Origin of the sequence: Kitasatospora atroaurantiaca (assembly GCF_007828955.1) — a bacterium.
In the GTDB taxonomy this organism is placed as follows: domain Bacteria; phylum Actinomycetota; class Actinomycetes; order Streptomycetales; family Streptomycetaceae; genus Kitasatospora; species Kitasatospora atroaurantiaca.
Genome location: NZ_VIVR01000001.1, coordinates 742,551 through 800,221, shown reverse-complemented (window position 1 = coordinate 800,221; position 57,671 = coordinate 742,551). Strand labels below are relative to the sequence as shown.

Below are 57,671 nucleotides of genomic sequence, written 5' to 3'. Positions count from 1 at the left end.
CCTCGAACCACACCCGCGGCAGGTCCGGCGCCGTGCCGTCGTGCACCAAGCGGTCCACCGCCTCGGCCAGCAGATCGGCGCTCGGCAGGTGGAACCGGATCGAGGTCAGGCGGGGGCGCACCACCTGCCCGAGCACCAGATCGTCCGCACCGACGACGGCGATGTCCTGCGGCACGGCGACACCGTGGTCACCGAAGGCCGCGCTCAGCAGCGCCGCGTACTCGTCGTTGTAGCCGAACACACCGTCAAGCTCCAGTTCCCGGCACAGCAGCGCCAGCGCCGAAGCAGCATCGTCGGTGTACCGCATCGGCAGCGGCGTGATCGTCACACCGTGCTCGTCGGCGGCCCGCTGGGCCCCCACCAGACGCGGCTGGGCGAACGCCGACAGGCCGCGCTCCGCCGGCATCACCACGCCGATCCGCGACCTGCCCCGCTCCACCAGGTGCCCGACCGCCGCGGCGCCGATCTCCGACTGGTCCCCGACGAACGTGAACACCCCCTCCACCGGCGCCGCCGCACCCGCCACGACGGCCCGTACCCCCGCCCGCTCCAGTACCTTCGCCGCCTCGGCGGTCATCCGGCTGTCGTTGACCGTGATCACCGCAGCCGGCCGCAGCTGCGCCCAGACCTGCGCGGCCGCGACCGGATCGGACGTGCGGTCGCCGTGCAGGACCACCGTGTATCCACGCCGGCCGAGCGCGGTCTCGACCTCGTCGACCCATTCGCTGAACAGCCGTCCGATCGCCGACACGGACACCGGCACGACCACCAGGTCGCTGCGCCCGGCTCGCAGCGAGCGCGCCGCGGCGTGCGGCACGTACCCCAGCTCCTTCGCCACGGCCAGCACCCTGGTCCGCGTCGCCTCGCTGACCCGGGCGCCCGGCGTGTCGTTCAGGACGAACGACACCGTCGCCCGCGACACTCCGGCGGCGCGCGCGACATCGGCGCTGGTGACCTGGGGCGGGGTGCTCGGCTCAGTCGACATAACGATTGCATCATTCCAGGTCGACCGAGACTGGTGCTGCACCTGGGGGAGTGGTACCAATGGTTACACGTGTTATCGCGGTTTCGCAAAGAGCGCCCCACCCGGTGCCGTGCACGGCCGGCGTGAAGACCACCCCGCCGCTTCCCGCCCGCAGCCGTCTCCTGATCTCCTCCTCCGCCGCCCCCCACGCGCGGCCTGCTGAACCGGAGCCACCATGACCACCACGACGACGGCCGCGGACCGCAGATCCGCCCCGGCCACCGAGCCCCCGGCCAGGACGGGCGGACTGCTCCCGCTGCTGGCCCTCGCCAACACCGCGATGTTCGCCCTCTACCTCGGCGTCGGCTCGGTCCTGATGCCCGTACAGATCGCCCAGATCGACCCCGCAAACAAGGTCGCCACCCTGGGGATGATCGGCGGCGTCAGTGCCGTCTTCGCGACGTTCTTCAACCCGGTCGCGGGCGCCCTGTCGGACCGCACCGGCCGCCGCGGCCCCTGGATCCTCGGCGGTGGCCTGGCGGCCCTGGCCACGATGTACCTGCTCGGGAACGTCCACACCGTCCTGCTCGCGACCATCGGCTGGTGCCTCGGGCAGGCCGCGATGAACATCTACCAGTCCGCGGTCACCGCCGTCGTGCCCGACCGGATCCCGCGCGCCAAGCGCGGCACCGCCTCCGCCGTCGTCGGCCTCGGACTGCCCGTCGGCGGCACCCTCGGCGTCCTCATCGCCTCGCAGACCGTCACCAGCCTGCGCACCGGCTACCTCGTCCTGGGTGCGGTCGTGGCGGTGGCTGCCGTCCTGCTCACCGCCTTCGGCCGTGAACCGCGCCGCACCCCGACCCCGGCCGCACCGCTGGGCCGGCAGCTCAAGGCGTTCCTGTCGGCCCTGGGCAGCCACGACTTCCGCTGGGCGTTCATCGGCCGGGCGCTGATGGTCCTCGGCTACTTCTGCGTCCTCAGCTACCAGCTGTACATCCTGACGGACCACATCACGCTGCCCGCCGGCCTGGAGCCGACGGCGGCGATCGCCGTCCTCACGCCCGTGTCGATGGCCGCGATGGCGGTCTCGACCGTCATCGGCGGTGTGCTGTCGGACCGTTGGAACCGCCGCAAGCTCTTCGTGGGCCTGTCCGCCGCGCTGGCCGGCCTGGTGATGGTGGTGCCGGTCATCAGCCCGACCTGGACCGGGATGCTCGTCTTCAGTGCGCTCAACGGGCTGGCGTTCGGCTGCTTCATGGCCGTGGACACCGCGGTCGTGACCCTCGTCCTGCCGCGCGCCGAGGACGCCGCCCGCGACATGGGCGTCCTGAACATCGCCAGCGCGGGCCCGCAGATCGTCGCCCCGTTCATCGCCGCCGCCGTCATCGGCCACCTGGGCGGCTACACCGGGCTGTTCCTGGTCGGCGGCGCACTCTCGCTGCTCGGGGCGCTGGCGATCGTGCCCATCCGCTCCGTCCGCTGACACCCACCATCGCTTCCCGACATCCCGTCACGAGTGAGGACCAGACATGCCCCAGCCACACGCCGACCTGCTGATCCGGGCGCACGCCGTACACACCCTCGTACCCGGTGAGCCGACCCACCGAGCCGTCGCCGTCACGGGCGAGCACATCAGCGCGCTCTCCTCCGAGCCGAACGGGCTGGACCACCTGATCAGCGAGCACACCGCCGTCATCGACGCCCCCGACGCGACCGTGATGCCGGCCTTCGACGACACCCACACCCACCTCATCTTCGCCGCCTACAGCGTCCACGACGTGCCGGTCCACCAGGCCCGGACCATCCCCGAGTTCCTCGATCTCATCCGCCGGCGCGCTGCCGTCACCCCGTCCGGCGAGTGGATCCGTACCACCACCAACTGGCAGGAACTCAACCTCGCCGAACGGCGGATGCCCACCCTCGCCGAACTCGACCAGGCCACCACCGACCACCCCGTGCTGGTCAAGCGCGGCGGCCACAACGACGTCCTCAACTCGCACGCGCTGCGCCTGGCCGGCATCACCGCAGACACCCCCGAGCCGCCCGGCGGCCACATCCTCCGCGACGAGAACGGCCGGCCGACCGGCCGCCTGGTCGACACCGCCATTGCCCTCGTCGAGAAGCTCCTGCCGCGCCCGGACCTCGCGACCCGCATCGACGGGCTGCGCGCGGCCTCCCACGACTACGCCGCCACCGGCATCGGCACGGTGCGCGACTGCATGGTCCCCGTCGAGGACCTCGACGTGCTGCGCGCCGCCCAGGAGGCCGGGGCGCTCGGCGTACGCGTCCGGGCCCTGGTGTCGGGCTTCGGTGTGCGCTCCGCGGCCGACGCCGACGACCTGCTGGACCGCATGGAGCCGTGGCGCGACGCCGGCGATCCCTGGCTGCAGCTGTGGGGCGTGAAGTTCGGGATCGACGGCGGCATCGAAGCCGGTGCGCTGGAGGAGCCGTACGCCGACCGGGACTGCTACCACGGCCTGCTGCTGTGGGAGCCCGACGCGCTGGTCGACGCGATCGACCGGGTGGTCCGGCGCGGCTGGCGGGTCGGTGTGCACGCCTGGGGTGACCGCGGACTGCGCATCCTGCTGGACGTGTACGAGCAGGTCCTCGACCGCTACCCCGGCCTGAAGCCCGGCACCCTGGTCATCGAACACGGCGGCCTGGCCACCCCCGAGCAGCGGGCCCGCGCGATCCGCCTCGGCATCCCGGTCACGGTCCAGCACCCCCTGCTGCACGACGCGGCCGCCCCGCAGATCCAGGCCTGGGGCCAGGAGCGGGCCCGGGACATCTTCCCCCTGCGGGAATGGATCGACGAGGGCGCGCTCGTCACCGCCGGATCCGACTTCCCGGTCGGCCCGTACGGCGCCATGACCTCCGTCTGGGGCATGACGACCCGTCAGACCGCAGTCGGCGTCCAGGGAGCCGAACACGCCATCGGCCGCGAGGAGGCCGTCGCCCTGCACACCGCCAACGCGGTACGGCTGCTCGGCGAGGACGGCCGGCGCGGGACCCTCGCCGTCGGTGCCCTCGCGGACCTGACGGTGTGGCCCGAGGACCCCTTCACCTGCCCTGTCGACGGCCTGGCGGCCATGCGTCCGACCGTCACCCTCGTCGGCGGACGCGCTGTGCACGACCCCGCGGGCCTGGCAAGCCTCTAGGACAGAACTCGGCTCGTCACTCGGTGAGTTGCGCCACCAGCGCCGGCAGGTCGGCAACGGAGTCGAGGACGTGGTCGGGGGTTTCGTCGGCGTCGCGGACCGCACGCTCCTGGTACTTCCCGGTCTTCACGAGGACGCCGGTGATTCCGCAGCGCTGGGCCGCGAGTACGTCGGACTCGATGTCGTCACCCACCATCAGCGTCCGGCCCGCCTCGGCACCCAGCTGTGCCAGAGCCCCGGCGAAGAACGCCTCGGCGGGTTTGCCGACCACCTCGGCGCGCTGCCCCGAGGCCTGCTCCAGGCCGACCAGGAAGGCCCCGCCGTCGAGCTGCAGGCCTCGGTCGGTGCGCCAGTACAGGTTGCGGTGCATCGCGACGAGGCGGGCGCCCCGCTGGAGGTGGCCGAACGCGCGGTTGAGGGCCGCGTAGCCGAACTCGGGGCCCGCACCGCCGACCAGGACCACGTCCACGTCCTCCACCGTCGTGGCATCCCCGTCCTCGACCAGCGTCACCCCTGCCAGATCCTCCCGGACGTCACCGCTGTTGAGCAGCAGACAGCGGGCGCCGGGATGATGCTCCGTCAGATGGGCTGCGGTGACGGCGGGTGCGGTGAGGATGTCGTCGAGCGAGACAGGGAATCCCGCGTCGGCGAGGGTCGTCGCGATCGAAGCCCTGGTGCGCGAGGTGGTGTTGGTGAGGAGCACGAACGGCAGGCCCACCTCACGCAGTCGCCCCAGCGCCTCCACGGCTCCGGGTAGCGGCTTCCAGGACACCGTGAGCACTCCGTCGATGTCGATCAAGGCCGCGCTGACCGGTGTCCTGGTGCGACGTTGCATGGGCCGACCATAGCGCCGGCCCGGCCGTGCGGCGACACGCTGCCGAACCGCCATGCCGTCCGTCCGCGCCACTTCCGCCCTGACGGTGGTACGTCGGCGGGTACGTCGGCGGTCGAACGTGACGAGCGACCTGGCGGCGGGCGCCGCGAGCCGGCGATGCGTCAGATCACGGCGGCCCGACTATCGGTAGGATCACCTGCCCATGGACGCGAGCGTGGAAAACAAGATGATCGCAATCCCGCCGGGGGAGGTAACGCTGTCGGACCGGCGGACGCAGCGCAGCTGGTCGGTCGAACTTGCGCCCTACCAGCTCGCGGCGTTCCCGATCACCCAGGCACTGTACGCGCAGGTCACCGGCCGGCGGCCGAGCACCGCCCATGGCGACCGGCTTCCTGTCGAGGGCGTTTCCTGGTGGGACGCCGTCCGGTTCTGCAACGCCCTGTCCCGCCGCGACGGGTTCGCGCCCGCCTACCACCTCCCTGCCAACGGCGAAGACATCGACTGGGACGCATCCGCCGACGGGTACCGGCTGCCGACCGAGGCCGAGTGGGAGCACGCCTGCCGTGCCGACACGACCGGACCGCACTATGGGCCGCTCGACGAGATCGCCTGGTACCGCGGCAACTCGCACGAGCGAATCCACGACGTGGGCGGTAAGCAGCCCAACGCGTGGGGACTTCACGACATGCTCGGCAACGTCTGGGACTGGTGCTGGGACGTCTACGACGCCGAGGTCTACGGCACCTACCGGGTGCTGCGCGGCGGTGGCTGGTTCGACGAGCACTGGAGCTGCCGGGCCTCCGCACGGCGCCGTAGCCACCCGACCTTCCGGGTCGACGATGTGGGATTCCGTATCGCGCGTTCCGTCGCGACCTGACCAGCCAGGGGAGTTGGGAGGTGGGGGTCTGTTCGCTCAGTTGTCGGGTATGCCTGTGCCGCTGAGCACGGCCCCAAAATGCTGATGCCCTGGTGGGTGGTGGGCTCCCCGGTTGTCTCGGTAGGCCGCGGCACCGATTGAGGTCCTATACGCCGCTTGCCACGGCCACACCGAGCCCCAGCAGAACGACCCCCGTGACGATGCTCAGCCCTCGACGGACGGCCGGCTCGGACACCAGCGCGCGGCCTCGGCCAACGGCCCAGGTGAACAGCAGGTACCAGCAGACGTTGACCAGCGCCCAGACCGCCCCCAGGCCGATGCTCGACAGGAGGACGGGGCCGGCGGTCGTGACGAACTGGGGCAGCACCGAGATCGCGAACACCCCCGCTTTGGGGTTGCCCAGCGTGGTGCCCAGCCCAGCGAAGTAGGCCCCGCACAAGTCCGTGCGGCGCTCATCCGCACTGGTCGCAAGCGCGTCAGAAGCCTTGCGAGCCACCCTGAGCGTGTTGATCCCGAGGGCGGCCAGCACGATCCCGCCGGCGATCCGGACGACCACGTACGCGCGGGGATTGGCCAGGAGGACGGCCGACAGACCGGCCGCGGCCGCGGTGGACCAGATCAGCAATCCGGTGGCGTTGCCGGCGATCGTGGCCCGGGCGGCGCGAGGCCCGCCCTCCAGGGTCTGCCGGATCATGAGTGCCTGGCCCGCTCCGGGGAGCATCGCCAGCAGCCAGGTGGTGATCAGGAAAACGGGCAGGTGGATGGGCACGGCGACGGCCTTCCGCGGGTGGTGGTTTGCTCACCCAGGCTGGCGCGGACCGGAGATTCAGAGAAGTGAGGGATAAGCGATACAGCGTTAAGATTATTGAATGACCGACCCCGGGCAGCTCCGCCTGCTCGCACTGATCGAGCGCCACGGCTCCCTCACGGCGGCCGCACACGCCCTCGGGCTCACGCCGGCGGCGGTGACGCAGCAGGTGGCCCGGGCGGAGCGGGACTGGAAGGCACCGCTGGTCCTCCGCGGGCCGCGCGGAGCGACACTCACCGCCGCCGGTACCCTCCTGGCCGGCCATGGACGAGTCATCGACCAGCAATCGGACGAAGCCGCCACTCGACTGGCCGCTCTCCTGGGGCACCTCTCGCTGCGCCTGAGGGTCGGAGCGTTCCAGGCAGCCGCCCTCCACCTGCTCCCGCCCGCCCTGACCGCGCTGCGGCACCGGTACCCGGACGCGGACGTGTCGGTCGAGGACGTCCTGTCCGAGCGCGGGATCGAGCAGATCACCGAGGACAGGCTCGACCTCGCGGTCATCGCGTCCTGGGGCGCACCACCCGCTCCGCCGCTGCACGTTGCCGTACACCCACTCCTGCTGGACCCCATGGTCGTCGTCCTCCCCGACGACCATCCGCTGGCGGCGGAATGGACCCGCGACGCCCCACTGCGCCTGGAGGAACTCCGCGACGAGTCGTGGGTCACCATCCTGGCCGGTCACGCCGCCCGGGAGCAGTTCGACCGGGCCGCGGACGCCGCCGGCTTCACTCCGAAGATCCGGTTCCAGACCGCCTCCTACGACGTGGCCCAGGCCCTGGTCGGCACCGGCATCGGCGTCGCCCTGGTCTCACGGCTCGCACTGACCGGGGTCCCCGGTACCACCCACCGCGAACTCGCCCATCCCCGACTCCACCGCCGACTCCACGCGGTGACCCCCGCCGACCCCTCCCTCACCCCCTTGGTGGACGTCTTCCTGACGCTCCTGATCGACGTCGCCGAGGACATCACCGCCACCTGGACCGTTCCGCGGTGAACCCGGGCCGCCCCGGGGAGGCTCAGCGGCTCTGTCCTGGTAAGTACTGATGGCTGCGGACGACTTCGAAGGAGCAGCGATGATCCAGGTTGCGGTATGCGGGCCCGCGCAGTGCACTGCGGCCGAGGAAGCGGCCGCCCGGGAGGTCGGTGCACTGTTGGCGCGCTCGGGCGCGGTTGTGCTCTGCGGGGGTTACGGCGGTGTCATGGCCGCCGCCGCGGAGGGTGCGGCCGGGGTGGGCGGCCTCGTCATCGGCATCCTCTCCGGGGCCGACCGGTCCGGGGCCTCGCCCCACCTGACCGCTGCCGTCGCAACCGGCATGGGCCAGGCCCGTAACAGCGTCCTGGTCGGTTCCGCGGATGCGGTCATCGCTGTTGGCGGATCGTGGGGGACGCTGTCCGAAGTGGCGATGGCCATGCGACGAGGCGTCAACCCGGTCGTCGGTCTCGGTGGCTGGCAGATCTCCGACGCGCGGGGCGAAGCCGTTCCGGGCCTTGTCGTGGCCGACAGCCCGGCGGCGGCCGTACGACTCGCCCTGGCCGGCCAGGGCTGACACGGCGGCGGGTAGGGCGATGCGGTCGCCCTCGGGGAGTTCAGTGGCGGACTTCTACTGCATTTCGATCAGTCTCCGGGCGGCGGTCAAGGCACCGTCGGTGCGCACTTCACCGGCGACGGTTCGGGCCCTGTCCGCCACCTCGGTGTCGAGGGCATGGTTGAGGGCAGGGAGCAGCGAGTCGGCGGTGGGTTCGCTGGTCGGGTGTGCGCTGCCGATGCCGAGCCGGTCGACACGGCGGGCGAAGTAGAACTGGTCGAACATCTGCGGGATGATCACCTGAGGTGTGCCGGATGCCGCGGCGACGGTGGTGGTGCCGGCGCCGCCGTGGTGCACCACCGCGGCGACCCGCTGGAACAGCGCCTGCTGGTTCACCTCGCCGATCGACAGGCAATCGGGCTCGTCGTCCACGAGGGACAGGTCGGCCCAGCCGCCTGACAGAATCACGCGCCGTCCGAGCGCGCGGGCCGTATCGATCACCGTCCTGGCGGCCCCTTCCGGCGCGCGAACACTGCCGAATCCGCAATAGACGGGTGGTTCGCCGGCATCCAGGAACGTCTCCACCTCGCGAGACAGCGGCCGCCTGTCCGGCAGCACCCAGGCTCCGGTCTGAACCACGTCCAGCTCGGACGGCTTCGGCCAGGGTGCCAGCGTGGGGTCTGCGGCCAGCCACGGGCCGCCGGTGAAGATGTGGCTGCGCACGTCCTCGACCGGTGGCAGCCCGAGGGCGACGCGGCGACCGTCAAGAGCCGCGCCCCACAGGGTGTTCCAACGTTCGGCGTCCTCGGCCCAGAGCGTACGGTTGTCGACCGCCCCGTCCGTTTGCTTGTCTCCGAGCATGCCGAAGACAGGCGGCGCATGATGCGCGGACGGCAGCGTGATCGGGGCGAATGCGGCATAGACGTAGCCGATGCCACGCTGCTCCGCCACCGAGTGAGCGGCGACAGCCAGCGCTCCGCCTCCCACGATGACGTCGCAGCCCTCGGCGGCCGCGCCGACCGCCTCGAACTGCGCGGCGACCGTGCCCTCGATCATCTGGCGCCGCTGTTCGGGTGTGGGGATCGTTCCGGCGCTCCGCTTTGCGGTGCCGCGCAGCTCGGGTCCGACAGACGCGTATGCGACCCCCAGGGATTGGGCCCGTTCCTGGAAGTCAGGGGGCGCACACACCACGGCCTCCTGCCCCAGTTCCTTCAGATGCACGGCCAGCGCCAGCACTGGCTGAACCTCTCCTCGCGACCCGATCGTGGACAACAGAAAACGCATCTCTCGCTCCCGTCCTGCGCCAGGCGTTCGGCACCTGGGAGCCGATTTTCGCCCGATATGGGGGCCTTGCGGCAAGACCCCCTGCTTGCTATAGATTTCAAGTGGGAGAGTTGTCCCCAGGTACCTGCCCGCGCCCCACCGTCTCCCGCACGATGACCGGTTGATCCATGGTCACCCCGGCGTCCCCGAGCTCGGCCGTCGTGGCCGGTCGTCATGGGCCGACGCGTTCATGATCCGCTGCCGCCCGCTCCGCCGAGATCGTCATGGCTCACGTGCTCGCCCGGTGTCGCCAGCTCCTCGACCGCGTCCGCGCCGACGACCGCGCCGGTGGACCTCTTGCCGCGCCGCAGTCTGCCTTCCAACCAGCTCGCGAAGGACGTGAGCGCGAAGTTCAGCACGACGAAGATCACCGCGACGACGGTGAAGCAGGCGATGGTGTTCGCACCGTAGTTCGCGCTCATCGGGCGGACCGACGCCAGCAGCTCGGAGAAGCCGAGCAGCGCGCCGCCGAGCGCGGTGTCCTTCACGATGACCACCAGCTGGCTGACGATCGCCGGCAGCATCGCGGTGACCGACTGCGGCAGCAGCACGTACCGCATGACCTGGTTCTTGCGCATGCCGATCGCCTTGGCCGCGTCGGCCTGGCCCTGGGGGAGGGACAGGATCCCGGCTCGTACGATCTCCGCGAGCACGGAGGCGTTGTAGAGGACGAGACCGGTGACCACGGCGTACAGCGGCCGGCTGTCGGGGCTGACGTCGGTGTACTCGTAGTACGCCGCGTTCGCGAAGAGCATCAGGATCAGCACCGGGATGGCGCGGAAGAACTCCACGACGGTGCCGGCCGCACCCCGCACCCATCGGTGCTCGGAGAGCCGGGCGATACCGAACAGCGCTCCGAGCGGCAGCGCGATGACCATGGCCAGCGAGGCGGCGATGAGCGTGTTCTTGAGCCCTGGCAGGAGGTAGGTCTGCCAGGCGCCGGCGTCCGTGAAGAAGGGCCTCCACTTGATCCATTCGAGCTGGTTCTTGTCCGCGAGGCTCTGGACCACCCACCAGATCAGGGCGGCGAGACCGACCAGGAACAGCACCGTGAACAGCACGTTCTGCCGTTTGGCACGCGGCCCCGGGGCGTCGTACAGGACGGACGGCGGGCTCATCGCTTCACCGACACCTTCTTGCTCACCCAGCCGAGGAACAGCCCGGTCGGGAGGGTGAGGCAGATGAATCCGAACGCGAAGATGGCGGAGATGAGGATGAGCTGAGCCTCGTTCTCGATCATTTCCCGCATCAGCGCCGCGGCCTCGGCCACACCGATCGCGGCGGCCACGGTGGTGTTCTTGGTCAGGGCGATCAGCACGTTCGCCAGCGGACCCACCACGGAACGGAAGGCCTGCGGAAGGACGATGAGCATGAGCACCTGGGGGAATCTCAGGCCGATGGCACGCGCCGCCTCCGTCTGACCGACGGGCACCGTGTTGATGCCGGACCGCAGCGCCTCGCAGACGAACGCCGAGGTGTAGGCGATCAGACCGAGCACGGCGAGCCGGAAGTTGATCGTCTTGAAGGTGTCTGCGCCGAGAGTGACGCCGAGCGTCTGGAAGAGGCCGAGCGAGGTGAAGACGATGATCACGGTGAGGGGGATGTTCCGGACCACGTTGACGTAGGTGGTGCCGAAGCCACGCATCAGGGGCACCGGGCTGACGCGCATGGCAGCCAGCAGGGTTCCCCAGATCAGGGCGCCGATGGCGGAGTAGATGGTGAGCTGCACCGTCACCCAGAAGGCCCCCAGCAGGTTGTAACCCTCGAGAAAGTCGAACACGGTCTCCCGGCCTTTCGCGTGAGTGAAGCCTTCCGCGTGAGGGAAGGGCGAGGCGCGCCGCCTCGAGGGCGGCGCGCCGTGGGTCACCCGCTTCAGCTGACGATGACGCCGATCTTCGGTGCGGGCTCGTTCTGATAGTTGGCCGGGCCGAAGTTCTTCTTGACGGCCGCGTCCCAGGAGCCGTCGCTGACCATCTTCTCCAGGGCGGCGTTGATCTTCGCCTTGAGTTCGCTGCCCTCCGGGACGCCGATGCCGTAGTTCTCGTTGCTCATCTTGAAGCCGCCGAGCTTGAACTTGCCCTTGAACTGTTCCTGTGCGGCGTAACCGGCGAGGATCGAGTCATCGGTGGTCAGGGCGTCGATGACCTTGTTCTCCAGGCCGGTCAGGCACTCCGAGTAGCCGCCGTACTCCTGCAGCTGAGCGTTCGGCGCGAGCTTCGTCTTGACGTTCTGCGCCGAGGTGGAGCCGGTGACCGAGCAGAGCTTCTTGCTGTTCAGGTCTGCGGGCTTGGTGATGGAGTTGTCGTCCGCGCGGATCAGGACGTCCTGGTGGGCCAGGAGGTAGGGGCCGGCGAAGTCGACCTTCTGCTCGCGCGCGGGGGTGATCGAGTACGAGGCGGCGATGAAGTCGACGTCGCCGCGCTGGAGCAGCGTCTCGCGGTCGGCGCTCTTGGATTCCTTCCACACGATGTCGCCGGGATTATGGCCGAGCTGCTTGGCGACGTACGTGGCCACGTCGACGTCGAAGCCCGTGTACTTGCCGTCCGGGGTCTTCAGGCCGATGCCGGGCTGGTCGAACTTGATACCGACGGTGATCTTCTTGCCGGCGCTGCTGCTGGCGCCGCTGCTCGTGCCACCGCCGTCGGACCCGCAGCCGGCGGCGGTCAGAGCCAGCACGAGCGTGGTGGCGGCGGCGACAGTGACCTTACGAAGCTTCATGTGATCTTCCCTGGTGCTCAAGGGTCCCCGTCAGTGGTGAAGGATCTTCGAAAGGAAGTCCTTGGCCCGCTCGCTGCTCGGGTTGCTGAAGAACTGATCGGGCGTTGTCTCCTCCACGATCCGGCCATCCGCCATGAACACCACGCGGTTGGCGGCCGAACGGGCGAATCCCATCTCGTGGGTGACGACGACCATGGTCATTCCGTCCCGGGCGAGCTGCTGCATGACCTCCAGCACCTCGTTGATCATCTCGGGGTCGAGCGCGGAGGTCGGCTCGTCGAAGAGCATGATCTTCGGGTCCATGGCCAGCGCGCGGGCGATCGCGACGCGCTGCTGTTGGCCACCGGAGAGCTGCGCGGGGTACTTGTCCGCCTGGGAGGCGACACCCACCCGGTCCAGCAGCCGGCGCGCCCGCTCCTCGGCGGCCTTCTTGTCCTTCCGGCGGACCTTGACCTGGCCGAGCGTCACGTTCTGCAGCACGGTCTTGTGCGCGAAGAGGTTGAAGGACTGGAAGACCATGCCCACATCGGCCCGCAGCGCGGCCAGCTCACGGCCTTCGGCGGGCAGGGGCTTCCCGTCGATGGAGATCTCGCCGGAGTCGATGGTCTCCAGGCGGTTGATGGCGCGGCACAGTGTCGACTTCCCGCCCCCGGACAACCCGATAACGACCACAACCTCGCCACGGGCGATGGTCAGGTCGATGTCCTGGAGGACATGGAGCTCGCCGAAGTGCTTGTTGACGTTGCTGAGCACGACCAGATCGCCCGTGGCCGGGGTGGGAATGTCCTTGGTCACGGTTACTCCGCTCATCGGCTTCATGGTCCTTCCTCCGCAAGGAAGCCGCACGCCGAAAGCGGGATGTGACCATCCGGCCGCGTACCGGGTTAAGACGGGATGTTTCGTGCACCGCGACGACTCACGTGCGGCGTTATGCTCCGCACGTGAGCCAGCCCGAGAAACGAGCTGAGGGAGCCGGACCGTTCGTCACCCGGCTCACCTGGCGCGGCGCCGGGGGCCGCGTGACGGTCTGGGAGTCCCGCCTCGCACGGAAGCGCGGGGTGGTCTCCGTCCGGGCCGCGGGGGAGGCGGAAGCCAGGCTGCAGCTTGCGGACGACGTCGCGCGTGCCCGGCTGGGCCGCCTCAACGTCATCGCCGCCATCGCGTTCATGATCGGCGGGGCCCTCTTCGCTCTGGGTGCTGGGGTTGCTCAGTTCGGTTCCGGTGACGCGACCGAGAGCGCCGCGATCTACTTCGCGGGGGGCCTGTTCTTCAACACCGGTGGCTACGCATCGCTGCTGCAGGCGATCAACGCCCCTCGTCACGAGAGCGAAACCGGTTCGCCGGACGCAGCCGGCTGGAGGTGGTGGAGCTACGAGCCGCTGCGGATCGGCTGGCTCAGCGCTTTCGTGCTGTTCGTGGGAACTCTGGTGTTCGCGATCAACCTGCTGGACTCGTTCCTGCAGGGGCTCTCGGTGCAGCAGGTGAACCGCCTGATCTGGGCGCCTGACGTGATCGGGTGCGTGCTGTTCCTGATCTCCGGGCATCTCGGATTCGTCGAGATCTGCCATGGCCGACCCTGCGTCCGCGCCCGAGATCTCGGCTGGTGGATCGTCGCGGTCAACCAGCTCGGCTCCGTGCTGTTCATGGTCTCGGCATTGGCCGCCTTCACCCGCCCGGCCACGGGCAGCCTGGTCAACGTCGACATCGCCAACTGGGGGACCCTTACCGGAGCACTGTGCTTCTCGGTCGGCGGCGCACTCCAGATCTTCGAGCGCCCCTGACCAACCGTCGGGGCCGCTGCTGATGCTGGTTCAGGGGTGGTGCAGGCGCCCATTGGTCCGTAACGACATTGGTAATCCATGAATCGCCCGATGCGATCCTGCGACGATCACAGATCGCCAGCTGGTGGCGCATCAGTTTGCTCCCCGGGGAGGTCGTCCGTACACGTCTCTCACGTTAGCCGGACGGCTGGGAGGGCATACTCCGAATCACAGCCAGCGGGTCCGGAATTCGCTGAGGGGACTTCTGCATGACCAGTGAAGACAGCGGCAGCGCCACAGGTGTCTCGTCCACCGAGAGGCGGCAGCGCCCCACGATTGGCCCTCAAGTCGGCCAGGACACACGTACCGTGCAGCGCCTTCGCCTCGGCGTCGGCATCATCGGCATCCTCCTGCCGGTGGCGCTGCCGCTCGGCAACTGGATCTTCGTCCAGCTCGGACACCGCACAGAGATCCTGCCGGCCTCCATGAGTGGCGCCTACTACACGAGCACGCGCAACATCTTCGTCGGCAGCCTGTGTGCGCTCGGGGTGTTTCTGATCGGCTATCGCTACAACAGGCGCGATGACTTCTGGAGCACGCTGGCCGGAGTTTTCGCGATCGGAGTCGCGCTCTTTCCGACCGCACCGAGGGGGGCAACGGAATTCCAGTCGACAATCGGAGCACTTCATCTGATCTTCGCCGGTGTACTGCTCTCCGCGCTGGCGATGTTCTGCCTATGGTCGTTCAGAGATCCGGCGATCAGCGCCAAACGAACGGTCAATCGCTCTTACCTGATCACCGGGGTACTCATCCTCCTCTTCCTGGCGCTCTCCGTCGTGGCGGGCGTGACCCGCTGGGGCGAGGACTGGACGATCACGCCCTTGTACATCTGCGAGTCGCTGTCGGTATGGGCCTTCGGTGCCGCCTGGATCGGTGCGGCGGTGGAGATCGGAGCCCTCCAGCGGACCAGGACGGTGCTCCCGCGGCGCGCGAGCTCCGCGCAACCTGCAGCGGGCTGAGAGCCCGGGCCTCTGCTCGCCGTGGATGCCCGGGTCGTGATGCCCGGTCAGTCCTTCCGGCGCAGGCCGATCCTGTTGCCGAGCCAGACCAGCGGGTCGTACTTCCGGTCGACGACCCGCTCCTTGAGCGGGATCAGGGCGTTGTCGGTGATCTTGATCTGCTCGGGGCAGACCTCGGTGCAGCACTTGGTGATGTTGCAGTAGCCGAGGCCGTGCTGCTCCTGCGCGGTGGCCTTGCGGTCCAGCCCGGCCTCGGTGGCTGCGTCCAGCGGGTGCATGTCCAGCTCGGCGACCCGCATCAGGAAGCGCGGTCCGGCGAAGGCGGCCTTGTTCTCCTCGTGGTCGCGCACCACGTGGCAGGTGTCCTGGCAGAGGAAGCACTCGATGCACTTGCGGAACTCCTGCGAGCGGTCGACGTCCTCCTGCTGCATCCGGTACTCGCCGGGCTTGAGGTCGGGGGGCGGGATGAAGCCGGGGACCTCGCGGGCCTTGGCGTAGTTGAAGGACACGTCCGTCACCAGGTCCCGGATCACCGGGAAGGCCCGCAGCGGAGTGATCGTGATCGGCTCGTCGGGCGGCAGGGCGGACATGCGGGTCATGCAGAGCAGGCGCGGCCGCCCGTTGATCTCGGCACTGCACGAACCGCACTTTCCGGCCTTGCAGTTCCAGCGGACCGCGAGGTCCGGCGCCTGGGTGGCCTGCAGTCGGTGCACCAGGTCGAGTACCACCTCTCCCTCGTGCACCTCGACCTGGTACGACTCGAAGCGGCCGCCGGTGGAGTCGCCGCGCCACACCCGGAAGGTGGCCTGGTCGGTCACTGGTCGGCTCCTTTCTGTGGCTCGGGCGCTTCGCCGGCTCGGGGTCGTGGTCGGGGCGTCGCGGCGGACACTTCCGCGGGGGTCAGGTACTTGGCCAGCTCCTCAGGAGTGAACAGGGCCAGCAGGTCGGCCCGGATCTGCCCGTTCTCCTTCCGGACGACGTCGATGCCGTCGCCGGTGTAGGTGCACACGAGGTTGACCTTGCGCCAGTCGCGGTCCATCCCGGGCCAGTCCTCCCGGGTATGGCCGCCCCGGCTCTCCTTGCGCAGCAGCGCGGCCTTGGCCACGCACTCGGAGACCAGCAGCATGTTGCGCAGGTCCAGGGCCAGGTGCCAGCCGGGGTTGAACTGGCGGTGGCCCTCGACCACGGCGCGGGCGGCGCGGGCCTTGAGCACCGCGAGCCGGTCCAGCGCCTGCGTCATCTCGTCGGCCCGGCGGATGATCCCGACCAGGTCGTTCATGGTCTGCTGGAGCTCCTGGTGCAGGCCGTACGAGTTCTCGGCGGGGGCGTCGCCGGTGCGCGCCTCGTCGAACGGGTCCACTGCCTCCCTGGCGGCCGCCGCCACCTGGGCCTCGTCGATGGCCGGACGTTCGGTCAGCCCGGTGGCGTACCGCGCCGCGTGGAGGCCGGCGCGGCGGCCGAAGACCAGCAGGTCGGAGAGCGAGTTGCCGCCGAGGCGGTTGGAGCCGTGCATCCCGCCGGCCACCTCGCCGGCCGCGAAGAGTCCAGGGACGCCGGGTGCGGCGGCGGTGTCGGGGTCGACCTCCACTCCGCCCATCACGTAATGGCAGGTCGGGCCGACCTCCATGGGCTCGCGCGTGATGTCGACGTCGGCCAGCTCCTTGAACTGGTGGTGCATCGAGGGCAGCCGCCGGATGATCTCCTCGGCGGGAAGGCGGCCGGCGACATCCAGATAGACCCCGCCGTGCGGCGTACCGCGGCCTGCCTTGACCTCGGAGTTGATCGCCCGGGCCACCTCGTCGCGGGGGAGCAGGTCGGGCGGTCGGCGGTTGTGCTCCTGGTCGGTGAACCAGCGGTCGGCCTCCTCCTCGGTCTCGGCGTACTGGCCCTTGAAGACCTCGGGGACGTAGTCGAACATGAAGCGCTTGCCGTCGCTGTTGCGCAGCACCCCGCCGTCGCCCCGGACGGACTCGGTGACCAGGATGCCCTTGACGGACGGCGGCCAGACCATGCCGGTGGGGTGGAACTGGACGAACTCCATGTGCAGCAGGCTCGCACCGGCGAGAAGGGCGAGGGCATGGCCGTCGCCGGTGTACTCCCAGGAGTTGGAGGTGACCTTGAACGACTTCCCGATCCCGCCGGTGGCCAGGACGACGGAAGGGGCCTCGACGGTGAAGAAGCGGCCGCTCTCCCGGACGTAGCCGAAGACACCGGCCACGCGGTCACCGTTCTTGGGGCTGCGTTCTTTCAGGATGCGGGTGACAGTGCACTCCTGGAAGACCTTCAGCCGGGCCTCGTAGTCGCCGGACGACGCGAAATCCTCCTGCTGGAGCGAGACCACCTTCTGCTGGAGTGTGCGGATCAGTTCCAGGCCGGTCCGGTCCCCGACGTGGGCGAGACGCGGGTACTCGTGGCCGCCGAAGTTGCGCTGGGCGATCCGCCCGTCCTTGGTGCGGTCGAACAGCGCGCCCCAGGCCTCCAGCTCCCAGACCCGGTCCGGCGCCTCCTTGGCGTGAAGCTCGGCCATCCGCCAGTTGTTGAGGAACTTCCCGCCGCGCATCGTGTCCCGGAAGTGCACCTGCCAGGTGTCATTGCTGTTGACGTTGGCCATCGCGGCGGCGATGCCGCCTTCGGCCATCACCGTGTGCGCCTTGCCGAACAGCGACTTGCAGATCACCGCGACCCGCAGCCCCTGCTCGCGGGCCTCGATCGCGGCCCGCAACCCGGCACCGCCGGCGCCCACGACCACGACGTCGTACGAGTGCCGCTCCACCTCGGTCATTCAGCCTCCTCTCAGAAGAGCTTCGGGTCGGCGAAGGCGCCGGACGCCACCAGGTACACGTAGAGGTCGGTGAGGCCGACCGAGGCCAGTGAGAGCCAGGCCAGCAGCATGTGGTGGACATTCAGCCGCCCGACGAACTGCCAGAGCCGATGGCGCACCGGATGCCTGGAGAAGTGCTTCAGCCGTCCGCCGACGATGTGCCGGCAGGAGTGACAGGAGAGCGTGTACGCCCAGATCAGTGCGACGTTCCCGAGCAGGACGAAGCTGCCGAGCCCGGCGTGTCCCCACTCGCCGCGGGCGTTCCGGAAGCCGAGCGCGACGTCGTAGGTCAGGATCGTGGCGAACGGGATGGCCACGTAGAAGAAGTAGCGGTGCAGGTTCTGCAGGATCAGTGGGAAACGGCTCTCGCCGGTGTACCGGGCGTGCGGCTCGGCCACCGCGCAGGCCGGGGGAGCTGACCAGAAGGCCCGGTAGTAGGCCTTGCGGTAGTAGTAGCAGGTCAGCCGGAAGCCCAAGGGGAAGATCAGCACCAGCAGCGCGGGCGACAGTCGCCACCAGTCGCCGAACAGTGCCCAGTCGGCACCGCCGCGTACGGGCACGCAGTTCGCCGCCAGGCAGGGGGAGTAGAAGGGGGACACGTACGGCGCCGCGTAGTAGTACACCCCGTCGAACGCCCGCCAGGTCGAGTAGCCGATGAACGCCAGCAGGCCGACGGCCGTCGCCAGCTGCGGAAGCCACCAGCGGTCCGTGCGCAGCTGGCGCTGCGGAATGGCGGCCCGGCCCGGACCGCGCACGCCGGTGTCGGCCGGTCGTCCTGTCTCCGTACTCACCATTGCCCTCTGTTCCGGAAAGCGGGATCCCGAGTGTGGCGTGGCTCACAATACGTGGAAGGCCTCCGTCAGGATGGGTCTGTACTGCGCGCGCCGGGGGCGCTTCCGCGCGCTCTGCGCCAAGCGAGTGTTCTGCGGGCCCGTTCGCGGTGTCGCGCGCCCTCCGGCCGCTGATGTCCTGGAGTTGCCGGCCGGCCGGCCGGATCGTCGGCTTGGCCGGCAATCCTCTGAATTCCGGCCGCCGGCCCGCTCTTACCCGACCCCAGGCGGGACATCCGGCACCGGGACGGGCCAGTATGGGAACAAGGCCGTGCAGGTCACCCGTCGGCTCGAATGAGGTGGTTGCGGTGAGCACGTCAGGGCCCGCATCCTCGCAGACCGGACGTGGGGGCGCCGCGCCGGTGACCGAGGGTGACCTCGACGTGGTGGCGGCGATCCTGCGGACGGCACCCGATCGGCTCGGCACACACATGGGCGGGCTCTACCTGCTGTCGGACGACCGGCAGCTGCTCGAGCTGGCAATGACACTCGGGGCCGCGCTGGAGTTCACCAGACCATGGCGGGGCGTAGGCCTGGCCGCACCGATCCCGGTCGCCGACGCGGCGCGCGACGACCGCGTGGTGTGGGTGGGCGGCGCGGAGGAGATGGTGCGCCGGTATCCGCGGGTCGCGGTCGCCATGCCGTATGCGTTCTGCCTCGTGGCCGCCCCGCTCGTCGCGCAGGGGACCACGTACGGGGTCGTCTTCCTGCTCTGGCCCGCTTCGCATCCACCGGAGCTGTCGCCGAGCGAACGCCATGAGCTCACGGTGCTCGCCTCGGAGCTGGCCGGGGCGCTGGCGTGGGCGGCAGAGGCTGGCCATCGGATTCGACCCGGCCCGCGCCCTGCGGCGGTCACCGCGGAGAACGATGCCGGGGACCCGCTCACCGCGATGGTGGCGCGGCTGCCGGAGGGCGTGTGCGGCATCGACCTGGACGGTCGGCTGGCCGCCGTCACACCGACCGCGGCCGAGCAGCTGGGGGAGCCCGTCGAGCGACTTCTGGGCGCGAAGCCGTGGGCCGCGCTGCCATGGCTCCGCGATCCCGTGTACGAGTACCACTACCGGGCGGCGGTGATCGGCGGGCAGTCCACGTCGTTCGTGGCGATGCGGCCGCCGGACCGGTGGCTGTCCTTCCAGCTCTACCCGGACGCCTCCGGACTCACCGTACGCATCAGTCCCGCCGAGGGCGCCCACCACGAGCTGCCGACCCGTGAACCGCCCGCCGAGCCGGTCGTGCACACGCGGCCCGGGGCCCTGTATCACATCCTTCACCTCGCCTCCGCCCTGACCGAGGCCGTCAGCGTGCAGGACGTGATGAGCATGGTCTCGGACCAGATCCTGCCGGCCTTCGGGGGACAAGCCGTCGCGGTGCTGATGCGCGAAGGCGGCCGGCTGCGCACGGTAGGCCACCGCGGCTACCCACCGGGACTGATCGACCAGTTCGACCGGACGCCGCTGACCGAGCCCACGCCCGGCGTCCAGGCGTCGACCAACCCGGTGCCGGCCTTCTTCGAGACCCGTGCGGAGCTGGAGCGGCTCTACCCCGACCGTCAGGAGACCCAGGACGGCATGGCCGCCTGGGCCTATCTGCCACTGGTGACCTCGGGCCGGCTGATCGGCACCTGTGTGCTGGCGTTCGCCGGGCCGCACCGCTTCAGCGTGGAGGAACGCGCCGTCCTCACCTCACTCGGCGGCCTGATCGCCCAGGCCTTCGACCGCGCCCGTCTGTACGACACCAAGCTCGGCCTCGCCCACGGACTCCAGGACAACCTGCTGCCCCATGCCCTGCCTCTCGTGCCAGGCCTGGAGACCACCGCCCGCTACCTGCCCGGCACCGAGGGCATGGAGATCGGTGGCGACTTCTACGACATCATCCGCGTCGACCGCGACACCGTGGCCGTCGTCATCGGTGACGTCCAGGGCCACAGCGTCAACGCCGCCGCTCTGATGGGCCAGATCCGCACCGCCGTCCGCGCGTTCGTGACGGCCGACTCCGATCCCAGCCTCGTGCTCGCCCGTACCAACCGCCTGCTGGCCGACCTGGACACCGCGCTCCTCGCCAGCTGCGTCTGCCTTCGCGTCGATCTCGTCCGTCGAGCGGCCTGGCTGGCCAGTGCCGGACACCCCGCGCCACTGCTGCGCAGCCCCGACGGCCGCGTGAACCCACTGGAACCTCAGGTCGGCATGATGCTGAACGTCGACCGCAGCGCCGAGTACCCCGCGACCTGCATCGGCCTGCCGATCGGCACCACCCTGGCGCTCTACACCGACGGTCTCATCGAGACGCCCGGCGTCGACCTCGACCAGTCACTGGCCGACCTCGGCGCCGCACTCGCCCGACACGGCGGCGAGCCGCTCGACCACCTGGCCGATGCGCTCATCGGCCAGGCCAAGCGGGCCGAGCACCGCACCGACGACATCGCGCTGCTGCTGGTCCGTTCCGTCCCCCGCTGACCTCGTTGGAATTGCTCCCGCGCGCTCGGGGAAGGAGGTTGGTTCCATGACACGCATTCCCCTGCTGGCCGCGCGTGGGATCTCCAAGCGGTTCGGTGCCGTGCAGGCCCTGAGCGACGTCGACCTCGAAATCAACGAGGGAGAGGTGGTCGCCCTGGTCGGGGACAACGGTGCCGGTAAGTCCACCTTGGTCAAGGCCATCGCCGGGGTGTCCCCGCCGGACAGCGGGGTGATCGAATGGGAGGGCGAGCCTGTCGACCTGCGCAGGCCGGTCGACGCCCAGAACCTGGGCATCGCCACCGTCTACCAGGATCTGTCGCTCTGCGACAACCTCGACACGGTCGGCAATCTCTTCCTCGGCCGTGAACTGCGCAGGTTCGGCATTCTCAACGAGGTCGAGATGGAGAAGCGTTCCCGCAGGCTGCTGAACGCCCTGTCCATCCGGATCCCCAGCGTGCGCATCCCCGTCGGTTCGCTCTCCGGCGGGCAGCGTCAGACGATCGCCATCGCCCGCGCGCTGATCGCCATGCCCAAGGTGGTGATCCTGGACGAGCCCACTGCCGCCCTCGGTGTCGGGCAGACCGCCCTGTTCCTGGAGCTCGTGGAGCGACTGCGTGAGCAGCGCCTCGGCGTGCTCCTTGTCGGCCACGACCTGGAGAACGTGCTCGCGGTCGCGGACCGGGTCGCGGTGCTGCGCCTCGGCCGCAACAGCGGCTTCTTCGAGACGAAGTACGCCACCCACGAGCAGATCGTCTCGGCCATCACGGGCGACCACACCATGGCCGTGACCCTGCAGCAGAGCCTGCTGCCGCGCGGATTGCCGGAGCAGAACGCCCTCGATGTCGCCTACCGCTATCTGCCCGCGCAGGCAGGGGTGGGCGGAGACTGGTTCGACGTCATCTCGTTGCCGGGCACCCGCGTCGCGCTCGTGGTGGGAGACATCGTCGGGCACGGACTGCACGCCGCTGCCACGATGGGTCGCCTGCGGACAGCGGTGCACAACTTCTCCATGCTGGACCTGCCCCCCGACGATCTCCTCGCCCACCTCGACGAACTGGTCGGCCGGATCGACAAGGACGAGGCTGCCGCGAGCGGCCAGGCCTCGATCGCCGGAGCGACCTGCCTGTACGCGATCTACGACCCGGTGTCGCGATGCTGCGACCTGGCCCGGGCCGGCCATCTCCCACCCGTGCTCGTCCAGCCCGACGGCACGGCGGAGTACCTCGACCTGCCGGCGGGCCCGCCGCTCGGTCTGGGGGGCCTGCCCTTCGAGACGGTGCAACGGCAGCTGCCCGAGGGCAGCCAGCTGGTCTTCTACACCAACGGACTCGTCGAGGACCGCACCCGCGACATCGACCTCGGCCTCGAACTCCTGCGCAGCGCCGTGGCCGGCTCCGGCCGGACGCCGGAGCAAACCTGCGATGTGGTGCTGGACGCGCTGTTGCCCGCTTACCCGAAGGACGATGTCGCCCTTCTCGTTGCGCGCACCCGCGCGCTGACGGATCAGCAGGTCGCCCAGTGGGAGGTGCCGTTCGATCCTGCCGCCGTGGCCGGTTCGCGGGCCGCGGCCGAGCGGCAGCTGGCCGAGTGGGGGCTGGACGAGTTGGTGTTCACCACGGAACTGATCCTCAGCGAGCTGATCACCAACGCCATCCGCTACGGCACCGGACCGATCCAGGTCCGCCTGATTCGAGACAGCAGCCTGATCTGCGAGGTCTCGGACACCAGCAGTACCTCCCCGCATCTGCGCTACGCCGCCACGACGGACGAAGGCGGACGCGGGCTGTTCCTCGTCGCTCAGCTCGCCGAACACTGGGGTACTCGGTACACGCCCACCTGCAAGATCATCTGGGCGGAGCAGCGGCTCCCCAAGATGCCGGCCGGGTAGCACCGTCCGCGCGGGCGGACCCGGTGGTGTCGAGGGCATCACCGCCAGGACTCGGCTGATCGGGTGCTTGGGCCGCAGGAGCGGTGTCCTCCCTTCCGTTCCGGGTACAGCGGCCTCATGACTCGAATCGAGCTCAGCAGCGCGGCGTTCAACGACCACCAGGCGATCCCCCGCCGATACAGCGGCGAGGGGGAGGACGTCTCGCCTCCCGTGACCTGGTCGGCGGCGCCGGACGGGACCGCAGAGCTGGTCCTGTTCTGTGAGGACCCGGACGCCCCGGGAGGGACGTTCCTGCACTGGCTGGTCACCGGCATCAACCCGGAAAGCCTCGGCGTGGCGGAGGGCGAGACACCCGTCGGCGCCCATTCGTGGCCCAACGACTTCGGACGGACGGGCTGGGGCGGGCCGATGCCTCCCCCGGGGCGCGGCGCACACCGCTACTTCTTCCGCCTGTACGCCGTGTCCGAGCCGCTCCCCTTGCACGGCCGGCCGACCGTCGACGCGGTGCACCGCGCCCTGAAGGGGCGGGAACTGGCCAGTGGCACACTTGTGGGCACCTACCAGCGCTGATCACGTCTCACTCTGCGCCGCGAACAGGGGTCTCGCCGCGCTGAGCTGTCGGCGGTCTCAGCCGCTCAGCCGGGCGATCGACAGCGTGCTCGTGGCCGGGGACGCACCCGAGGACATCGGGGCGCTGTAGTCGGGCGTGGCCTGGGCGAAGGCCCACGCCAGGCTGCCGTCCGGCAGGACGGCGATGTCCCCGGCGATCCGGGCGTCCACCACCCGATCCGCGCTGACCGCATTGCCGGACCAGTCGATCACCCGCAGGTGAGTTCCGGCGAACGTACCGGTGCAGGAACCGTCCTTGCAGGTGGCGCCGGTGACACGTTCCCAGGACACCAGGAGCCGGTTCTTGCCGTACGGGGCGATGCGTACGTTCACGTGGTCCGCGCCGGCCTCGTCGGTCAGCAGCACCGGCTTGCCGGCCGGTGTCGAGCCGTTCTTCAGGAACGCGACCGCCACCTGGTGGGTGTCGGTGCGGGCGCTCACCGACCAACCGCGCCCACTGCTGTCGGCGCTGTTCTTGACCGCAGACGCGGCTCCTCGTGACGCGAACGCCGTCGCGTACTGCCCGGAGGAGGACTTCACCAGGTTGCCGGCCCGCCCCGGGAAGGTTCCGCCGCAGTAACCGGCCCAACACTTCTCCCGCTGCACGACCGGGGCCTCGTCCGGAGCGCCGATCCCGGTGCTGACGAACAGTCCGGAGCGCCAGTCGTCGAAGCACAGGGAGGTGAAGGGCCGGTTGGGCTCCGGGTACAGCGCGATGCCTTCGTTGTGGCTGCATCCCCAGTTCCAGCCGCCGGGCAGCGAGCCACCGGAGGCGCTGACGTAGGCGAGCTTGTCGCCGAAGTGCCCGTCGGCGGGACCGCCCGCGCCGTGCACGACGAAGTACGCGCCGTACCGGCTGCCGTCCCACTTCAACTGGCCGTCCAGCCCGGGCGCGGTGTCGTTGCTCGCGGTGCCGGTCAGCTTCGTGCTGAAGGCGAGGGTGCCGTTCCTGTAGCGGATCAGCGCGGCGGCCGTCTCTCCCCACTTGTTGCCGTCCGGGACTCTGGTCAGCAGCGCGAAGCCGTCGTCGTGCGCCACCAGCCCGCCGACCTCCCGGGCGCCGGGCACCACCGTGTCGGGGCCGCGGCGCTCCAACGAGGCCGAGAGCGAGGTGACATGGACTCCGTCGGCCGACGGCCACGCCACCCGCACCGACCCGTCCGGGGCCACCTCCGTGTCGACACGCGTCCACTCCGGCATCTGGTTGTAGCCAGGAGTCAGATAGGAGAGCGAGCTGGGCAGGCCCAGCTTCGAGACGGTCAGACCCGGCGCAGCCGACGTGCCGGCGGGACCCGCTGGAGGTGAGGCGGTCGCGGAGGCCGACGGCGACGAGGACGGCGACGGCGACGATGCGCTGGAACCGCTGGTGATCGGCTCAGGGGTGTCGGCCCAGGGCGGCGTCGGCGCCGTGGTGGCGGCCACATTCCGGGGTGCGGGGCCGGAAACCGCGTAGACCATGCCCGTTCCGGCAACGACAGCCAGCGCCATGGCGGCGCCGACGAGCTTCGCCCCCGCATGCGAGGCGAGCCGGCCCGATCGGGCGGCGTGGCTCCCGCTGCGGGTACGGGCCCGCCTCGCGACGGCCCGCTTCGCGACGGTCTGCTTCGCCACTGCGGACGGGGCGGACGGGGTGCTCGGCGGAGCCGCGGAGAGCGCGGTCGTGGTCCACTTGGCCGCCGGCAGCGCCGGTACTGCTACCAGGGCAAAGTTCGCCAGCAGCCGCTCGGTGGGGACCAGGCCCTGCCAGTGCGCGGCGCAGATGACGCATTCCCGGGTGTGTCGCGCGAACTGCTTGCGCCAGGCCGAGGACGGTCGCCCGTCCCATCGGCGGGCCAGCCCGGCCAGATCGGCGCACGGCGGCGTGGCGGCCAGCGCGCGCACCACCGTGCGGGCCGTCTCCAACCGGGACTTCAAGCGCTGCACCCGCACCGAGGCGTGCCCGGCCGTGAGCCCCAGCGCACCGGCCAGCTCCGCCCGGCTCAACTCGCCTGCGGCTTCCAGCCACCACAGCGCCAACACGTCGCGGTCGTCCGGGTCGAGCCAGCGCGTGGCGAGCACGGTCTCCCGGCGCTGATCGGACAGTTCGAGCTGAAGGAGCGTCAGATCAACGAAGTCCGCCCCCGGATCGGCCGCGTCCGGCGGAGCATCGAGGCCCGGCCCGTATGCGGCCGGCCGCGCCTGACGCATCCGCCACCGGTCACGTACCTGCCGTACGGCGATCGCCACCAACCAGGCTCGGAACGCGGACGGATCACGCACATCGCCGAGCCGGTCCACGGCGCGCATCAGCGTCTCCTGGACCACATCGTCCACATCATGGTGCCCGTCCAGCGCGCGCCCCACGATGTTGTAGACCAGCGGCAGACAGCCGGCCGTCAGCTCGTCGAGGGCCCGCCGGTCCCCGCGCTGAGCCGCCACCACCAGCGCCGCCTGCTCGGCACCCCCGTTCCGATCCACAGCCTGCATCTGCGCTCCCTCGCCAGTCGACCGACACACGCGCCGAACCGCGCGTGATCCTCTCGGACACACAGGAGACGGCCGGGAGACCTGCCGGAAAACAGAAACAGCGACACTATTTGCGGCTCGGCCCACCCCGCCCCGATCGACCCTCACGTGGCGGACGCGGCACCGTCCGCTCCGGCGTGCTTCCTCATCCGCATCTCGCGGCAGGCGGCTCGACACTCGCCGATGGCTCGATGTGAACGCTAACATTTATGCGTCGGAAACCTTGACGCAACCCGGCGGTCGACTCATAGTGATGGCCACCGAGCCGCTCGCCGTGCACTCTTCCTCCCCAGATCTGCGTGCAGGCGGCCAGAGCAAATTGTTAGCGCTAACATGCGCCTCCCGTCAGCGCCGAGCCGGCTCGTTGACGCGGTTCCCACCCACCACGCCTATCGAAACGGATGTGGATCACCTTGATCGTTCGGATGCAACTTCGGCGCCTGAGAAAGGCGTTGCTGTCCGCGGGCACCACGGCGGCGGTCGTCCTCGGGATGATGGTCGGTACGGTCGGAACGGCAGGCACGGCGCAGGCTGCGTCGTCCCTCCCGTGCGACATCTACGCTGCCGCCGGCGCGCCCTGCGTCGCCGCGCACAGCACCACGCGAGCGCTCTTCGCGACGTACAGCGGTGCCCTGTACCAGGTCAAGCGGGCGTCGGACGGCGCGACGACCAACATCGGCACGCTCGCCGCGGGCGGCTACGCCAACGCCGCGGCGCAGGACTCGTTCTGCTCCGGCACGGTGTGCACCATCACCGAGATCTACGACCAGAGCTCCCAGCACAACCACCTCACCATCGAGGGACCGGGCGGCAACGGCGGACAGGACGTCGGCGCGATCGCCAACGCGCTGCCGGTGACGGTCGGAGGCCACTCGGTCTACGGCGTCTGGGTGTCGGCCGGCGTCGGCTACCGGAACAACAGTACGACGGGTGTCCCCACCGGCAGTGCGCCGCAGGGTGCCTACATGGTGACCGCCGGCAACCACGTGAACAACCGGTGCTGCTTCGACTACGGCAACGCCGAGACGAACGGCCTGGACACCGGCAACGGCCACATGGACGCGATCAACTTCGGTACGGAGTGCTGGTTCTCTCCGTGTTCCGGGTCCGGCCCCTGGGTCCAGGCCGACCTCGAGAACGGGCTCTTCGCCGGCGGAAACGGCTCCGACCTCAACAACAAGGGCAACGCCAGTACCTTCGTCACGGCCCTGCTGAAGAACAACGGCACGACGACCTACGCGATCAAGGACGGCAACGCGCAGTCGGGCAGCCTGACCACCGAGTACGCCGGAGCGCTTCCCAACCTCGGCGGCTACACCCCGATGCACCGGGAGGGCGCCATTGTCCTCGGCACCGGTGGTGACGACAGCAACGGATCCGACGGCTCCTTCTTCGAAGGCGTCATGACCGCCGGCTACCCGACGGATGCGGCCGACAACTCCGTCCAGGCCAACATCGTCTCGGTCGGTTACACCACCCCGAGCCGCAACTTCCCGGTTGCCGGCACGGCGTACCGGCTGACCAACGTCAACAGCGGCAAGGTCCTGGACGCGGTGAACTGCGGGACCGCCAACGGCACCGCGATCGACCAGTGGACCTCGCTCGGCAACACCTGCCAGCAGTGGAAGTTCTCCAGCGCGGGCAACGGCCACTACACCATCACCAACGTCAACAGCGGGACAGTCCTCGACTCCAAGAACTGCGGGTCCAACAACGGCACGGCCGTACAGCTGTGGGCCTCGCTGAGCAACGTCTGCCAGCAGTGGGACGTCACCTCGGTCGGCAGCCACTACACCATCAGCAATGTCGGCAACGGCAATGTGCTCGACGTGCAGAACTGCGGCACGGCCAACGGGACAGTGGTCCGCCAGTGGGCCCAGCTCGACAACACCTGCCAGCAGTGGAACATCGCGCCCTGACGTGGCGTGAGCACAGGGCACTGCCAGGATGAGAGCGGCGCCGTCCGCGAGAAGTGTGCGGACGGCGCCTCGAACCGCCCCTCGGCATGCTGCCGGCCGACTTGCGGAGCAGGGATGTCACGTGAGTGTTGCCCCGGATTGCGTTTCCGATGAGGCACTTGAGCGCCGCTGACCAGTGTGTGAGTGTGGGTCGGACGTCCGGTGACCGGAATCCGGGCCGTGAAAGTCGAACCGCGGCGCTCGGTGCCGAGCCGGTCGCGGAGGTCGGAGGAAACGGTGCCGTCGCCCTCGCAGCCCCTTCGGAAGCTGGGATTCCTGACCATCGGGCTGTTCGACCCGGCCGACCCCGGCCAGGGACACGAGTCGACGCTCCGGCTCATCGAACTCGGCGAGCAGCTGGGATTCGACAGCGCCTGGGTGCGCCACCGACACCTGCAGTACGGGATATCCTCTCCCGTCGCCGTGCTGGCGGCGGCCTCCCAACGCACCAGCCGCATCCAGCTGGGCACCGCGGTCATTCCGCTGGGGTGGGAGAACCCGCTGCGGCTGGCCGAGGATCTGGCGACCACCGATCTTCTGTCCGGTGGCAGGCTCAACCCCGGCATCAGCGTCGGACGTCCCGGCCACTACGACCGGGTCGCCTCCGCGCTCTACCCCGACACCGCCGAGGCCGAGGATTTCGGCTACGAGCGGGTTCGGCGGCTGCTGGATTTCGTCCGCGGTGAGCCGGCCACCGACTTCAGCGGGATCGAGGGCATCGAGGTGTACTCCGACCGGGTCCAGCCCGTCGCGCCCGGCCTGGCAAGCCGGATGTGGTACGGCGGCGGGAGCCTGCGCTCGGCCCGGTGGGCGGGTGAGCAGGGACTGAGCCTGCTGACCAGCAACGTGGTGCGGGCGGAGGAGTCGGAGGACTTCGCCGAGATCCAGCGCTCGCAGATCTCCGCCTTCCGCGCGCACCACCCCGAGGGCGCGCGCGCCCGGGTCTCCCAGGGGCTGGTCGTCATCCCCACCGACGGTGCCTCGGCGGAGCAGCGCGCGAAGTACCGGGAGTACGTGCGGAACCGGACCCCGCGCACCGCCGCCCCGCAGGGACCGGCGCGGACGGTGTTCGCGCCGGACCTGGTCGGGACGTCCGCCGAGATCGCTGAACGGCTGTACGCCCACGCTGCGTTCCGGGAGGTCGACGAGGTCGTCTTCGCGCTGCCGTTCACCTTCGACTACGAGGACTACGTGCAGATCCTCACCGACATCGCCACCGGTCTCGCCCCCGCACTCGGCTGGCAGCCGGCGCTCTGAGCCGCCGCCACGGTCAGGAGCCCCGGCAATGTCCGGCAGGGCTCCTGACGTGTCGTCGGACCCCTGCCACGGGTCGGTCCTCGGCAGACCCTCCCGCTTGATCTCCGAGCTCGGGAGCAACGCGTCGGCGTACCGCCCCTCCGAAACTCTGCCGACAGCCGCGTGGAGCCATCTGCGAGCCGAGTCCACCGGCCCCACGCGAGCGAGACGTGACGTCCCATCATGCGGGACGGCCCGTTCTCTTCCACCGGCAACCTTGACGTGGCGCGGAAGCGGAATGAGACTCCGAAGCGGGAATCCTCGAACGTAGGCGGGAGAGCCGTGAGGCGTGCGGAGCCGGTCATCGACGGCGTGGCTCACGCCGTCCGGCTGCTCCCGATGCTGACGTGCCGTCGCCACATCGATCTGCAGCGGGTGTGCAGCAGCATGGCAGGAGCGCTTGCTCCCCGCGGCCCGGCGGCCGTTCTCATCTGAGCCCGCATCGGGCAGTCGCATCTCTGAGTTCCGCCCTTCACCCCCACCCGGTCCGTTGTACGCGCGTCCGCGTACGTCCGAAGCCTGGAGACTCATGTCCGCCTCGTTCACGTCCGTCGTGCCCTCCCTCCGAGGACGGATCGGCCACGACGCCCGCAGCGGGTACTACCCCGTGCCGCACCGCTACCGGCTCCACCTCGCGCTCTCCTGTCCGCACGGTCTGCAGATCGCCGTCACCCACAGCCTGCTCGGCCTCGACGGCACCCTTCCCGTGACCCTGCTGCCGGCGCTGCCGGACGCGGGCGACGACGGGTATCTGGCGCTGCGACCGCTGTACGAGGCGAGCTCGCACCAGCACCCCGGGCCGGCGGAGGCGCCGGTGCTCAGCGACGGCTGGAGCGGACGGATCGTCAGTACCGACCCCGCCGAGATCCTCACCGACCTGGCCCGGCGGTTCCGCAGGAGGCTGCCGGAGCGGCGATGCAGATCGTGGATTGGGCGGAGCACGCTCAGGGGCGGATGCGGCAGTCCGGCTGAGTGGGGGAGTGGCACTGTCCGGCCGACCGTGAGGCTGTCACCTGCGGCAGAGGACGGCCGCCGGGTGGTTGCCGCGGTACGGGCAGGACCGGGCGTACGGCCACCCGGGGCCGCGGTCCGGAAACGGCGACCGGGGCGGCCGTCCGCGCCTTGTCGTGGACGGCCGCCCCGGTCGGGGCCGATCACGCGGCGGCCCCGGCACCGGATGTCCTGACGCTGCGGGGCTCTGGGGGCCCACGTCGTTCGTGGTCTGGCAGACTGTGGCCCGAAATTGAGGGCCTGTCAGTGACAGGTCATGGCAAGGGGGCCGGTATGTGGAGTCGGGGGACCGTGCTCGGTGGGCGCTACACGCTCACCGATCGCGTGGGTGGCGGGGGCATGGGCGATGTCTGGCGCGCGGACGACGGCGTGCTGGGGCGGCAGGTCGCGGTCAAGCTCATGCACCCCGGGTTGCTGGAGGACCGCAGCTTCACCGAGCGGTTCCGGCGGGAGGCGCGCATCCTCGCCACCCTCAAGCACCCGGGCATCGTGGACGTGCACGACTACTGCGAGCCGGTCGAGGATTCGGACGAGCGGATCGCCTACATCGTCATGGAGTTCATCGACGGGAAGCCGCTGAACGACGTCCTGACGGTGGACGGCCCGATGGTGCCCGCCCGGGCGCTCGGCATCATGGCCGACGCGCTGGACGCGCTGCACGCAGCCCACCAGCGGGAGATCGTGCACCGCGACATCAAGCCGTCCAACCTGATGCTGCGCAGTGACGGCCGCGTCACGGTGACCGACTTCGGCATCGCCCACGCGATGGCCGGGACGAAGATCACTACCACCAACTCGGTGCTCGGCACCGCCCTCTACATCGCCCCCGAGCAGGCCGACGGCAAAGGCACCACCCCGGTTTCCGACCTGTACTCGATCGGTGTGGTCTGCTTCGAACTGCTCACCGGGCAGCTCCCGTTCACCGGCGAGACGGTGCTGGAGATCGTGCTCAAGCACATCCAGCAGCCCGCCCCGCAGCTGTCCGACTCCTTCCCGCAGGCCGTCCGCGACTTCGTCGCCACCGCCCTCGCCAAGGACCCGGCCGAGCGCTTCCCGAACGCCGCCGCGATGGCCGCCGCCGCCCGCGCGGCCGCCGCCGGACCGGGCGCCGGGGAGCCGGTGCGCGAACCCAACGTGATCGCCACCGTGCCCGCGCCCGTGCGGCGCGACCCGGCACAGGCCGAGACGCCCCGCACCGTCCCCGACCAGCCGCCGCAGCGGCGGCGAAGCCGGCTGGTCGTCCCGATCGTCATCCCGGTGGTGATCTCGGTCGGGGTCGGCACCGCCGTGCTGATCGACAGGACCCCGTGGCAGTCCCACGCCCAGGGCACCGGCCAGCAGCCGTCGGGCTCGAGGGCCCCGGTCAGCTCTGGCACGGCGTCAGCCGGACAGGGCGGTACTAGGGTGCGTTTCAGAAGTCGATCAAGCTCTGTAATGATCACCGTGTGGGACGTGGGGATCTGACGAGCGCACAGTGGGCCAGGCTGGAGCCGTTGTTGCCGGTGGGGAAGAAGCCGGGACGGCCTCCGGTCTGGTCCAAGCGGCAGCTGATAGACGGCATTCGCTGGCGGACACGGACGGGTGCGCCGTGGCGGGACGTGCCGATCAGGTACGGCGAGTGGGAAACCGTCTACGGGTTGTTCCGGCGTTGGCAGCGCGATGGGACCTGGAAGCGAATCCTCAAACAGCTCCAGGCCCGGGCCGACGCCGACGGGCTGATCACCTGGGATGTCAGCGTCGACTCCACCGTCGCCCGCGCACACCAGCACGCCGCCGGCGCCCGGAAAAAGGGGCTCTTCAACGAGAACCGCCCGGCGGCGTCGACACCGAACCGGCCGACCACGGACTCGGACGCTCCCGGGGCGGACTGACGACCAAGCTCCACCTCGCGGTCGAGCAGGGGCAGAAGCCGCTGTCCCTGGTCATCACCGCTGGCCACCGCCATGACAGCCCGCAGTTCCAGAATGTGCTCGACCGCGTCAGCGTCCCGCGCGTCGGTCCGGGACGCCCGCGCACCAAGCCTCGCAAGGTCCGCGCGGATAAGGCATACGGCTCTCGCGCGAACCGCGCCTACCTGCGCAGACGCGGCATCCGCTGCACCATCCCGGAGAAGACCGACCAGATCCGCAACCGCAAGAAGCGCGGCATGCGCGGCGGCAGGCCACCGAAGTTCGACAAGGCCGACTATCGCGAACGCCACGCTGTCGAATGCGGAATCAACCGCCTCAAGAGACACCGGGCCGTCGCGACTCGATACGACAAACTCGCCGTCCGCTACGAAGCCACCGTGGTCATCGCGGCGATCAACGAGTGGCTGTGAGGGGCCGCGTGGCGCGCATCGCGCCGCACGAGGTTCATCGCGCTGGTTCCACCGGTGGCCACGGGGCCCAGGGAAGAGCTTCACGCCAGCCCGGCCGCCCCCGGGCCCAGTCCTGAAGCACTTCGGCAACGGGCTCCACGGCGAACACCTCGTGCTTGCGCGGCACCCGGGCGTGAAAGTGCCTGTCTGGGCCACCCTCGCGGTATTCGACCTGGTAGCTGAGGTCGTCGTTGAGATAGACCTGCATGTAGTGCTGGCCGACGGGTTCGAGGTAAAGCCGCTGGACAACGACAAATCGCCAGGTCAGGCTCATGTCGGCCAGCAGATCGTGCAGCTGGTCGTCAGACGGGTCGTCCCATGACGTCCCGTCCCACTCAATCGCCCGCAGTACCGGTGTTGCCATGACGGCGACTGTACTGGCCGATCATGCTGCGGAGATCAGCGGGCGACCGCTTATGAAACGCACCCTAGCGGTACGCCCACGCCGTCCCCCGCGCCGAGTGACCCCAACAGTCCGCAGACCACGCCGGGGCAGCAGCCGGGCAACCAGGTGCCGACCCAGGGCGGCGCCGTCGGGGGAGCCGTCGGCGGTACCCGGGGCACCACCCAGCCGCCCGCCAACAACCCGGCTCCGGGCACCACCAAGCCTCCCGCGACCACCCCCGGGGGGACCAGCGCGCCGCAAGGCTGCGGCGGCAGTGGCTGGGGCTACATCACCGGGGTCGGCAGCGGCCTGCGGCTGGGCCTGGCCTCCGACAGCCTGGCCGGGGGCACCGACGCCGTGATGGGCCGTAACACCGCCTACGGCTGGATGCGCTCGGCCCCGGACCCGGGCGGCTGGTACAGCCTCTATCCCTGCAACATGAGCAAGCCGTCCCTGGTGCAGAGCACCGACCACAGCGTCGAACTCTCGCCGGGATTCAGCGTCATGTACAGATGGACGGTGAGCAGTGCTCCCACGCAGGGCAGCGTCTACCTCAAGGACTACAACAGCTCGACCTGCCTGACCGACAACGGCGCGGGCAGGGGCGTCACCATGGAGACCTGCACACCAGGCAACAAATCCCAGCAGTGGTGGATCCCTTCGGCGGGTTGACCAAGAGGTGCTGGAACGTCTCCGATGCCCGCGCTGCAACTGCTGTCACTCAGCGGATGACCCGGGACGGCCCGTGACGACCAGGCGGTCGTGGCCGACCCTCACGTGACGGATACCGGGCATCGATGGCTCGCTGGAGCGGGCTTGGACTCCGGGTGCCTGGGAGCGGACGGCAGTGCTCGTTCCGCCAGTGCAGTGGGTACCAGAAGTGCCCGCTGTACGGCTGCGCTCAGCTCGGCGCGACGGGCCTCCTTGCCCTTCTTCCCAGCCTTCGCCCCGACTTGCTGCGCGCTGCGCCTGCGTGCGGTGGGGAAGACGTACGCCATGCTCATGCGACGTCCCTTGGGGACGGGGGGATCTGGTTCGGCCACAGCACGTGCCAGAGCACCTCCCGGGCATACACGTTGTTGTGCATCTGCGCGATGGCGCCGGCAGAAGTGACCACCTGGGCGCCGAAGCGCTCGGCGAGCACCGCAGCGGTGAACCAGTGGTCACCGTGCCCGTGCGTGGCGGCGATGTGGGTCAGCCGCTTCCCGCTCGCCTCGACCCAGTCTCCGACCTTCTCCGCCTGCTCGCGGGTCAGGGGAGGGTCGACGAGCACGGCGTCCCGCCGGCCATGGATCAGGGTGACCGCGATGGGCTGGAAGACGCGGGGCTGTCCGTTGGGCAGCGACTCGGTGCCGTTCATCGGCTGCGGGTCCGCTACGAACACGTCGTAGCCGATGGCGGTGCTGGTGTTGGTGGACATGACGTCTCCCGTCAATCAGTTCATGTGGTCGGGCAGTTGGTGTGGTCGTCAGGGGATGAGCCCGGCCGGCAGGTGGGAGTGCCGCGGGAGGATCAGGCGATGACGCGCCTGCCCTGGGCCAGGGCGTCGACCAGCGCCGGATCCCAATAGTCGAGGTTGCCCCGGAAATGCTTGAGCAGCCGCGTAGGACCGAGTCATGGGAGCGTCCCTTCAGGGTCGGCCCCGCGGGAGCAGTGATCGATGCTCGGACGGGCAGGAGCCGGCAGTGTGCCACCGAGGACCACCGAGGACCGCCAGGTATGGCGATCGCTTTACCTGACGTCGAAGCTACTCTCCTTCACGGCCGATGTAAAGCGATCGCTATACTTATGGGTATGGGGACACCTGCATCAACCACCGGGACGGCCCGCGGCGGGCGCGGCGCGCGTCAGCGCATCCTGCACGCCGCGGAGGAGCTCTTCTACACACGTGGTATCCACGCCACCGGCGTGGCGGCACTCATCGAGGCCGCGCACGTCTCGCCTCGGACCTTCTATGTGCACTTCCCGACGAAGAACGCGCTGGTGGAGGAGTATCTTCGCCGGTTCGAGTCGGAGAAGCCGATCGCCGCTGAAGCAGAGCTGGAACGCGGCGACTTGACCCCGGCCCAGCGACTGTTGGCGATGTTCGCTCCCCTTGAGGGCGACTCGCCGACGCTCTTCCGCGGATGTCCTTTCCACAACGCCGTCGTCGAGGGCGCCGGAGAGCTACCGGAGGTCGTCGACCTGGCGCAGCGGCACAAGCAAGCTTTCCGCGATCGCCTGGTGGCCACCGCTGCTGAGGCCGGAGCAGCCGATCCGGAGAGTCTCGGCAGGCAAATCGCCGTGATCTTCGAGGGTGCCAATGCGCTGGCAGCCTCCTGCAACGACGCGCAGGTGTTCACGGATGCCCGGCGAGCCGCCGAGATCCTGCTGGACGTGGCCTTGGGGACCACGCCCGGAGTGTGAGGGGTCGGGCCTGATGCGGGCCCCTGCGGAGGGCGGTGGACATTCGGCCGGTGCGACCTACTTCTGCGCGAGGTGGCTCGGTGACTTCCTGACCGAGATCCCGCGCGTCGTCGTCCATCCCGCAAGTCAAGCGTCCGGACCGCGATGCCACCAGGACGGCGTCCCTGGTGACGGCCCTTTCGCACGCCAGGCCCACCCTCATGGTGCTGGACGACGCGCAGTGGCTCGACGGGGCCAGCGCCGTCGTCCTGGACCAGGTGGCGCGCCGCCTCCTCGACCTGCTGGCCGCATTCCCTTTCCACGCGGAGGGGGAGGTCATAGGGGAGGGTTTACGAGAGCGCCTACCAGGTCTCCGGCTCTACCCTGACGGCACCGCCACGGGTCGCCCATCCCGGTCTTGGCCCGTGCCTGCCGCGCCCTGGCATGATCGGTGCATGGTCGAACGAGTCATTGCAGCTTGCGACGGAGCAGCCAAAGGCAACCCGGGCCCAGCGGCCTGGGCCTACGTGGTCGCGGACAGCGCCGGGGCTCCTCAGCGCTGGCAGGCCGGTGCACTTGGACACAGCACCAACAACGTCGGCGAGCTGACGGCGTTGCAGCAGCTGCTGGCAGCGACGGATCCCGCCGCACCGCTGGAGGTGCGCCTGGACAGCACGTACACCCGCGACGCGGTGACGAAGTGGCTGGTGGGATGGAAGCGCAACGATTGGAAGACCGCTGCCGGAAAGCCGGTGGCCAACCGCGAACTGATCCAGCGCATCGACGCGCTCCTGGAGGGGCGGGACGTCACCTTCGTGTACGTTCCCGCCCACCAGGTGAACGGCGATCCGCTGAACGCCATTGCCGACAAGGCCGCCAGCGACGCCGCCCGCACCCAGGAGGGCGCCGGCGGGACTGCTGCCAACCTCCCCGTGCCCGACCCGGCTCCGAGCTCCTCACCGCGTGCCGGACGCCCCTCCTCCTCGTCCGCGACGAAGAGGAGTACCTCGGGCGGTTCGCGGACGCTGTCCGCGCGCTACGCCGGCACGTGCCCGTGCGCCCGCCCCTACGCGAAGGGCGACACGATCACCAAGGTGGGTAACAGCTGGGGACACCCGCAGTGCGCGGGCGCTCACGCCTGAACAGGGGATCGACGCCAGGCTCCTCGTAGACCGATCTCCGGAGGCGTACGCGAGCTTCGCCGGCGACTACTACGAGGTGCCGGTGGTCCTGGACACCGTCCGGTACGTCTGTGCGCTGCGGCCGCTCACCGATGACGTGGTCCATGCCCTCAACGCCGAGCTGACCCTCGCGGACCTGGCCGAGGACATCGCCGAGATCGGCTGTCCCACGAGGTGGAAGACATAGCCGGAGGAGTTAGGCCGTGCCTGCCCCGCATCGCGAGCGAGGGGCGCCCCCGTCCACGAAGGGTATCGGGCCGGAGGGATGCTCCCGGCCGATGCCGGAAGTACGTCACCTGGCTGGATCTGCTGCGATGCCGCGCAACGTTCAACGTACGGCAGTGGGCATGCGCGACGGCAAGGGGTCGGGCCGCAGCCGGCGGTCTGTCCTGCGTCGCCACGATGCGTAACCGGTCACCGTTCGGCGGTTCCGTCGATGTGCTCGCGCAGGAGGTCGGCCTGGCCGTTGTGCCGCGCGTACTCCTCGATCATGTGGGTGAGGATGTAGCGGAGCGAGAAGACGTCGTCCCGGTACCGGCCGGTGACGTCGAGGGACTCGGCGTTGTCCACGATGTCGCGGGATCGGGCGCACTCCTCGTGCCAGATCTCGAACGCCTCGGCCGGGTCCGCGGTGTCGACGTCGAAAGCGCCGCCGTCGCTTCGGGGCCAGTGCGCGTTGCTGTTCTCGCCGTTCAACACGTTCCGGAACCAGGTCCGCTCGACGTCGGCCATGTGCCGGAGAAGGCCGAGCAGGGACAAGCCCGAGGGCCGCAGGGCCCTCTCCCTGAGCTGCTCGGCGGTGAGCCCCGCGCATGCCATGGCCAGCGTGTCACGCTGGCGCTGAAGGAAGCCGGTCAGCGTGGCACGCTCATCGGCCACCCGCGGAGGTCCGAACCTCTTCTGGTCGCCCATCGGACCATCATGACAGCGAGAGGCGCGCGGCAGTCGGATCTTGGCGGCTGACCTGCGCCGACGACGACCGGCTGCTGCCGGCCACCCACTGCTGGAAGAGGTTTGCGGCGACCAGGAAAGCTGACGCCCCACACCACCTCGCCGTCAACGGCAGGCGCGCACGGGGCTCATCCCCGGGAGCGCGGGGCCGACGCGCCGAGGCGGAACGGGACGTGCTCGCGGATAGGAATACCCCCGCGCTCGCGGGGAGGACGCGACCAGAGCGCACTGGAGAATGCCGTTCATGGGCTGATCCCCGCCTGCGCGGGGAAGACAGCAACCACGCGATCAGGAACGCCGGCGTTGACGGCTGCCTCCCCGACCTGCCCGGCGCCGGGGACGTCGTGACTTACCTCGGTGCCAAACGGTTCCATGCGGAGCCATAGTGTGACATTGGTCGCGAACCGTCAGGGACGGTGGCATCGAACGCCCCTGAGAGACCATCATCGCGCCTAGAAGGCGGGTGGGGACTCATCCCCGTCAACCGGGGTGGGGTGGGGCAATGCGTCTGTTGAGTTCGCTGGGGGCGGTGCCGCGCCTCGCGGACGGCGACGTGCTGATCCGCCGTCCGTGCGACGAGGACGCCGACACCCTGCTCGCCGGGACCCACGACCCACTGGTGCGTGAGTTCATGCAGGCCGTCTTCCCCCACCCCGACCGGGAGTCGGCGGCGCGCTGGATCGCCGATGTCCCTCCCCGGCTGTGGGCGCGTGACCAGGCGGCCCACTTCGCGGTGGTCCTCGACGGCGGACCGGCCGTCGGCTGGGCCGAACTCGTCGACCTCAGACCCGACCAGGGCACCGCCGAGGTGTCCGTCTGGCTGCTGCCGGAGGCCCGCAGCCTCCGGGTGGCGGCCGCTGCGCTCCGGCTGGTCTGCCGGTTCGGCTTCGAGCAGCTGGAGCTGCGCCGGATCGACGCCTACGCCGCCGCGGACAACATGCCGGTGCAGGTGGTGGGGGCCTTCATCGGCTTCCGCCGGGTCGGCCACCGGCCCGGCGCCTTCCGCGGCTCACGGAACTACGCGCTGCACGACGCCGTGTACGCGACGCTCTTTCCCGAGGAACTGTGCTGACGCATCGTCAGCACTATTCGGGGGCATGTCTTGCATCTCACACGCTTTCAGGGGAGGACCCGAATGTCGGGAATCGACGGACGGCCGGAGACGGCCGCCGGTGACCGGGCCGGAACCCCCGGTCTTCGGTTGGTCGAGGGCCGGGAGGACGGCCGGACCGACCTGTGGCTCACCCCCGACGGGACGTTCCGGGTCACCCGGACCGCCGCAGGACGCCGCGAGGCCCGCCAGGGCGTGCTCGACCCGGCCGTGCTCGCCCGACTGCTGCCCGCCCTGCGCACGGCGGTACCGGGCCCCGACCCCGCCCCGGCGCCGGCCCGCCCGGCGGACCGCCGGCTCACCGTCGCCGGCCTGTCCGCCGCCGGGGACGCCGTCTGGACCGACGGCACGGCCCACCCCGTCCCCGAGGCGGCGGCGGTGCTGACCGCCGCGGCGGCCCAGGTCCTCGCCCCCGCCGACCCCGCCCGGCTGCCGAGCGGAGTGGTCCGCGGCGGTGCACCCGAGCGCGCGTCGGAGCCGAGCCCCGAGCGCTCCCGGGCGGCCATCGGGACGGTACGCGGGCGCCCCGCGTACGCGTTGGCCGAACAGGGCCGGTCCTTCGGGCTCGCCGCACTGGACGGGACGGAGCCCCTGGGCGGGTCCGGCGAGGACTCCGGGGTGCTGCCGACGGCCGTCGCCCTCGGCACCGCCGGGGAGCGCGAGGTGTTCGCCGTCGGCGGCGAGGACGGCGCGGTCCAGGTCTGGGACGCCGTCAGCGGAGCGGCGCTCCACGGAACCTCCGGCGGTGAGGGCGCCCAGGCGGTGGCCGCGGGCACCGTCCAGGGCGTACCGCTGGTCTTCTCGGCCGGACGGGCGGGGGACGTCCGCGCGGTCCGGGCGGACGACGGACGGGCGCTGGGCGCCATGTCGGTCGCGGCCCGCGGCGCCGCCGTACTGCGCTTCGCGCGGTGCGCCGGGCTCGAACTGCTCGCCGCCGCGGGCGACGACGCCGTGGTCCGGGTCTGGGACGTCGCCTCGGGGGAGCAACTGCACCTGCTGGTGGGCCACACCGACCGGGTCACCGCACTCGCCGTCCTCGGCCTCGGCGACCAGGCGGTGCTCGCCTCGGCCGGCGAGGACCGCCGGATCCGCCTCTGGGACCTCGCCACCGGCGCGCCGGTGGCCGAGCTCGACGGCCACACCGCCACCGTGACGGGCCTCGCCTTCCTGGACCTGGACGACCGCCCGGTGCTCGCCTCCTGCGCTCTGGACGGAACCGTCCGCACCTGGGACGTCTACACCGGGGCCGCCCTGCACGGCTGGCCGGCCGGTGACGGTTGGCTGACCTCGCTCGCGGTGGCCGACGACGACGGCGGGCCGCTGCTCGCGGTCGGTGAGGAGAGCGGGCGGGTGTCCTTCTGGGCCCCGGCCGACGGGACCGCGCTCGGCGGCTGCGCGCCGGAGTCCGGGCCGGCCCGGCCGGCGCCGGTCAACGCCGTGGCGGTCGCCGACCTTGACGGCAGGCCCGTGGTCGCCGCCGGGTACGGCGACGGCGCGCTGCGCCTGTGGGCGCTCGACACCCGGGCGGAGCTGTACACGCTGGCTGCGGATGGCGGCCCGGTCACCTCGCTCGCGGTGGCCCACGAGGGTGTGGACGGCCCGGTGCTGGTCTGCGGCACCGCTGCCGGATCCGTCCGCTGCCACGCGCTCGGCAGCGGCGCCGCCGTGGCTCTTCCGACCCCGCACGCCGGTCCGGTCACGGGCCTGGCCTTCGCCCCCGGGGACAGCCCGGTGGTGGTCTCGGCCGGGCAGGACGGCACCGTGCGGGTGCGGGACGCGCTGCGCGGCGTCCCGCTGTTCACGCTGACCGCGCACGAGGGCGGTGTGGCCGCGCTGACCGTCGGCGAGGCGGGCGGACACCGGCTGCTCGCCACCGCCGGCCACGACTGCACCGTCCGGCTCTGGCACGGCGGCAGCGGCCAGGCCGGTCCGGTGTGCGAGGGGCTGTCGCAGACGGCCCGAGTGCTGGCCTTCGCGGAGCTCGCGGGACGTCCCGTGCTGGCGGCCGGGAGTGCGGACGGCTCCGTCATGGTCTGGGAGGTCCACGACGGCAGGCGGGTCACGGAGCTGGCCGGCGGTGACGCGGCGGTGCTGTCGATGGCGGGTCAGAACCTGGACGGGGAACTGCTGCTCGCGGCCGGTGACGAGCGGGGCACCCTGCGTCTCTGGCACCTGGCCAGCGGCACCCTGCTGAACGAGGCCGAGCTGGACCAGATGCCGCTGGCGATCGCGTTCGGCGACGCCGGACTGCACGTGGTCGGGCCGGACGGGGTGCGCGCCCTGTAGGGATCTGTGACGTTCCATCACAGATTGTCATGTGATGTACATATCATCCGGTGTTAACTGGTATGTACCACTGATGACGTATCGTCAGAGATTCCCGCGCGGGCAACCGACGGGAGGACGTGTGGGGGTGGGGAAGAGTGACCGGTATCGTCCGGATCGAGCTCGACGTGGTCGAGGCGTCAGCCAAACAGATCCAGGGGCTGCTCGACGACCTGGAGGCGCCGGCCGCGCGCCTGGAGGCGGCGGTACGCCAGATCCGGCCGTCGGTTTACGGCACGGACGCGCTCGGCAGGGCGTTGAGCGGTTCGTCGTCCTCGGTCGGCGGCCTCGCCGACCACCAGCAGCAGGTGCTCCAGGGCATCCGCCAGTTCCTCCAGAACTCGGCCAAGCTGGCGGACAACCTCCAGACGGTCTGCCGGAACCACCGCGCCACCGACGAGCAGCAGGCCACCGCACTCCAGGCGATCACGGGCGTCTCCGCGACGCCGGGGACGGGGACGGGGACGGGGACGGTCCAGGCTGTCCCGGCCTCGATGACGACGGCCCGGACCGCCCCGGTCGTGAACGTCCCGGCGTCGTCGCCCCCGGCACCCGACCCGGCGGAGCCGCTCTACCAGGCGCCCGCCGCACCCACGCTCGAGTACAACCACCCCAGGCCGGACCCGCAGTCCCACGCCGGGCCCGGTGGGGGCCGGCAGTTGATCTGACGTCCCGTCCGAGGCCCGTTCACAGGGCCTCCCCGAGGCTCCCGCCTCCCGCCTCCGCCCCGGCGGCCGTGTCGCGCGCACGGCCGCCGACCTCCCGGATGTCCCCCCGGGCAGTCCATTGAAGAAGGTGACGCGCCATGATCGAGCTGCCGCCGGACCTTGCCGAAGTGCTCAAGGTCGTGCAGAGCAACGAGCACGGGGCGGACATCGCCTTCCCCAACGCCGACGAGGGCCTGCTCGCCGAACTGGCCGCCGCGTGGGACGCCTGGAACGAGGCTGCCAGGACGAGGATCCCGGCCATCGTCGCCGGGGCCCAGCAGGCCCGGGAGAACATGGAGGGGGAGGCGGCCGACAGCTATCAGGAGTACCTCCAGAAGTACGCCGGGCGCGAAGACTCCCACGCGGCGACCACCCTCGACGCCGGGGTCGCGGTCGCCCAGTCGCTGCGCGGGGCCACCACCGCGGTCACCCAGACCAAGACCGAGATGGTCCGCGAACTCCAATACGCGAAGGACTACATCGACAACAACCCGGCGGGCAAGGGCGACGACGTCGCCCAGTCCGAGGGTGTCCGGCAGGCCGCGGACATGTACCACACCTACGTCGGCCAGGTCGGCTCAGGCGTGGACTCGATGCTCCGCCAGAACGCGGGCCACGTCGAGCGGATGACGAGCGCGGGCCAGGTCTGCGTCCTGGGCGGTGGCAGCGGTTCGGGCACGACCGCGCCCGGCACCGTGCAGGCCCGCCCCACGACGATGAGCGCCCCCGGCATGCCCGCCTCGCCGATGACCGCACAGATGGTCGGGCTGGACTCGGTCGCGGCCACCGACGCCCCCGGGGCCCTGAACGGGCTGCCCGGCGACCCGGCGGTGGGCGGGGCGGCGCTCGGGCCCGACGGCCGCCCGCTCGCCTCAGGAGGCCCCGGTGGCGCGGGCGGCTTCGGCATTCCCGGCGGCTTCGGCGGCGGCAGTGGCGGCGGCGGGGGCGGCGGCGGGGGCGGCGGAGCTGCGCGTGGGCCGGCCACCGGATCGCTCAGGCCGTACCAGCCCCCGCAGATCGGCCTCGGCTCCGGCTCGGGCTCCGGTACCTGCGACGACGCGGGCCGGCCGGTCTTCCGCCCGCTCAAGCCGAACTCGCCGGGCCTCGGCCTGGCAGGTCTCACCGGCTCGATACCCGGATCCGCACCCGGATCCGCTCCCGGATCCGCACCCGGATCCGCTCCCGGATCCGCTCCCGGATCCGCACCCGGATCCGCCCCACACGGCGGCTCCTCCGCGCTGGCCCCCTGGACCGCGGGCCCGGCCGGCGGAGCGAGCTCCCCGTTCGGCGGCCTCGGCGGGGGCACCCTCGGCGGAGTGGCAGGCAGTGCCGGCAGCACCCCCGGCAGCCTCAGGGGCCTCGGTGGCGGCCGCGTCGGCGGCGCCGGGGGCGCGGGCGGTGCGTCGATACCCGGGCTGGGCGGCGCAGGCGTCCTTCCGGGCAAGGGCAAGGGCACGGTGGGCGGTCTCGGCGGCGGCGGGCTGGGTGGTGGCGGCCTGGGCGGTGGAATGCCGTCACGTTCCGCCACGGCCGCGGCCGCTGCGGAGGCGGGCGGCCGCACCGGCAGCGGCCTCGGCAGTAGCCAGACAGCCGCGCGGTCCGGCATGGCAGGCGGCGCCGCGGCGGGCGGCACGTCGTCCGCCCGCCCGGGCGTCGCGGGCGCCTCGGGTCTGGGCCACATGGGCGGCGGCGGGGCAGGTGGCGGCGCCGGACGGACGAAGGGTGCCAACAAGTTCCTCCGGCCGACCCGATTCGGTGCCGAACTCGACGACGAGGACGAGCCGTTGGCGACCGACTCCGGCGTGCACGGCAAGGCCACCGAGGCACGGACAGGCGACCGCCAGTGGCAGCGGATGCGCCAGCGGTGGCTGGACGGCGCCCGGGGCGACGAACAGGTCGGGGACCGGACACCGCCGCCGGCCGTCGCCAACGCCACGCCGGACGACGGCCAGGCGTCCCCCGAGAACACCCTGCTCACCCAGCTGGCCGGCGCACTCCTCGGCCCGCAGGCCGCCGGCGACGGGCCGGACTCCGGCGGAACCGGCACCGCGACCGGTGACGGCACGTCACCCGCCGCCACGGCGGGCGGCACGGGCGGCGGCGCCCGGCCGTCCGAGGGACGCGCGGTATCCGGTGACGGACCCGGGGAGGCGACCGACGAGGCGTACCTCGACCGGGCCCGCTCCGTCGCGGCCCGGCGGTCCGGCGCCCCGGAGGGCGGAAGCTCCTCGGGGACCGCCGCCCCGGCCGCCGGAGGCTCCGGCGACGCCGCCACGGCCGCCCGCCCGCCCCTCCGCGAGGAGGGCGGATACCAGGTGCCGAGCAGCTTCCTCCGGGACGCGCTCTCCCGGCTGGCCTCCGCCGGCGCCTTCGAGAACACCGACGGCACCGGTCAGAGCCCGGCCGGGCAGGCCCCGGCGGCCCGGCCCGGCGCCCGACGATGACCCGGCTGTCGTACGACGGCCACCGAGCGGGGCGCCTTAGGCGTACGCCGCAGTCAGCCGGTCCGCGGACCGGGATCCCGAACACGTCGATGTGGAAACTCCATGGATGAGGAAGTGGGCACGGAATTCCGTGCCGCAGAGACGACGGCGGTCCCCGCCCACGAGCGGTTGCGGGCCATGTCGGTGGACTCGGAGCCGCTCCTGCGGATGGAGACGGCGGCGGAGCCGCGGCTGCGGGACGCGAGCCCTGTGACGATGGCGGAGCCTCAGCTGCACGCGATGCCGGTCGAGTCCGAGCGTCGGCTGCAGGACGCGAGCCCCGTGACGGCGGCGGAGCCGCGGCTGCGGGACGTGAGCCCTGTGACGATGGCGGAGCCGCGGCTGCACGCGATGCCGGTCGAGTCCGAGCGTCGGCTGCAGGACGCGAGCCCCGTGACGATGGCGGAGCCGCGGCTGCAGGACGGTGAGCCGTTGACGGCCACCCGGACGGCCGCCGACGCGTTGGCGCGGCCGCGGTTCGGGACGGTGTCCGCCGGGACGGGTCTGCAGCCCACGACCGCAGCGCTGCGCGCCACCTCCGGGCAGCCCGTGGAGAAGCGCGCCGCGGCGTCGCAGTCCGGCGGAGGCCCCGCCTCGGCGGGCTCGGGTTTCAAGGTCTCTCCCGAGCAGTACCGGGCGGCCATCGCTCCCGTCCTCGCCGCGTCCGACCAGATCGCCGAACTCAGCACGAGCCTCAGCAGCTTCCTCTCCGGAATGCAGGCGGGAAAGCCCTGGGGGGACGACGAGTCGGGCAAGAAGTTCGCCGAGGGCGAGAAGGGCTACCTGAAGTACAGCGAGGACACCCTCAAGGGCCTCGCGGGCCTTCCCAAGGGCCTCAAGTACATCGCCGACGGCCTGAAGGCGATGGCCGAGAACTACGAGGGCACCGAGACCGTGCTGTCCGGCGACATGACCGGCCAGGACAGCGAGTTGCAGGCGACCCAGGGCACCTACTGGTCCCCGGCCGCCGGGGCCTCGTCCGCCGCCCCCACGGCGCCGATCCTGCCCAACGCCACGCTGAGCGGAATCGCACAGTCCCGGCCGCACATCACCGGAAGGCACTGACCCATGGCAGTCGAGCTACCTGAGCCCCTGCAGTGGGTTCTCATGCTGCTCGCGGGCACCCGTTGGCCCGAGGCCGACGAGGATGCACTGCGCGAGATGGCCGATCACTGGCGCAAGGCCGCCGAGCGCCTGAATGACGCCGGACAGTCCGCCGACGCGGCCCTGAAGCGGGCGTTGGACGGCCAGCAGGGCGTCGCGTCCGAGGCGTTGGAGAAGCACTGGGAGCAGTACACCGTCGGTAAGGGCACCCAGCAGGACCCTGGATTCCTTCCCGGCATGGTCGAGGCCTGCAAGGGCATGGGCGACATGCTGGAGGGCATGGCCAACTCGGCCGAGACTGCGAAGATCCAGATCATCGCCCAACTGGGCATCCTGGCCTTCGAGGTGGCCACGGCGGAGGCCGAAGCACCGTTCACTGCCGGTGTTTCGCTGGCGCAGATCCCGATCGAGGTCGGCATCAGCCGCACGGTCGTGCAGCAGGTCCTCAAGAAGCTGCTGCAGGAGGCCCTGGAGCACGCGATCAAGCAGGCCGTCCAGATGGCCGCCATCAACGCCATGGCCCAGGGCATCGAGATGATGGAAGGACACCGTAAGAGCTTCGACGCCAAGGAGTTCGGGCAGAACGCGCTCGGCGGTGCCGTGGCCGGTGCGTCCGGGAACCTCATCGGCAAGGGCCTCGGCTCGGCCGCGGGCAAGGCCGGCCTCGGCCACATCATGGAGACCACCGGCGGCAAGATGCTCCACGGCGCCGCGACCGGCGTCGGAACGGACGTCGCGACCCAGCTCATCACCACCGGCAAGGTCGACGGCGGCAGCCTGCTCGGCTCCGGCATGGGCGGCGCCGGAGCGGTCGGCGCCCACGCGGGAGCCGCGGCGGCCCGCTCGCACTTCAACGGGCCGCCCGGCGAGATCCCGCACACCGGCACACCGGGCGGAGGCGGCGGCCTGCACCCCGGCACCGACGGCGCTCCGGTCTTCGGCGGCGGCAGCGGCGGCGCGGGCGGCGGCCACGAGGGCGGGTCCGGCGGCAGCTACCGCGGGCCCGGGGGCTCCGAGAGGAGCACGGGTACGGCTGCGCCCGGGCACACCGGCGATTCGGGCGGTTCCGGCGGTTCGGGCGGTTCGGGCGGCCCGAAGGGCCTGGTGCCGTTCGGCTCCGACCGGCAGACGGGCGGAAGCCACACGCCAGCAGGATCGGGTTCGCCGGACATCGCGTCCGGCCCGTCCGCTCCGCACTCCTCCGGCGGCTCCCGCACGGGCGACGACGCCCCCTCGACCCACGGCACCTCCGGCGGTCCGTCGCCGGTGGCGCACGGGGAGACGGGTCCGCCGGTTCCGCACCAGGGCGGTGCCCCGGCCCCGACCGGCCACGAGTCCGCCGGGACCGGCTCGCGCGGCCCGGTGGGCGGTGGCATGCCGCCGGCCGAGCACGGCGGCGGCCCGACCGGCCCGGCCTCGCACGAGAGTGCGCCGACGCCTGCGCCCGCGCATGAGGGTGGTTCGCCGACGGCCGGTGGCCGGGAGGGCGCTGCGCCTTCGGTGCACGAGGGTGCGCCGACGCCTGCGCCCGCGCATGAGGGTGGTTCGCCGACGGCCGGTGGCCGGGAGGGCGCTGCGCCTTCGGTGCACGAGGGTGCGCCGACGCCTGCGCCCGCGCATGAGGGTGCGCCCGTGCCGACTCCGTCGCACGAGGCCGGTCCTGTACCGGCGCCGTCGCACGAGGCCGGGCCCGTGCCGGCGCCGACGCATGAGACCGGGGCTGTGCCGACGCCGTCGCACGAGAGTGCGCCGACGCCTGCGCCCACCCACGAGGGGACCAGCGGCTCGACAGGTGGTCACGGGAACGACCCGACCCACCCGGTGGCCGGTGGCGGGACTCCGGTCCGTCCGCCGGCCGACGGGGCGTCGGGTACGGTGCCGCCGCAGGGCGGTGCCGCCCACGGGCCCGCTCCTGTCCGCGCCGAGCCCGTCACGGCCGGCGGGTCGGAGCCCCCTCCGCGCGACGGGGCTTCGCAGACGACGACCGGGCCCGTTCCGCATGCGGTGACGCCCGACGCCGCCCCGCACCACGAGACCAGCGGCGCCGGGATACCCCCGACCCCCGGACTGCACATGCCGTCCGGGGGAGGGGCGGCCGGGGGTGGCCACTCCGGCGGCGGTTCCCCGCACTCCGGCGGCTCCGGGCACTCGGGTGGCTCCGGAGCCGGCCGGGAGTCATCCACCGCTCACTCCGACGCGCCGCCTGAGGGGCTGCACCTCGCGGCCGGTCCCGGCGGCACACGTCCGTCGTCGGCCGCGGACCGCGCGCCCGCGGCAGACGACGTCGTCCCGACGCCCAGGCCCGCCGACTCCTCGGCGGCCTCGGCGCCGCCCGCCATGCCGGGAATGCCCGGCATGGGCGCCTCGGCCGGACACGGCGGATCGTCCGGTCACACCGCTCCGCCGCCGCGGTCCGGTCCGTCCACCGCGTCACACGAGGGGCCCGGTGCCAACCGGCCGATCGCCCAGCCGCGTTCGCGCGGTCCGGTCGAGCCGGGCGGGTCCGGTATGCGCTTCGGACCGGTCCGGCCGTCGGAGCACGCCGGTACCCAGCCGCGCCCCGCGACCGAGCGGTCCGCTCCGCAGAGCAGCGGAGCCAAGCGCTCGCACGACGAGGCGTTCCCCCCGTCGCACGAGCAGTCCGCCCACGAGCAGGCGCCGCACGAGCAGACGCCGCACGAGCAGGCGCCGCACGGCCGCCCCGGTGGGGAGCAGACGCCCCACGAGGAGCAGCCCGGCAGCGGCCGGAAGCGGCCGCACGACGACGGCGGGCGGACCGAGGACGGCGCCCCGCCGGCCAAGCGGCAGCGCACGCCCTCGTACGAGAACACCGAGGCCGTGCTGCGTGACCGCGGCCTCGAACCGCCGACGCGAGAGCAGTTCGAAGCGCTGCAGGAGCATCTCGCCGGTACCGGTGAGGGCAAGTTCCCGAAGCCGACGCCCGAGCTGCTCGAAGCCGTGAACCCGCACAAGGGGGCGGTCGACGGCGACAACCTCCACAGCTGCCTGGAGTCGACCGAGGCGTTGCGCGACACGCACTACGGCCGCCCGCGGCCGGCCGGCCAGCCGTTCCACGGCCGGCCGGAGGAGTCACCGGCCTGGACGCTGCTCAAGCGCCACGACGCGCCGTTCCAGCACGGGGTGGACCAGCACGGGGTGGACTCCCTGCTGGAGCAGGTCCACGAGGCCGGTCCGGGCACCTTCTCGACGGTGCTGTTCGGCAAGCCGGGGGAGGAGGGCCACGCGCTGGCGCTGATCCACGGCCAGGACGGCAAGATGATGTGGGCCGACCCGAGCACCCACAAGACCTGGGAGGCCGAGCCCGGCAAGCTCCCCGGCGAGTGGGCCGAGGGCAACCACGTCTGGGCCTCGACGTCCGGACCGCACGAGGAGACGATCCACGGCGAGTTCGACCACGGCCTGTTCGAGTCGGACGCGGCGAAGTTCGGTGTCCTCTCCGTCCACGTCGCCGGGGAAACCCTGCCTCCGCACGACAAGCAGATGGTCGAGCAGATCGCGACCCAAATCGACCAGAAGGTGCAGGTGGCGGCCGGGATTGCGCTCGCGGATCCCGCCTCCGTTCCGGCGCTCGACGGCCACACCAGGAACTGGGTGAACAACTACAACGAGTGGGTCAACCCGGCGACGACACCGGAGCGCCGGGCCGAGCTCGAAGGGTGGTTCCCGGCCCAGTTCGGCTATGCGGTCGAGTCGATGACGACCAAACTGATCTCCGCCGACATCGCGCCCCACCTGCCGCCGGACGTCAGGGTCGAGACTCAGGTGACGCACGGCTCCACCCGGCCGGACCTGGTGATCACGCGGACGGATCCGGTGACCGGGGTGAAGACGGAGCTGGGCTGGATCGACATCACGGCGGAGGCCTCGGCGGGGCACATCCTCGACAAGCAGAGCTCGCTCTGGAACACCAGGCCGTATGTCGCCGAGACGCTCTACCCGTCACTCGACCGTACCCAACTGGGCTCCGGCGGCTCCCCCGAGGCCCGCCGGATGGTCGAGGCGATCAACGCCGAGCACGTCCGTCAGCAGCAGGCCCGCCAGGAACTGATGAACCAGATCCAGCAGGAGGTCCAGCCCCCGCAGGGCAGCAGCAAGAAGGACCGGAAGACCAATATCGAGCAGCAGCTCGGTACGTACTTCGGCCAGAACCGCAAGCTGACCCCGACGGAGGCCCGGAACGTTCTGAAGGCTCTGCAGGACACCTACGGCGGCGACTACGCGCCCGCCAAGTACGGCTACGGCGCGGGTGACAAGGCGTCGTACGCCGAGGGGTACCGCCTGATCGAGAAGTTCCGGACCCAGGGCGCGACGGAGCCGGAGCCGGAGCCGAGTCAGGCCACCCAGGAGGGCAGCTCGGACATGGATGTCGACATGTCGTTTTAAGAGGGCGTTAAGTCCGTCTATCTATGGTTCGTGATCGCTCGTTCGTGTGAACGCCGGTCGTACTAACGGGCCGGTCGGGGGTTGGGTGATGTTCTGCGGCGCATGGGGAGACAGGCATATCCCGAGCGACGTGACGGATGGGCGGTGGGAACTGGTCAGGCCGATGATCGAATCGTGGAAGCAGGAGCGGGTGGCGCGGTCGGCTACTGGGGCTCCGGGGTCCTGTGATCTGCGGGAGGTCGTGAACGCGATTTTCTACCAGAACCGGACGGGCTGCCAGTGGCGCTATCTCCCGCCTGACCTGCCGGCGGGGTCTGCGGTGTTCTACTACTACACGCTGTGGCGTCAGGACGGCCTTGACCAGCGGATCCAGGAACTCCTGCGTTGCCAGGTACGGGAGAGGGCCAAGCGATTAGAGGACCCGTCCCTTGTGATCGTCGACACCCAGTCCGTCCGTGCGGCGGCCGGGGTCCCGAGGACCACGACGGGGCTGGACGCGGGCAAGAAGACACAGGGCCGCAAGCGTGGGCTCGTGGTCGACGTGCTGTGCCTGATCATCGGGGTCGCCGTGCTCGCCGCCTCCGCTCACGACAACGCCGCCGGCGTCGCCCTGCTGACCCAGGCGGCCGAGCGGTGCGGAACCGCGTGGAGAAAGCCCTGGTGGACCAGGGCTTCAAGGACGAGACCATCATCCGCGGTGCGCTGCTCGGCATCACCGTCGAGACCGTGATCCGCAACCCCGCCGACAAGGGCAAAGGCTTCGTCGCGCTACCCGAGCGTTGGGTGGTGGAGCAGGTCAACGGCACCCTGATGCTCCACCGGCGACTGGCGCGCGAGTACGACCACCGGCCCGACAATGCCGCCTCCCGCGTCCACTGGGAGGCCACCGCGAACATGACCCGCCGCCTCACAGCACCCTCCCCGGCCTGGCGCGACACCCCCAGGGCGGCCGACTTCACGGTGGCCGCGTGAACGTCGCCGAACTCCTCGAAGACTTGCGGGACCAGCACGACCAGTCCACCGCCCGCGCCGACGACCTGCGCCGACAGATCGAACGCCTCGCCACCGAGCTCACCGAGGCCGAAGCCCGCCTCATCGAGCTGGACACGACCCGGAAGATCGTCCAGGAGATCACGCGGACCAGTGCCGAGCCCACGCCGCCCGAACCGTCCACCGCCTACCAGGACATCCTGAACGCCTTCAACCAGCACCCCGACCAGGCATTCCGCGTCCGCGACCTGCACGAACACCTCGGCATGCCCACCGACGACCCGGCCATGAACGTCACCCGCTCCCGACTCGGACGCCTCGTCCGCCAAGGCTTCCTCACCCAACCCGGACGCGGCCTCTGTCAGAAACAGGCTTAACGCCCTCTGAGACCGCTCCGCTGTCCGGATTCGAGGCCTCATCTGCGGCCAGAGGGGCTCGGCCGGAGACTCCTGACATGAAGGCCGGAGTGCCCGCCGCGACCTCCTCGGGATGCGTGTAGTGGCGGACCATCGTGTGGTGGTCGAACTCCGATGGCCGGTACAGGCTCCAGATCCGGTGGCGCTCGGCTTGTGAACCGTCCGCGTCGAGCAGGGCGTTGAGCGCTCGCCGTACCGACTCGTCGGCGCCACCATCGTGGCGAGGTCCACATCCGTCCGCGCATAGCCCCCGGCGAGGAAGAAGTTGGGGAGTGCGGTTGCGGTGGGGCGGTTCTACAGGGTGCCGGTGGGGTGGACGAGCAGCTGCTCACGGTTGCGTGGCGTGTGGCCGCCGAGGCCGGTGACGGCGGGGTCGATGCACCAGGAGTGCAGATCCGCGTCGACGTTCAGCACCGCCTTGCCGGTGTCGTTGAGCGCGTCCTTGCACTGGGCCCGGGCCTCGTGCACCACCTCTTCGCGGGTGCACTCCCTGGCGGCCTTCCCGTACAGGATTCCCGGCGTGTTCCACTCGGAGACGCACACCGACAGGAAGACCGCCGTGCCGTCCCCGTAGTCGGCCGGAAATTCCCGGACGTCCCAGAACTGCACCTGGCTGATGGTCGTCACCGACCACGGCGCGTCGATGTAGTGCCTAGTCCAGCGCGGTGTCCGCGAGCACCTTCCGGAGCACGTTCCAGGAGAGGTCCGAATATGTCGTGAACTCCTTCTTCTTGTGGTCGATCTCGTCGATGTAGTGGAACGTGTCGCGGCCGAGGTCGGCTGCCGTGTACGAGTCCATCGAGAGTTCGTTCTCGTTCAGGTACACGTGGAAGCTGGCCGCGAACTCCGAGGTGTCGCTCATGTACTGCGGGCCCGTGGGTCCGTTGTCGCCGTCCATCGGGCAGTAGACCTTGTGCACGGCGAACTTGTCACCGGCCAGCCAAGCGCACTGCCCAGGGGTCAGGGTGACCAGCCCCCGCTTGGGGGCGTCCCAGGCCAGATTGTCGTAGGCCATCACATCGAGCTGGCCGGCCAGGCAGTAGACGATTCCGGTGGTGTGGCCGTGCGAGTGGATCGGTGAGTAGTGCTGGGCCGGCCAGATCTCCAGGACCACCGGGGAACCCGCGTCACCCGGTTCGATTCCGAGGTCCCGCACGTAGTCGAACTCCGTGGCCCACTTGTCGTACACCCCCCGGCCGGTGCACGCCACGCGGATGTACGGAGGGTGCGTCTTGTCGTCGGCGGCCTTGGCCAGAAGGATCCGGCGCAGCAGCCCGAGCTCGTTGCCGGGCAGATCGGCAGTGACCGGGCCGACGGGTTCGAGATGCTTGCGCATGGCCTCGATCTCCCACGCGGACAGCCGGATGTTTGCCGCCTTGCGGGCCAGGTCCATGATCGCAGGGGGAACCATGAGCTGTCGGGCGTACTCGTCGAACGACGACGGCTGGGTGATGACCAGCGCCGGGGAGAGGCGATCCCCCTTGATACGCAGCTGCCGGTCCTCCTCCTTCGTGATGTGGAACGGCTGCCGCTTGCCGTTCACTTCTTTCGCCGTGCTCTTTGACCGGTCTTCTTGGACAGACATTGAGACACTCCCTCCGTCGGGGTTGTTCCTACCGGTGCGACTATTCCTGTGTCGCTTCTCCGAGTAGTTCGTATCCTCTCAGTCGACCCGATCCGTCAATGCCGTACAGCTGGGCCTAACGGCCGAGCTGAACCGTCATCGCAGAAACCTTCCAGCCATCGCCGAATCGCTCCACCGATATCCACCAGAAATCCAGGAAATCCCCCAGACGAGTGACTCCGCCCGCGAATGGCGAGACACGCGACTGAGTGGGTGACCTTCGGTCGAATCGCACATTCAGTCCGCGACATGACCTGGGGAGGCCGCCCCGGTGGCCAGTTGAGCGGTGATGCGCGAGAACGGCCTGAGCCCCTGGGGGGGGGGTTGACCGCGGCACGCTCTACTCCGCGGGCATTCCTGGCGACCGCAAATACTCCGGCCGGGCGTCCACGATCCAGGAAGCCCTCGCAGGAGACCACGCCAGGGTCGGCGCCGCGGGAGGAAGCGGCGGGCAGCCGTTGCGACTCCGGCTGGTGCGTGGCCTGAAGGGGCCTCCGCACCGCGCGGGCGCCCGTCCGACCCGGGAAGAGCTCGCCGACCGGCCCCTCCCGGCCGGCGCTGGATCACACCCCGCTGCGGTGCCCGCTCTGCGCGTCGGCGAGGCGCATGTGCTCGAGGTCTGACCGGTGGCTCCAGAAGGCGGCAGTCTGGTAGCGGGTCGCGGCCGCATGGAAGAACTGACGGTCGGCCAGGTGCTTGAGAAACGCGTGCCGCACCGCACGCGCGTAGTCGTCGGCCGGCCGTTCGTCGCCGTGCAGCAAGCCGAGCGCGGCCTCGGAGGCGGGGCCGGCCAGCTCAAGGGCGTGCCGTAGCCCGGAGGAGGAAAGCGGGTCGACGGAGAGCGCTGCGTCCCCCACTGCGACCAGGCCCGCCGTCCAGGGCGGACCGGCGCAACCCACCACGGCGACCCGCTGTGCGGCCGGCCGCGGCAGCGAACGGTGCGCCAGGCGCTCGGAGGTGCGGGGCGGCGGTAGCTGCGGCGCCCGCCCGGCGGTGTCCTGGACCTGCATGACCGTCAATCGCTCGCTGCCGGGCGTCGGCGCGCTGTACCACCAGCCGTCGGGCGCGGCCTCGACCAGTGACCAGGGCTGGGGCAGTCGATCGGCGGGACGGGTTTGCCAGATGGTGTAGCGCAGCCGGTCCACACCGTGCCAGCGGAGTCGGGCGCGTGAGACGGCCCGGGCCGTGCCGGTGGCGTCGACGACCACCGGGACGGGGTTCTCGAGACCGGGCACCAACCACCCGCCGTCCGGCCCGGCCACCGGCTTCGCGTGGGCGCGTACCAGGCGTACACCTGCTTCGCGGGCCGCCTCGCGCAGCAACTCGTCCAGTGCGGCACGGTCCACGGCCAGGGGCGGACCGTAGCGGTTGAGCAGGCTCGAACGGTGGTCCACGGTCGGTTCGGCCCAGGCGCTGCGGGCCTCGTAGACCGGGGTCGAGACGGTGGCCAACCTGTCCACGACCCGATCCGGCCGAGGACCGTCAGCGCGGAGGGCGACAACTGCTGGCCCACCGACCGCCACGGCGCGCGGCCGTCGTCCGCCAGGACGCCGGCCGCGCCGGCGGTGGCCAGGTACCAGGCGACCACCGCGCCGGAGGGGCCACCCCCGACGACGACCACATGGTCGGTGCGGCTCACCCGTTCCCGCCGGGGGTCAGGAACCGCTCCCGGATGAAGGGGTTGCCGCACCGGGAGTCCCCGATCACCCGCAGCCGCAGGGGCGACCCCTCGGCTCCCGCCGTGTCGGCCTGCCCACTGAAGCCACCCGGGCCGGTGAGCTGCAACGGCACCTCGCTGCCGTCCGCGGCCAGCACGGCCACAGCCTCCTGGATCTCGCGCTCGCCGAGGTCGGTGGCAACGGTCAGGTTGCAGGCGGAGTCTCGCCGGACTGCGGCTTCCCCGATCCGGATGTCCGACTCGGTTGCCACCGTGAGCTGGTAGGCCGTGGTCGTGGTCGCTTCGGGGGTGCTGATCCGAATCTCCCAGCGGCCCGCGTGGGTGAAGCGCTGCGGCCACACCTCGACCGGCAGTGCGATCTGCAGCTCCAGCCGGTCGTCGAAGACGGTGCCGGTGAGATGGGGGTCGTCGTCGGCGACCTCGGGCCCGTAGGGGGTGACCACGCCCACGGACAGTGCCTGCGGTTGGGCGGCCCGGACGGTCACCTCGATGGAGCGGTCCTCGTCGGTCAGCAGGATCGGCCACACATGCTCCTGCCCTGGCGGGAGTTGGCCGCGTCCGTAGCTTGCCAGGTCCACCCCGGTGAGCTGCTCGGCCGGCTGCCGGACGTCGGCCTGTCCGTCCGTGGCGGTTCCGGGGCCGGGGACCGTCGTGGTCCACTGACCGTCGGCGAGCAGCTCCGGCGTGACCGTCCAGCGGGTAGCGCGCTCCACCTCCCGGTAGCGCCCGTTCCGGTCGGCCACGACGAAGCCGAGCTTGCGCCAATCATCCACCATGGCTTTGGTGTTGGCCACGCCACGATCCCAGTCCTGGTAGTCCGGCGGCGCCGCGCCCGCGGGGATGACGTCGACCGGTCGGGGGACGGGCCACCAGTCGCCGGCGCACCACTTGAAGTCGGAGTGCCACGGGATGCACATCCGGGCGGTGAGATCGCCGGCTTGGACCCGGGAGCTGAACCGGAAGTCCCGCTTGTCCGGGTCGGCCCACATGTTCGACTTGAGAAGATGGCGCCCGGCCTCGATCCCGGGGCCGAAGGACGCGCCCACGCAGGCCTCCAGCGCGGCCCGGTCGAGGCCGTCGGGTGTGATCTTCGCCTCCGGCGGCGGCGTGCTGGGCCAGTCACGGTCGAAGTCGCCGGCTTGCCACTTCTGCAGGGCGGCCATCTGGAGGTTGGTCAGGTGACCGTCCTTGAGATCGCGAGGTTGGCTCATCACCGGCATCTTCTTGTCGCCGGTGAGCCAGCTGGCGATCTTGCGACGGTGGTAGAAGCCGTACATCGGCTCCGGCCAGCCGGCGTGGTTGCCGTTGGCGCCCGCGTGCACCGCCCCCATCCTTCGGGCGCGCTGAAGGATGGGCTGGATGTCCCGAGTGTAGGAGGGGCGCATCCAGGTCACGTCGTCCGGGCGCGCGAAGAAGTCCAGCAGCCGGTCCCAGAGCGTCACCACGGTGTCCAGCTCCGGGGAGTACTTGGGCGGGGTCACGACCACCCAGGCCCGCTGAACGGGTAGGGGCGTGGTTCTGTTTCTGATCGTCACGACGGCCTCAACCGGACCGTCCGAAGTGTCGTCCCACCAGCCGTCGCTGTCAAAGTAGTTGAAGTCAAGTTGGTACGGTGAGCCGGCCCCTCCCCGCCCGCCCAGGACCAGCAGATGGCCGTCGTTGTCGGTCTTGACCTCACCCAGGCGAATCCCCTTCTTCTTCGTCTGCTCGCCGGCCCCGGCTTGCGGAAGGTGATCTCTCCATCCTTGGGCGGGAGCGACTGGCCGCGACCGCTGATTCTCATGTCGCCGGGGTCGATGGTCAGCCTCTTCTTCGACGACGAGCGGCGTCCAGGTGACCAGTGGCTCCATGGCTCGGCTTCGCACCGGCTGGCCGGTTCATGGAGGCACATGGTGGTGGGGGCCTGATGGGGCTGCTACGTGTTCATCGGGTGACCGCCGAGGCCCTTTGGTCGGGTGAGCCGCAGGGCGGGGAGCAGAAAAGTAGCTTACTGTAATCAGTAAATTACAGAGAGGGGGGCGTGTAGTCGCACCTCTCGGCAAGGAGCTACCCCGATGACATACGTGGTGACTGACGCCTGCATCAGATGCAAGTACACGGACTGCGCGGCTGTCTGCCCGACGGACGCCTTCCGGCAGGGTCCGAACATGCTGGTGATTGACCCTGACGAGTGCACCGATGACGGGACATGCGTTGCGGAGTGCCCGGTCGAAGCGATCTTCGCGGAGGAAGACCTACCCGCGGACAAGTACGAGTTCATCCGGCTCAATAGCGAGCTGGCATCCCAGTGGCCTGCTATCACTCAGCCGCAAGACGCGCTTCCGGATGCTGACAAGTGGAATGGAGTGAGCGGCAAGCGCCGGTACCTGAAGCGCTAGCTGGCCCGGAGGTCTTGTCGGGTCCAGAGGGGGGTTCGTCGCCGGGACTCCGGCGCGCTTCTCTTGCACCCTGGCCAGTGCCAGGCCCTGAGCCGGGATCAGGCGCTGGCTCCGGGCGCGGTCGAGGAGATCCTGCGCTTCGCTGTCCCGGGCGGGAGCTGGATTCCGCGCTACGCACTCGAGGGTGTGGACTTCGAAGGCGTCCATATCCGGGCCGGCGACCTGGTGGTCTTCTCCTTCCAATCGGCAAACCGGGACGAGTCAGTCTTCGCGGACCCCGACCGATTCGACATCACCCGCACGCCCAACCCGCAAATCGGCTTCGGACACGGCAAGTTCCACTGCATCGGGGCGTCTCTGGCCCGGCTGGAACTACTGACCGTCATTGAGAATCTGCCGGCTCGACTGCCTCGGCTTCACCTGCACGAACCCCACACCACACTCCCCACCGACGACAGCAAGATCACAGGGGGACTTCGGACGCTACTCGTCGCATGGTGACACCCCCACGAGGCCGGTTCTACTGGCTCATCCCGACCGGTCACAGCAACGAGTGGACTCGGCTGCACCCAGAGGTACGGCTGCTGAGCGGGGCATCTCTCTGGCCGTCGCTGATCCGGAGCAGCCGATCGCCGGTCCGGCCCAGTGTGCGACATCCCGCGATCGCCTATCTCTGACCAACGGTGCAAAGTAGGGCTTCGGCGCTGTAATCATGCCTTCACCGCCCCATGGAGAGCATGGAGTCATTGGTGACGCCCGCGCCGCCGATGGTCTTCGGGGCGATCAGCCTGCGGTGCCACGCGAGAAGGGTCCCAGGTGTCACCGGAAACA

48 protein-coding genes and 3 pseudogenes (2 of these 51 cut by a window edge) are annotated in these 57,671 nt (G+C 70.7%); 30 read left to right on the top strand and 21 right to left on the bottom strand.

Features of this window, described 5'->3' with window-relative positions; translation table 11 throughout:
* Positions 1–985, bottom strand: partial view of a LacI family DNA-binding transcriptional regulator gene (locus FB465_RS03660; RefSeq protein ID WP_145787549.1) — the 5' portion only. It extends 23 nt beyond the left edge of the window; only the first 985 of its 1,008 coding nucleotides appear in the window; the start codon lies at positions 983–985; its stop codon lies off the left edge, out of view.
* A 214-nt stretch (positions 986–1,199) separates the two neighbouring features.
* On the opposite strand from FB465_RS03660, the gene FB465_RS03655 reads away from it, so the two are divergent.
* Both FB465_RS03655 and FB465_RS03650 read left to right on the top strand, forming a co-directional pair.
* Positions 1,200–2,447: an MFS transporter gene (locus FB465_RS03655; RefSeq protein ID WP_145787547.1), complete on the top strand. Its 1,248-nt coding sequence runs from the start codon at positions 1,200–1,202 to the stop codon at positions 2,445–2,447.
* A gap of 46 nt (positions 2,448–2,493) precedes the next feature.
* Entirely contained in the window at positions 2,494–4,122 is a 1,629-nt protein-coding gene (locus tag FB465_RS03650; protein WP_145787546.1) for an amidohydrolase, read from the top strand.
* A 16-nt stretch (positions 4,123–4,138) separates the two neighbouring features.
* On the opposite strand, the gene FB465_RS03645 is transcribed toward FB465_RS03650, so the two are convergent.
* A complete protein-coding gene (locus tag FB465_RS03645) occupies positions 4,139–4,957 on the bottom strand; it encodes an HAD-IIA family hydrolase (protein WP_145787544.1) in 819 nt (272 codons plus the stop codon).
* Between the two features lie 202 nt (positions 4,958–5,159).
* On the opposite strand from FB465_RS03645, the gene FB465_RS03640 reads away from it, so the two are divergent.
* Entirely contained in the window at positions 5,160–5,834 is a 675-nt protein-coding gene (locus tag FB465_RS03640) for a formylglycine-generating enzyme family protein (protein WP_145787542.1), read from the top strand.
* A 145-nt stretch (positions 5,835–5,979) separates the two neighbouring features.
* Here FB465_RS03640 and FB465_RS03635 read toward each other — a convergent pair whose 3' ends face one another.
* Positions 5,980–6,603 (bottom strand): LysE family translocator, encoded by a 624-nt coding sequence (locus FB465_RS03635; protein ID WP_145787540.1) that lies wholly within the window; start codon positions 6,601–6,603, stop codon positions 5,980–5,982.
* 100 nt (positions 6,604–6,703) lie between these two features.
* Between FB465_RS03635 and FB465_RS03630 the strand changes: the two genes are divergently transcribed.
* Positions 6,704–7,636, top strand: coding sequence for a LysR family transcriptional regulator (locus FB465_RS03630; protein WP_145787539.1), 933 nt, complete (start codon positions 6,704–6,706; stop codon positions 7,634–7,636).
* Between the two features lie 79 nt (positions 7,637–7,715).
* On the top strand, positions 7,716–8,189 hold the full coding sequence (locus FB465_RS03625) for a TIGR00725 family protein (protein ID WP_145787537.1): 474 nt from the start codon (positions 7,716–7,718) through the stop codon (positions 8,187–8,189).
* Between the two features lie 54 nt (positions 8,190–8,243).
* Here FB465_RS03625 and FB465_RS03620 read toward each other — a convergent pair whose 3' ends face one another.
* From FB465_RS03620 to FB465_RS03600, 5 genes are all read right to left on the bottom strand, one after another.
* Complete coding sequence (locus FB465_RS03620) at positions 8,244–9,452, bottom strand: glycosyltransferase (protein WP_145787535.1); 1,209 nt, start codon at positions 9,450–9,452, stop codon at positions 8,244–8,246.
* 227 nt (positions 9,453–9,679) lie between these two features.
* Positions 9,680–10,609: an amino acid ABC transporter permease gene (locus tag FB465_RS03615; RefSeq protein WP_145787533.1), complete on the bottom strand. Its 930-nt coding sequence runs from the start codon at positions 10,607–10,609 to the stop codon at positions 9,680–9,682.
* Positions 10,606–11,271, bottom strand: coding sequence for an amino acid ABC transporter permease (locus FB465_RS03610; RefSeq protein WP_145787532.1), 666 nt, complete (start codon positions 11,269–11,271; stop codon positions 10,606–10,608). The genes FB465_RS03615 and FB465_RS03610 overlap by 4 nt, the downstream gene beginning before the upstream one ends.
* Positions 11,272–11,363: 92 nt before the next feature.
* The gene (locus FB465_RS03605; protein WP_145787530.1) at positions 11,364–12,209 is read right to left on the bottom strand and encodes a glutamate ABC transporter substrate-binding protein; all 846 of its coding nucleotides are present in this window, start codon (positions 12,207–12,209) and stop codon (positions 11,364–11,366) included.
* Between the two features lie 30 nt (positions 12,210–12,239).
* On the bottom strand, positions 12,240–13,019 hold the full coding sequence (locus FB465_RS03600; RefSeq protein ID WP_145787528.1) for an amino acid ABC transporter ATP-binding protein: 780 nt from the start codon (positions 13,017–13,019) through the stop codon (positions 12,240–12,242).
* A gap of 131 nt (positions 13,020–13,150) precedes the next feature.
* Between FB465_RS03600 and FB465_RS03595 the strand changes: the two genes are divergently transcribed.
* Together FB465_RS03595 and FB465_RS03590 are read left to right on the top strand one after the other, a co-directional pair.
* Positions 13,151–13,990, top strand: a complete 840-nt coding sequence (locus tag FB465_RS03595; RefSeq protein WP_145787526.1) for a hypothetical protein — start codon at positions 13,151–13,153, stop codon at positions 13,988–13,990.
* A gap of 248 nt (positions 13,991–14,238) precedes the next feature.
* Complete coding sequence (locus tag FB465_RS03590) at positions 14,239–14,988, top strand: hypothetical protein (RefSeq protein WP_145787524.1); 750 nt, start codon at positions 14,239–14,241, stop codon at positions 14,986–14,988.
* Positions 14,989–15,035: 47 nt separating this feature from the next.
* Here FB465_RS03590 and FB465_RS03585 read toward each other — a convergent pair whose 3' ends face one another.
* Genes FB465_RS03585 through FB465_RS03575 form a run of 3 tightly spaced genes read right to left on the bottom strand, consistent with a single transcriptional unit; the run spans position 15,036 to position 18,600 of the window.
* On the bottom strand, positions 15,036–15,806 hold the full coding sequence (locus FB465_RS03585) for a succinate dehydrogenase/fumarate reductase iron-sulfur subunit (protein ID WP_145787522.1): 771 nt from the start codon (positions 15,804–15,806) through the stop codon (positions 15,036–15,038).
* Complete coding sequence (locus FB465_RS03580) at positions 15,803–17,770, bottom strand: fumarate reductase/succinate dehydrogenase flavoprotein subunit (RefSeq protein WP_145787520.1); 1,968 nt, start codon at positions 17,768–17,770, stop codon at positions 15,803–15,805. Before FB465_RS03580 ends, FB465_RS03585 begins: the two co-directional genes overlap by 4 nt.
* Positions 17,771–17,781: 11 nt before the next feature.
* Positions 17,782–18,600 carry a hypothetical protein gene (locus FB465_RS03575; RefSeq protein ID WP_425461122.1) on the bottom strand — a complete coding sequence of 273 codons (819 nt, stop codon included), beginning with the start codon at positions 18,598–18,600 and terminating at the stop codon, positions 17,782–17,784.
* Positions 18,601–18,947: 347 nt separating this feature from the next.
* Between FB465_RS03575 and FB465_RS03570 the strand changes: the two genes are divergently transcribed.
* The 3 genes from FB465_RS03570 (at position 18,948) to FB465_RS03560 (ending at position 23,550) form a co-directional block, all read left to right on the top strand.
* Complete coding sequence (locus tag FB465_RS03570) at positions 18,948–21,092, top strand: SpoIIE family protein phosphatase (protein WP_246192481.1); 2,145 nt, start codon at positions 18,948–18,950, stop codon at positions 21,090–21,092.
* Positions 21,010–22,980: a SpoIIE family protein phosphatase gene (locus FB465_RS37845; RefSeq protein WP_425461121.1), complete on the top strand. Its 1,971-nt coding sequence runs from the start codon at positions 21,010–21,012 to the stop codon at positions 22,978–22,980. The genes FB465_RS03570 and FB465_RS37845 overlap by 83 nt, the downstream gene beginning before the upstream one ends.
* 117 nt (positions 22,981–23,097) lie before the next feature.
* Positions 23,098–23,550 (top strand): YbhB/YbcL family Raf kinase inhibitor-like protein, encoded by a 453-nt coding sequence (locus tag FB465_RS03560; protein ID WP_145787515.1) that lies wholly within the window; start codon positions 23,098–23,100, stop codon positions 23,548–23,550.
* A gap of 57 nt (positions 23,551–23,607) precedes the next feature.
* Here FB465_RS03560 and FB465_RS36620 read toward each other — a convergent pair whose 3' ends face one another.
* The gene (locus FB465_RS36620; protein WP_246192480.1) at positions 23,608–26,055 is read right to left on the bottom strand and encodes an RNA polymerase sigma factor; all 2,448 of its coding nucleotides are present in this window, start codon (positions 26,053–26,055) and stop codon (positions 23,608–23,610) included.
* Positions 26,056–26,519: 464 nt separating this feature from the next.
* Between FB465_RS36620 and FB465_RS03550 the strand changes: the two genes are divergently transcribed.
* The 5 genes and pseudogenes from FB465_RS03550 to FB465_RS03530 all read left to right on the top strand — a co-directional run bounded on the left by FB465_RS03550 (position 26,520) and on the right by FB465_RS03530 (position 32,679).
* Positions 26,520–28,013 carry an arabinofuranosidase catalytic domain-containing protein gene (locus tag FB465_RS03550; protein ID WP_246192479.1) on the top strand — a complete coding sequence of 498 codons (1,494 nt, stop codon included), beginning with the start codon at positions 26,520–26,522 and terminating at the stop codon, positions 28,011–28,013.
* 276 nt (positions 28,014–28,289) lie between these two features.
* The gene (locus FB465_RS03545; RefSeq protein WP_145787510.1) at positions 28,290–29,309 is read left to right on the top strand and encodes an LLM class flavin-dependent oxidoreductase; all 1,020 of its coding nucleotides are present in this window, start codon (positions 28,290–28,292) and stop codon (positions 29,307–29,309) included.
* A 568-nt stretch (positions 29,310–29,877) separates the two neighbouring features.
* Positions 29,878–30,240: pseudogene (locus tag FB465_RS36615) on the top strand (glutathione S-transferase family protein); the annotation flags it as partial.
* Between the two features lie 392 nt (positions 30,241–30,632).
* On the top strand, positions 30,633–31,823 hold the full coding sequence (locus FB465_RS03535) for a serine/threonine-protein kinase (RefSeq protein ID WP_145787508.1): 1,191 nt from the start codon (positions 30,633–30,635) through the stop codon (positions 31,821–31,823).
* A protein-coding gene (locus FB465_RS03530; protein ID WP_425461120.1) for an IS5 family transposase occupies positions 31,805–32,679 on the top strand; the annotation gives its coding sequence in 2 pieces (ribosomal slippage) (positions 31,805–32,153 and positions 32,153–32,679; 876 coding nt in all). Before FB465_RS03535 ends, FB465_RS03530 begins: the two co-directional genes overlap by 19 nt.
* A 34-nt stretch (positions 32,680–32,713) precedes the next feature.
* Here FB465_RS03530 and FB465_RS03525 read toward each other — a convergent pair.
* Positions 32,714–33,082: a hypothetical protein gene (locus tag FB465_RS03525; RefSeq protein WP_145787504.1), complete on the bottom strand. Its 369-nt coding sequence runs from the start codon at positions 33,080–33,082 to the stop codon at positions 32,714–32,716.
* Positions 33,083–33,229: 147 nt separating this feature from the next.
* On the opposite strand from FB465_RS03525, the gene FB465_RS03520 reads away from it, so the two are divergent.
* Positions 33,230–33,775: a hypothetical protein gene (locus tag FB465_RS03520; RefSeq protein ID WP_145787502.1), complete on the top strand. Its 546-nt coding sequence runs from the start codon at positions 33,230–33,232 to the stop codon at positions 33,773–33,775.
* 328 nt (positions 33,776–34,103) lie between these two features.
* On the opposite strand, the gene FB465_RS03515 is transcribed toward FB465_RS03520, so the two are convergent.
* Positions 34,104–34,523 carry an MBL fold metallo-hydrolase gene (locus tag FB465_RS03515; RefSeq protein ID WP_170290493.1) on the bottom strand — a complete coding sequence of 140 codons (420 nt, stop codon included), beginning with the start codon at positions 34,521–34,523 and terminating at the stop codon, positions 34,104–34,106.
* A gap of 299 nt (positions 34,524–34,822) precedes the next feature.
* Here FB465_RS03515 and FB465_RS03510 point away from each other — a divergent pair, with 299 nt between their 5' ends.
* The 3 genes from FB465_RS03510 (at position 34,823) to FB465_RS03500 (ending at position 36,856) form a co-directional block, all read left to right on the top strand.
* Positions 34,823–35,509, top strand: coding sequence for a TetR/AcrR family transcriptional regulator (locus FB465_RS03510; protein ID WP_246192477.1), 687 nt, complete (start codon positions 34,823–34,825; stop codon positions 35,507–35,509).
* Between the two features lie 434 nt (positions 35,510–35,943).
* Positions 35,944–36,630, top strand: coding sequence for a ribonuclease H family protein (locus FB465_RS03505; protein WP_145787498.1), 687 nt, complete (start codon positions 35,944–35,946; stop codon positions 36,628–36,630).
* A gap of 82 nt (positions 36,631–36,712) precedes the next feature.
* A complete protein-coding gene (locus tag FB465_RS03500; protein ID WP_211785714.1) occupies positions 36,713–36,856 on the top strand; it encodes a hypothetical protein in 144 nt (47 codons plus the stop codon).
* Positions 36,857–37,083: 227 nt separating this feature from the next.
* Here FB465_RS03500 and FB465_RS03495 read toward each other — a convergent pair whose 3' ends face one another.
* A complete protein-coding gene (locus FB465_RS03495; RefSeq protein ID WP_145787497.1) occupies positions 37,084–37,581 on the bottom strand; it encodes a DinB family protein in 498 nt (165 codons plus the stop codon).
* A 541-nt stretch (positions 37,582–38,122) separates the two neighbouring features.
* Here FB465_RS03495 and FB465_RS03490 point away from each other — a divergent pair.
* The 8 genes and pseudogenes from FB465_RS03490 (at position 38,123) to FB465_RS03455 (ending at position 51,121) form a co-directional block, all read left to right on the top strand.
* Positions 38,123–38,692 (top strand): GNAT family N-acetyltransferase, encoded by a 570-nt coding sequence (locus FB465_RS03490; protein ID WP_145787495.1) that lies wholly within the window; start codon positions 38,123–38,125, stop codon positions 38,690–38,692.
* A gap of 63 nt (positions 38,693–38,755) precedes the next feature.
* The gene (locus tag FB465_RS03485; protein WP_145787493.1) at positions 38,756–41,017 is read left to right on the top strand and encodes a WD40 repeat domain-containing protein; all 2,262 of its coding nucleotides are present in this window, start codon (positions 38,756–38,758) and stop codon (positions 41,015–41,017) included.
* 137 nt (positions 41,018–41,154) lie between these two features.
* The gene (locus FB465_RS03480) at positions 41,155–41,724 is read left to right on the top strand and encodes a hypothetical protein (protein ID WP_145787491.1); all 570 of its coding nucleotides are present in this window, start codon (positions 41,155–41,157) and stop codon (positions 41,722–41,724) included.
* 137 nt (positions 41,725–41,861) lie between these two features.
* Positions 41,862–44,207 (top strand): WXG100-like domain-containing protein, encoded by a 2,346-nt coding sequence (locus FB465_RS35595; protein ID WP_170290492.1) that lies wholly within the window; start codon positions 41,862–41,864, stop codon positions 44,205–44,207.
* Between the two features lie 102 nt (positions 44,208–44,309).
* Positions 44,310–45,311, top strand: a complete 1,002-nt coding sequence (locus tag FB465_RS03470; protein WP_145787489.1) for a hypothetical protein — start codon at positions 44,310–44,312, stop codon at positions 45,309–45,311.
* Positions 45,312–45,314: 3 nt separating this feature from the next.
* Positions 45,315–49,754 (top strand): WXG100-like domain-containing protein, encoded by a 4,440-nt coding sequence (locus tag FB465_RS03465; protein ID WP_145787488.1) that lies wholly within the window; start codon positions 45,315–45,317, stop codon positions 49,752–49,754.
* Between the two features lie 163 nt (positions 49,755–49,917).
* Positions 49,918–50,726 (top strand): annotated as a pseudogene (locus FB465_RS03460) (IS5 family transposase).
* A complete protein-coding gene (locus FB465_RS03455; protein WP_211785713.1) occupies positions 50,723–51,121 on the top strand; it encodes a PspA/IM30 family protein in 399 nt (132 codons plus the stop codon). Before FB465_RS03460 ends, FB465_RS03455 begins: the two are co-directional and overlap by 4 nt.
* Positions 51,122–51,454: 333 nt before the next feature.
* Here FB465_RS03455 and FB465_RS37655 read toward each other — a convergent pair whose 3' ends face one another.
* The 5 genes and pseudogenes from FB465_RS37655 to FB465_RS37840 form a co-directional block, all read right to left on the bottom strand.
* Positions 51,455–51,769 carry a hypothetical protein gene (locus FB465_RS37655; protein WP_211785712.1) on the bottom strand — a complete coding sequence of 105 codons (315 nt, stop codon included), beginning with the start codon at positions 51,767–51,769 and terminating at the stop codon, positions 51,455–51,457.
* Positions 51,770–51,812: 43 nt separating this feature from the next.
* Positions 51,813–52,745: a cupin domain-containing protein gene (locus FB465_RS03445; RefSeq protein WP_145787486.1), complete on the bottom strand. Its 933-nt coding sequence runs from the start codon at positions 52,743–52,745 to the stop codon at positions 51,813–51,815.
* 602 nt (positions 52,746–53,347) lie between these two features.
* Complete coding sequence (locus tag FB465_RS03440) at positions 53,348–54,244, bottom strand: NAD(P)/FAD-dependent oxidoreductase (RefSeq protein WP_170290491.1); 897 nt, start codon at positions 54,242–54,244, stop codon at positions 53,348–53,350.
* 175 nt (positions 54,245–54,419) lie between these two features.
* Positions 54,420–55,997: a LodA/GoxA family CTQ-dependent oxidase gene (locus FB465_RS03435; RefSeq protein ID WP_145787482.1), complete on the bottom strand. Its 1,578-nt coding sequence runs from the start codon at positions 55,995–55,997 to the stop codon at positions 54,420–54,422.
* Between the two features lie 3 nt (positions 55,998–56,000).
* Positions 56,001–56,111, bottom strand: a pseudogene (locus FB465_RS37840) (LodA/GoxA family CTQ-dependent oxidase); the annotation flags it as partial.
* On the opposite strand from FB465_RS37840, the gene FB465_RS36605 reads away from it, so the two are divergent.
* The 3 genes from FB465_RS36605 to FB465_RS03420 all read left to right on the top strand — a co-directional run bounded on the left by FB465_RS36605 (position 56,112) and on the right by FB465_RS03420 (position 57,341).
* Positions 56,112–56,369 (top strand): hypothetical protein, encoded by a 258-nt coding sequence (locus FB465_RS36605; protein WP_145787480.1) that lies wholly within the window; start codon positions 56,112–56,114, stop codon positions 56,367–56,369. It begins immediately after the preceding pseudogene.
* 147 nt (positions 56,370–56,516) lie between these two features.
* Positions 56,517–56,840 (top strand): ferredoxin FdxA, encoded by a 324-nt coding sequence (fdxA, locus tag FB465_RS03425; protein WP_145787478.1) that lies wholly within the window; start codon positions 56,517–56,519, stop codon positions 56,838–56,840.
* Between the two features lie 63 nt (positions 56,841–56,903).
* A complete protein-coding gene (locus FB465_RS03420) occupies positions 56,904–57,341 on the top strand; it encodes a cytochrome P450 (RefSeq protein WP_170290489.1) in 438 nt (145 codons plus the stop codon).
* A gap of 217 nt (positions 57,342–57,558) precedes the next feature.
* Here the strand turns inward: FB465_RS03420 and FB465_RS03415 are convergent, their stop codons facing one another.
* Positions 57,559–57,671 carry the 3' portion of an integrase gene (locus tag FB465_RS03415; RefSeq protein ID WP_145787474.1) on the bottom strand. The gene runs 220 nt beyond the window's last position, so only the last 113 of its 333 coding nucleotides appear in the window; its start codon lies beyond the right edge, outside the window; it ends in the stop codon at positions 57,559–57,561.

Excerpts from the sequence above, each read along its gene's own strand:
- FB465_RS03655 (WP_145787547.1), top strand. The coding sequence starts at position 1,200 with ATGACCACCACGACGACGGCCGCGGACCGCAGATCCGCCCCGGCCACC.
- FB465_RS03650 (WP_145787546.1), top strand. The coding sequence starts at position 2,494 with ATGCCCCAGCCACACGCCGACCTGCTGATCCGGGCGCACGCCGTACAC.
- FB465_RS03645 (WP_145787544.1), bottom strand. The coding sequence starts at position 4,957 with ATGCAACGTCGCACCAGGACACCGGTCAGCGCGGCCTTGATCGACATC.
- FB465_RS03640 (WP_145787542.1), top strand. The coding sequence starts at position 5,160 with ATGGACGCGAGCGTGGAAAACAAGATGATCGCAATCCCGCCGGGGGAG.
- FB465_RS03630 (WP_145787539.1), top strand. The coding sequence starts at position 6,704 with ATGACCGACCCCGGGCAGCTCCGCCTGCTCGCACTGATCGAGCGCCAC.
- FB465_RS03625 (WP_145787537.1), top strand. The coding sequence starts at position 7,716 with ATGATCCAGGTTGCGGTATGCGGGCCCGCGCAGTGCACTGCGGCCGAG.
- FB465_RS03620 (WP_145787535.1), bottom strand. The coding sequence starts at position 9,452 with ATGCGTTTTCTGTTGTCCACGATCGGGTCGCGAGGAGAGGTTCAGCCA.
- FB465_RS03615 (WP_145787533.1), bottom strand. The coding sequence starts at position 10,609 with ATGAGCCCGCCGTCCGTCCTGTACGACGCCCCGGGGCCGCGTGCCAAA.
- FB465_RS03605 (WP_145787530.1), bottom strand. The coding sequence starts at position 12,209 with ATGAAGCTTCGTAAGGTCACTGTCGCCGCCGCCACCACGCTCGTGCTG.
- FB465_RS03600 (WP_145787528.1), bottom strand. The coding sequence starts at position 13,019 with ATGAGCGGAGTAACCGTGACCAAGGACATTCCCACCCCGGCCACGGGC.
- FB465_RS03590 (WP_145787524.1), top strand. The coding sequence starts at position 14,239 with ATGACCAGTGAAGACAGCGGCAGCGCCACAGGTGTCTCGTCCACCGAG.
- FB465_RS03580 (WP_145787520.1), bottom strand. The coding sequence starts at position 17,770 with ATGACCGAGGTGGAGCGGCACTCGTACGACGTCGTGGTCGTGGGCGCC.
- FB465_RS37845 (WP_425461121.1), top strand. The coding sequence starts at position 21,010 with ATGCGCTCATCGGCCAGGCCAAGCGGGCCGAGCACCGCACCGACGACA.
- FB465_RS03560 (WP_145787515.1), top strand. The coding sequence starts at position 23,098 with ATGACTCGAATCGAGCTCAGCAGCGCGGCGTTCAACGACCACCAGGCG.
- FB465_RS36620 (WP_246192480.1), bottom strand. The coding sequence starts at position 26,055 with ATGCAGGCTGTGGATCGGAACGGGGGTGCCGAGCAGGCGGCGCTGGTG.
- FB465_RS03550 (WP_246192479.1), top strand. The coding sequence starts at position 26,520 with ATGCAACTTCGGCGCCTGAGAAAGGCGTTGCTGTCCGCGGGCACCACG.
- FB465_RS03535 (WP_145787508.1), top strand. The coding sequence starts at position 30,633 with ATGTGGAGTCGGGGGACCGTGCTCGGTGGGCGCTACACGCTCACCGAT.
- FB465_RS03525 (WP_145787504.1), bottom strand. The coding sequence starts at position 33,082 with ATGGCAACACCGGTACTGCGGGCGATTGAGTGGGACGGGACGTCATGG.
- FB465_RS03515 (WP_170290493.1), bottom strand. The coding sequence starts at position 34,523 with ATGTCCACCAACACCAGCACCGCCATCGGCTACGACGTGTTCGTAGCG.
- FB465_RS03510 (WP_246192477.1), top strand. The coding sequence starts at position 34,823 with ATGGCGATCGCTTTACCTGACGTCGAAGCTACTCTCCTTCACGGCCGA.
- FB465_RS03505 (WP_145787498.1), top strand. The coding sequence starts at position 35,944 with ATGGTCGAACGAGTCATTGCAGCTTGCGACGGAGCAGCCAAAGGCAAC.
- FB465_RS03495 (WP_145787497.1), bottom strand. The coding sequence starts at position 37,581 with ATGGGCGACCAGAAGAGGTTCGGACCTCCGCGGGTGGCCGATGAGCGT.
- FB465_RS03490 (WP_145787495.1), top strand. The coding sequence starts at position 38,123 with ATGCGTCTGTTGAGTTCGCTGGGGGCGGTGCCGCGCCTCGCGGACGGC.
- FB465_RS03485 (WP_145787493.1), top strand. The coding sequence starts at position 38,756 with ATGTCGGGAATCGACGGACGGCCGGAGACGGCCGCCGGTGACCGGGCC.
- FB465_RS35595 (WP_170290492.1), top strand. The coding sequence starts at position 41,862 with ATGATCGAGCTGCCGCCGGACCTTGCCGAAGTGCTCAAGGTCGTGCAG.
- FB465_RS03470 (WP_145787489.1), top strand. The coding sequence starts at position 44,310 with ATGGATGAGGAAGTGGGCACGGAATTCCGTGCCGCAGAGACGACGGCG.
- FB465_RS03465 (WP_145787488.1), top strand. The coding sequence starts at position 45,315 with ATGGCAGTCGAGCTACCTGAGCCCCTGCAGTGGGTTCTCATGCTGCTC.
- FB465_RS03445 (WP_145787486.1), bottom strand. The coding sequence starts at position 52,745 with ATGTCTGTCCAAGAAGACCGGTCAAAGAGCACGGCGAAAGAAGTGAAC.
- FB465_RS36605 (WP_145787480.1), top strand. The coding sequence starts at position 56,112 with ATGGCCGTCGTTGTCGGTCTTGACCTCACCCAGGCGAATCCCCTTCTT.
- fdxA (WP_145787478.1), top strand. The coding sequence starts at position 56,517 with ATGACATACGTGGTGACTGACGCCTGCATCAGATGCAAGTACACGGAC.